Below are 57,671 nucleotides of genomic sequence, written 5' to 3' on the forward strand. Positions count from 1 at the left end.
CTACAACACTAAACTTACACAAAAATAAACTTATTACAATTTGTGGTATTCTTACAATTAAGAATTTTGCTAAAAAGGGCCGTAAGAATCCGGTCAATCCACGTGTGCCCCTTTTCTATTAGTTTTGCAGGAGGTGAAGATAATTAGAAAACTATTTCTAACGTTAACCGTTATATTTATGCTTCTTCGTGAAGAGATTACCCTGATGATGCTATATGTAAAAGATGAGACTACTTTTTGGGGTCTCAGTTTATCAAATGCTTCTATTTATTCTCATGTATTCGCCCTCGCGGCTATTTTATGCTTAATTGGATTTTTAAGGTCCAAGCCGGATTAATAAATCAACTACATGCGGTCTCATCGAGATCATCGTCAGCTTCGCCTTCAATCTGCCTTACGCCGCTTTTTTACATTGTCCATACTTTAAACGTCCTTGTGTATAGTTTGCCCAAAGGTATACTATGGGTGGACTGACGAAAGGAGTTGTTACCCAACAAGATGACGAATAGCAAAAACTTGACTGCCATGACATTCAATTTACGCGTAAATGTGCCCTCCGACGGCAGTAACGCATGGCCTCATCGTAAACATCTCGCAGCTGATTCCATCCTCGGGTCGGGAGCTCATCTGATCGGAACACAGGAAGGCACAGCCGGTATGCTGGCAGACTTGGACGCCCAATTGCCTGCTTACAGCCGAATCGGAAACGGCCGTCTCGGGGAAGCGGAGGCAAAGCTGCACAATGATGAATACTGCGCCATTTATTACAACCGTGAAGCGCTAACGCTGATCAAGCATGACCAATTCTGGCTCTCTGAGACGCCTGAAGAACGAGGAAGCCTTGGCTGGGACAGCAGCTATCCACGTATCTGCACATGGGGCTGCTTTGAGAGCAAGGAGCATCCGGGCGCCCGGTTTTATGCGTTTAACACGCATTTCGATCATTTGGGGCAAAAGGCGCGGGAAGAAAGCGCCAAGCTCCTTCTGGAGCGTATCCGGGCATGCCGTGAAGAAGAGAACGCCCCGGTGCTGCTTATGGGCGATCTCAACGCCGAACCGGACAATCCCGCTATCGGGCTGCTGCTCGAGCAGCTGCAGGATGCCTACACGCTTCTGGACGAACCCGTCGGCCGGACCTTCCACGATTTTGAGGGCGGTACCGATGGGGCGCCAATCGATTATATTTTCGCCACGCAGGATATAGAGATGATCGGGACCACTGTGGATCGCAAACAGCTCGACGGAGCTTATCCTTCCGACCATTATCCGGTTGCGCTCACTTGCGGGTTTAAGGGCTAGTGCCGTTGCGGCTGAGAGGGTGGTGTCTTGGCGCTCGGGTGCAGGGAATCCTAGTGGCATAATCGTTAAAAAGCAGCCAATCCGGCAATCGGACAGGCTGCTTTTTTGTGTTCATTTTTAGCTGTAGCATTTTTTCCTTTGTTGTACGACTTGGCTGCATGTCTGGCGGCCACATCAGCTAGGTGGACTGCCTACGGCGCCAAGCTGCTGCATCAGCCCGCCTATGAGCTCAGCAGCTTCGCCAGGCGTATCAGCAGCACGGCCGCTTCGGCCCGTGTCGCCTTCTCGTTCGGAGCGAAGCGGTTCCCGCTCCGGCCGTCGATCAGGCCGCGTTCGGCCGTAACCTGCACGTAAGGCCGGGCCCACGCCGGGATATCGGCCTCATCCGCGAAAGCAGCGGCTTTTCCGCCTCCGACCGCAGAGCCGTTCACGGCTTTGGCCAGCATCACGGCCAGCTCCGCACGCGTGACGGCCGCTCCCGGACGGAACGTCCCGTCGTCATAGCCGCTCACGATGCCGTTGGCGGCTGCATCCGCTGCCGCCCGGACAGCCCAGGCGGGGATGGCGCCTGCATCGGCGAAGGGGAGCGGCGCAGCGTTTGTCGCTACCGTTCCCGCTGTTTCCGCCCCGCTCCCGGCTGACGGTTCTGACGCCGCATCCGTGGACGTCTTACCCGCCGTCTCCGCGTTCTTCAACAGCCGCTCCAGCATAACGATCCATTCGGCCCGGTTGATGGTCGCGTCCGGATGAAACGTACCGTCCTCGTAGCCGTCAACGAGTCCAAAAGCAACCGCCCGGACGATATCCGCTTCCGCCCAGTGTCCGGAAATATCGGCAAATCGGCTCCCGCCGCCCGTTCCGGGTTCCGCACCCGGCTCAGGCTTTGTACCCGGACCCGGCGTTGTTCCCGTGCCGGTACCGGACCCGGAATCCGGCTTCGTTCCCGGGCCTGTTCCGCCCCCTGCCGCCTTCCGTGTAACCGTCAGTTTGTACTCCCGGATGGAGCCGTCTTCCGCTTGAACGGCAATTCTGAACACATTGACGCCCTCGTTCAGCTTAGCGGCATATTCCCCGGCTGACGTGCTAACGGTCCCGTCGTTCACACCGGCTCTCGCAGCGGAATCCGCCGTTTTGAACCGGATAACGCCACGGTCCGCATCCGTCTCGGCCGCATAGTCGCTCACTCCAGGCTGAAAGCCCGGCGTCAGCACAGCTTCCTTTTCTCCCGCCGTAAAACGCAGCTCCTGCAGCCTGCTCTCCGCCGACAGCGACGGTGAAGATCCCGACGAGCCACCCGAGGAAGGTACGGGGAGAGTCCGGACCGTTCCGGTAAGCTCAACGCTGGCATTCCCCGCTTCGTCCTTGGCCTTCACGGCAAACGAGTACAGCATATCGCCCGTCAAACCTGCCGCCCTATAGCTGTACGTATCCGCGCTGACCGTCGTCAGCAGCGAACCGTTCCTGTACACCTCATAGCCCGTAACGGCTCTGTTGTCCGCCGCTTCCGGCCAGCCTACATTCACGCTGCCCGACGTGACGTCTGAGAAGACTAGCACCGCGCCCGCAGGCCAGACCGGCGCTTCCGTATCCGGCGACGCTCCTTTCGCCAGCGTAACCGTCAGGACCGCCGAGGCCCCCTTCGCCGATTCGTTCCCGGCCGCATCCGTGGCCGTGATCACGTAAGCGTAGCTTCCCGGGGCAAGGTCGCCGATGTCCGCCGCAGGGACGGACCCGTCCGCGCCGCTGCTGCCCAGCGCTATCGGCATCCCAAGCTCGCCTGCGCTCACGATGCCGTCCTTGTCCGTGTCCGTCCACGGATACGCTTTTACCACCGCTCCCGCTTCGCCTACAGACCCGGCTGTCCCATACAGCCGATCCGGCGTGCCTGCGTAATTGTCCGTGCCGCCGAACTTGGAAATGTCCACGACAGGCGGTGTCGTATCCGGTACCGCATCGTCCTCCCGGATCGTCACGACCGCTTCGTTCGGCGCCCCGATTAGGTACCCGTTCACCGGGTCGCTCAGCTTGACCGTAAAGGTCTTGTCCCCTTCGTAGACTTGATTGTCCATGACCGTGATCGGATAATCCCTGCTCCCTTCACCGTCCTGAAGCACGACAACCTCGTCGACGGCGGCATAATCTTTTCCCGCCACCGCCGTTCCGTCCGTCGTCCGGATTCTCACAGCTGCCTGGCCCGCCACGGAACCTAACCGTTTGATCGTCACGCTGGCGGTTCCGCCGTTTTCCGCCGTTTCGAACGTATCCGAAGCGAAAGAAAAGGCCCCTGACGCTTTGCTGTTCATAACGTATACCGATGTATTAGAAGAAGAACCTCCCGCAAAGACAATATCCGACCGGCCGTCTCCGTTAAACTCTCCCGTTTCCAGAGTAAAAGCATAACGGGGATACGGATAATGTATCGGCGATCGAAACGTTCCGTCTCCGTTGCCCATCAGAATAGCAAAATCCTGGGTTTGCGTTTGGCTGAGGATATCTGTATGTCCGTCCCCGTCAAAATCCCCAAGCGCGACATCAAGCGGATAATTCCCGGCCGAATACACAACCGCTTGTCCGAATCCTCCGCCTGCCGTACCGAGCAGCACCGCAACACCGTGGTCCTCGTTGGCCGCAAGAACCAGATCCTTCAGGCCGTCTCCGTTCAACTCGGCTGTCTTCAGTATGGCGGGAGATTTGCCCGCCGCATAATCAACCCGGCTAAATTGAGTGCCGGTGCCGTCATTTTTCAATATACTGACCGTGTTGCTTCCCGAATTCGCGACGGCCAGGTCCGTTTTTCCATCGCCATCCATATCCCATGCCGCAAGACTTCTCGGGTACGTACCGACAGGGATGGAGGCCCCGAGTACGAAATTCCCGCTCCCACCGATGTTAAACAGTATCGAAACCGAGCCGGATACATTATTGACTACGGCCAAATCCGGAAAGCCGTCGCCGTTCAAATCCGCTGCCGCAATCCCGGAGGCTTCCGGTCCTACGCCCGCAATGCTCCCCCCTGTTCGGAACGTCCCGTCTCCATTGCCTTTCAGGATACTTACCGTGTTGTCCATAGAATTGGCAACCGCCAAATCCGGGTGATGATCCCCATCCAAATCCGCAATAGCAACTGCCCTCGGATTGCTTCCTACCGCAAAACTTGCCGGCGCTCCAAACGTTCCGTCCCCCCTGCCAAGTAGAACGGCCACCTGATTGTTTTGAAAATTCAGCGACACCAGATCATCCAGCCCGTCCCCGTTCACATCTCCGGTCGTTACGTCGTAAGCCCAGCCGCCCACTTCGTAAGCGACCGCATTTTCAAAAACCGGATTGGCCCCGTTCGCCTTCACCGGCCCTACCGGCACAGCGACCAGCGACGCGCCCAGTACAAGCGCCAGCCATTTTGAGACCGGACTGCTTTTTACAGATCGAACCAACTCTCTCACGCTCCCTCGCAACTACTAACTAACTAATTATATCGGTTTTTGGGGATAAAAAAATCACCCTTGCGGGTGAAGTCGGTTGAAGCGGGAATTATTTTACAGGTTATAACTCCCACCTTTGTTTAAGTTAATCGAACCATTTATTCATTTTATTCAATTTTACAAAATATCCCCCAAATTTTACAATAGGATCAAACGGTTGGTGGAGAAATACCACAGAAGGGGGATTTACGATGACAAACATGGTAATTACTCGCGGTAATCCAGCGGTTTCTCACTGTGCCTTTACGTTCGATGACGGTCCGATGCGGATTCCTATTGACGCATGGCTGGATGCCTTGGAGCAGGGGGACGCGCGCGGGACGTTTTTTTTAACGGGCGAGTGGTTCGATCGGTATCCGGCGAAAGCAAGAGAAATGCTGGCCAGAGGCCATGAGCTCACAACGCATACTTACCATCACCGCAGAATGGCGGATGTGACCAAAGCCGTATTCTTCGAAGAGCTGAAGCTGGCTGAGCTCGCTTATCAAGAAGCGACGGGTAGGCCGGTTCCGGCCTTCATGCGTTTTCCGTACGCCTCTTATCGGGAGGAGAATTTGGAATGGCTCCGGGAGTGGAACTATCTGGTAGTCGAGGGGGAGGATACCGTCGATTGGTCGGGACCGCCAAGCGCGAGCTTGTGGAGCGAGTGATACCTACGCTGGTCAATGGGTCGATTTTTATGTTTCATGCCAATGAAATCGCCAAAGAGACGCCGCAGGCCGTTAAATCGCTTGTGCACCATGCTCACTCCAAAGGCCTTGCCATGGTTCCCGTATCCGAACTGCTTCATGCGGACGGCATCCGGGCAGGCGAACGCAGCTGGCAAGTCCGTTTCAAACCGACTCTTCAAGGTTCTTTCCATAGTGAGCAGTGGAAGCGTGTAGCTGGGGAAAATGAATTGCGGAAGCTGGCCGCCGATTCACTTGAATGGGGAAACCCGAAAGCCCCGACAGGGTCCGGCGCCTATAGCAAATGGCTGCAAATGCTCTCAAAGCCAATCCAGTCGGATAGCCAAACGCGTTTTGTCGCCCGCAGCTTTGCCGATCAGCACTGGGCTTACGTGCGTGCTTCGGTCCGAGGCGGCACGCTGGTGCTGGAGGACTTCGCTACGAAGGAAGCTCATGCGGATGCCTTGGTATCCATCCTGCAATGGGCGGCTCACGAGGCATCGACCTTGGGTTGCGAGTGGATTACGGGCACACAGGACATGCGCCGTATTCACAAACTGTGCGAACAGCTGGGTTTCGAATCAGAGATTGTTTTGCAAGAAGGATAACGGCAGTGATTTGGAACTTCGCTGCAACGCGGCCCCATCGTTTGAAAAGAAATATAAACGCCTATGCTCGCAGAGCACTCCGCTTGACTCCATTCTTTTAATGCCCAAAACAAACGGAAACCCGCGTCACACAAGCTAACGCGGGTTCTTTAGGTTTTCTAATAAAGTTGTCTACTACCCTACCATCCTACCGGGCAGACTTTTGCTGGTTAATCCACCCTGCAGACACAAACACACTCATACTCGCCGTGCTGACACCCAGCCCGGTTCGATTGTCCCCTAAGCCGGCTTGCAGGCCGCTCACTTTATACGGGCGCCCTAACACTGCGCAAGGAGGCTGCCAAAGCTTGAAGCTCTTTTTCCAGCAGCTCCATGATCGTCTCCTTCTCTTCCCGGTAAGGCAGGGTCACGGAAATTTGCCATACGCTGCCTTGATGCTGTGACGTAAAGTGAAGTACGGGCGGTTGCTGAGCATGGGATTCGCCGCCGGCCGCTTCCGTTTCTTCAAATAAGTAGGCCGCATCCTCCGACTCGCCCAAATGATTGTATACGATCGCTACGCTGTCTAATCCTTTTCGCAGCAAACGCCGGGAATTCGGATAGTTTGAGGCGGTCTGTTCATTATAAACGAGATTCAAAAAGTTGATATTGCGCGCTGCGGCCGTTTGGAGCTTTTCCCGAACCGATTCGGAGTCGGCCTCCGTGCCGGTCAGCAGCAACGGGATCTGATCGATACACTCGCCGACGGTTTTGAAAAACGCGTTATTTTCGTAATGTCTGCCGTAATGCGTCATCCACACGGGAACCGCGGCCACTTGCAAATAACGGCGGAAAAAACGTCCGGCAAGCTGCAGTGACCACACTCCCCAGTTAACCGACGCAAGTTCCTTGAATTCCGACATATCGCAGCGCAGCTCAGCCTTGGTGTAACCTTGGCCAAGCGAGGCACGGATTGACTCGTTCACCAGTTCCAATCCGGCGTTAAAATCTTCAAGGTGAAAAAGCTGTACCAATTCATGGTCCCCGATATGCTGCGGCCCCTTCCTCACTTGCGCCACATAAGCCGGGTAATCGCCCGCCGGCATGCCGGCTGTACCGGCCTCTGTGCCCGGCGTTCTAAGCTGAGGCCCAGTTGTAAGGCCCTCCTCCGGGCGGCTATCCAAACGGCGATAAGCTTGGAGTAGCTCGTTTTCGAGAATTGACCCGCTTGTCTCATCATAGATCAAATGCGAGCAGGGAAGCAGCAGCCAATGCTCCCGCCAATTCAAACGGACAAGCGCCATTCGGTATAACAGACGACCGCTTAGCCTGTAGGGCTCATTAAACAGCTTGGGCAGCAGACGGCCGAGTAATTCCTGTTGATCGGCCTTGCTGCAATCGGATAGGTCTACGGCAGGCAGCGTCAATTGTTCCGGGACCGCACGCTGTTCCCACATCCAGTCCAGCCCATCGCGCACCAGCACACTCCGCAGCAGGCTATGGCGAGCAAGCAGGCTGCGGACAGCTTCGGATAGCCGATCGGCGTCGAGACCAAGCACATCAAGCCTTATCACGGTGCCCGAGCATTGCGGCCGCTCCAAATGGTACTCCTGGGCCGGAGCAAGCGCATACCGGCATTCCACAGCTCCCGCATTGATGTCGGACTGCAAAGCTTCATGGAGAACCTGTATCCGCGAAAGCTCCTTTTTAACACGCCGTTTTATTTCGGCTGGGGACTTTTCGGAGACAGCAAGCGGCACGAGCTGCTCTATTCCGGCATCCCTCCCCTCCGCAAACGAATCGTCTGTAGACTCGCCTGTCGTCAGATAGTGCGGGTGCAGATTCGGAGCAAGCTCGGCACGCATAAAAGCGAGCAGCTCACTCACCTTTACTCCGTGGCACGGCTCCATATTCAGCGTCACGCGAAGACCGTCTTCGCTTTCCTCCGTCACAAACCGGGAGCGAAGGCCAAATGCCTTCTCCAATCGCCATTCGCTTTCCTGAACCGTTTCGGCAAGCTGAATGTTTACTTCGGCCGGCTGCTCCAGCAGTGCCGACACCTTGCGAATCGTCTGCCCTTGGAAAATATGATGAATACCTATCGGTATTCCTGCCGCTTGCGCTTGAGCGATCAATTGGATGGCGGTTAACGAATGACCGCCCCGTTCAAAGAAATTGTCGTCTATCCCGATCGTTTCGGCGCCCAGCAGCTTTTGCCAGAGTTCCGTGAGCGTTCGCTGCAGTTTCGTATACGGAGCCGCGTAGGCCCCGTCCGGGTTCTCCTCCCGATTTGGCGCAGGCAGCGCCTTGCGGTCGACTTTTCCATTCGGGGTGAGCGGTAGACGGTCCAATTGCACCCAAGCCGACGGAATCATATAATCCGGCAACTCTTCTGCGAGCTCTTTCCGGAGCGCACCCGGAGAGATGATCCCGTTGGCAACGATATAGGCACAAAGCTGTTTTTGCCCGTGGATGCTTTCCTTTCCCGCAACAACAGCTTCAATAATGAAACTCTGTTTCATGAGGCGTGCCTCCACTTCGCCAAGTTCGATCCGGTGTCCTCTAATTTTCACCTGGTCATCCAAACGCCCTATAAAATCCACATCTCCGTCCGGCAGCCAGCGGGCCGAATCTCCCGTGCGGTACAACCTTTCTCCGGGAACAAAAGGATTGGGCACAAACTTTTCGCCCGTCAGTTCAGGGAGGTTCCAATACCCGCGCGCGACGCCCGCTCCGCCGATGCAAAGCTCGCCCAGCACCCCGACGGGAACCGGCCGAAGCTGCGAATCCAAAATATAAAACCGCGCGTTCAGCAGCGGCCGTCCGATAGGAACATGCCCTGCATCCGGAAGCCGTTTCAGCGGCTGGTCATAGTAGCTGGAATCGATAGCCGCCTCGGTCACGCCATACGCATTGATGATGCGGATTTGCGCGCCGAACCGTTCCTGCAGCGCGCGATAATCCGCAACATTGCAGCTGTCCGAGCTGGTGATCAGCAGCTTCATCGTCCCCAGGTCCAGCCCCCTGTCCGCCACATATTGCATAAAAGGCACGATAAGCGCAGGCGTCGATTCGAACACGTTCACCTCGTAAGCTTGAATCCAGTGATGCAAGCGATTTGGGTCCAGCCGGTCGTCTTTGGGGCAAATGACCATCATGCCGCCATTATACAGGGTCCTCGCGAGATCACCGACAAAAACGTCGAACGAAAAGCTGGCCAGCTGCAATAACCGCACCGGAAATTGGTCAAGCCGGTACTCCCGGCGGTAGCCTTCCGCCGTATTCATCAAGCTTTGGTGCTCGATCATCACACCCTTCGGACGCCCAGTCGTTCCCGATGTATAGATCAGGTAAGCAAGATCACCGGGACGATTGATGACAGCAACGGCCGAACCATGGTTGTCGTAAATCGCTTCATCATCCAATGCGAGGACCGCGGTTCCGGCTTCGTTATCAGCCAAAATTACTTCCAGCCGCGGATCAAGCGCCGCTTCCGTCAGCAGGACGGACGCTCCGCTATCCTCCAGCATAAAACGGATACGTTCCGCCGGATAATCGGGGTCAAGCGGCACATAGGCGCCCCCGGCCTTCCAGACCGCCAGCACGGCGACAAGCAGCAGCGGCGATCGCCCCGCCAAAATGCCGACAAGTGTCTCTCGGCCTACACCGCACGCTTGCAGTTTACGGGCAAGCCGGTTGGACCGTTCGTCCAGCTCGCGGTAACTTAGCCGTTCATCCCGGTAAACAACGGCGGTCTGCTCGGGAATACGTGCCGCCTGCGCGGTAAACGCCTCATGGAAAACTCCCGTCATTCCTCGTCCTGCCTCAAGCCCCGCATTGGCAAAATGATCCAACAGCCCGCTGCGTTCCTCCGGCGTCAGCATGCTTAACGCCGATAGCTTGGCCTGCGGATCGGCCAGCGCCGCATCGATCAGTTGCACGAAATGGCCGGCCATCCGTTCGGCCGTCTCCCGCTCGTACAGCGCGTCGCAGTATTCCAGTCGGAATAGCAGTTCATCTCCTTGCTCCTCCGCATCCAGCGTCAGATCGAATTTCGCCGAGCGGTAATCCGCTTCGTCCGCGCTCGCCTTCAGCCCCGCCAGCTCCGGCACGGCTCCACCTTCTCCCTGCCACGCGAACATCGTGTCAAACAGCGGATTGCGGCTCATATCCCGCCGCACGTTCAGCTTCTCCACCAGTTCTTCGAACGGGTAATCCTGATGCGCGTACGCTTCCAGCGCCAGCTCCTTCACTTCCCTCACGTACGCCTCAAACGGCTTGTCCGCCGACGGATACGTGCGCAGCGCCAGCGTGTTCACAAACATGCCCATCACCCGCTCCAGCTCCGCGTGCGGCCTTCCCGCTACCGGCGTCCCCACGATCACTTCCTCTTGTCCGCTGTACTTCGACAGCAGCGTGGAATAGGCCGCCAGCAGCACCATGTACAGCGTCGCTCCCGTGCGCAGCGCCAGCCGCTTCAGCCCGCTTGTCCGGTCCGCTCCCACGGTGAAGCGGACAACGCCTCCCGTGTAGGAGAACACGGCCGGCCGGGTCCGGTCCGCCGGCAAATCCAGCACCGGCAGCTCGCCCTTCAACCGCTCCAGCCAGTAAGCTTCCTGCGCGCGGACCCGCTCGCTTCCCGCCTCCGACTGCTGCCACACCGCATAGTCCTTGTACTGGATGCGCAGCTCCGGTAGCGCTTCGTCTTCGCCCTCGCCGTTGTACAGCCGGGACAGCTCCTCCAGCAAAATCGCCGTCGACACCCCATCGGATACGATGTGATGCATGTCGACCAGCAACCGGTGGCGATTCGCGCCTTCATCCACCAGCGTGGCTCGCAGCAGCGGTGCCTGCTCCAAATCAAACGGGCGGATAAACGCCCGGGCCGCCTGCCGCGCTTCCGCTTCGCCTTGGACACGGATGCGCGGCAGTGTAAACTCCGGCAGCGCTTCCTTCGGGGCAATCCGCTGCACCGGCACGCCCTCACGCAGCGTAAAAGCCGTCCGCAGCGCTTCATGACGCCGGATCAGCGCCCGGAACGCCTGCTCCAGCCGCGCCGCATCCGGTTCGCCTTCCAAGTGCAGGACGCCCGGCATGTTGTACCCGAAGCCGTCCGTCTCCAATTGGCTGAGCACATACAGCCGTTTTTGCGCCGACGAAACGGGATAGCTTTCCTGCTCGCCGGCAGCCGGAATACCGGCGTACGGATTGGGCTGCAGCTCTTCCATCGCCTGCGCCAGCGATTCGACGGTCGGATGCTCGAACACCATCCGCATCGGCACTTCCACCTGCAGCGCTTGGTGAATACGCGCGGTCAGCGCCGCCGCCCGCAGCGAATGGCCGCCGATTTCGAAAAAATGATCGCGGATACCGACGGCTTCCGCGCCAAGCACTTCCCGCCACAGTTCGGTCAGCCTCGTCTCCAGCACCGTGCGCGGCGCTTCCGTTCCTTCGCCCCACCGCTCCGCGAGATCAATTTCCGGCGCGGGCAGCGCGCTACGGTCGATTTTCCCGTTCGGCGTCAGCGGAAACGCGGCGAGCTGCACGGCATAAGTCGGCACCATATAGGCCGGCAGCTCTTGCAGCAGCGCTTGGCGCAGTTCACCGGTGCTCCATGTCTTTTCCGCTGTGAAATAGGCGCACAGTTCCAGCGCGCCAGCCTCATCCGCATGAGCAACGATCAGCGCCTCCCGCACGGAAGGGAGCTGGTTCAACTGCGTCAAAACATCGCCAAGTTCGATGCGGTAGCCGCGGATTTTGACTTGGTCGTCGATGCGCCCCATATATTCCAAATTGCCGTCGGGCAGCCACCGGGCCAAGTCCCCGGTCCGGTACATCCGGCGTTCGGGCGCAAACGGAACGGGAACGAATTTTTCCGCAGTCAGCTCGGGACGGTTTAAATACCCTCGGGCCAAGCCGATTCCGCTGACACACAATTCGCCGGGTATGCCGACCGGCATAATGGATTGATCCGCGCCCAAAATATAAACTTGATGATTGGCGATGGGACGCCCGATCGGCACCGTTTTAGCTGTATCGTCCAAAGTCGAATACGGCCATGCCGTCGAGCAGATGGAATCCTCCGTCGGTCCGTAATTGTTAAAATAGCGGACAAACCCGCTCCAACGGCGCGCCAGCCCGGGGGAAGACGCGGAGCCTGCGGTAATGAGCCGCGTCAGGCTCGGCATGTGCGCCGGATTCAAGTAAGCGGCATAAGTCGGCGGAAGTGTGGCGACCGTAATGCCGTTGTCCCGCACGTATTGTTCCAACAGCCGGTAATCGGCAATCACCGAAGCGTCCGGCACATAAAGGGTCGCCCCGCTAAATAAACTCATTGTCATTTCCGAGCAAGCCGCATCGAATGAAAAACTGGCAAACTGAAGCACGCGGTCCTGTTCGCACACCTGAAGCGCTTCATCGTAAAACAATTTGTAGTTGCATACCCCCGCATGTTCAACCAGCACCCCTTTGGGCTGTCCGGTCGTACCCGACGTATAAATGACGTAAGCCAAGTCGCCGGGTTCTACGGAGTCCGCGAGATTTGACCCGTCGCCGCTGAAGCTTTGCGGATCGTCCAGCAGCCATTCGCCGCCAAACGCCACACGGTTCCGAAGCGGCGACTGCGCGAGAAGCAGCGAAACGCCGGCGTCCTCCAACATATAGCGGATACGCGCTTCCGGGTAATCGGGATCAATCGGCACGTATGCGCCCCCGGCCTTCATGACGGCCAGCGCCGCGGCAATCATCTCCGGTGAACGCTCGGCCAATATGCCGACCAGGGATTCCCGGCCCACACCTTTGGCCTGAAGCGTACGCGCCAGCCGGTTCGCCCGTTCATTCAGTTCGCGGTAGCTCCACTGCCGCTTTCCCGACACCACGGCCGGGCGGTCCGGCGTGCGCTCCGCCTGACGTTCAAAGAGACCAGGAATGGTCATGCTGTCATCCGGTGAATAGGCGCGGGTCGTGTCGTTAAACGATTCCAGCACCTGCGTCCTCTCCTCCGGCGTCAGCATGCTTAACGCCGATAGTTTGGCCTGCGGATCAGCCAGCGCGGCATCGATCAACTGCACGAAATGGCCGGCCATCCGTTCGGCCGTCTCCCGCTCGTACAGCGCGTCGCAGTATTCCAGTCGGAATAGCAGGTCATCCCCCTGCTCCTCCGCATCCAGCGTCAGATCGAATTTCGCCGAGCGGTAATCCGCTTCGTCCGCGCTCGCCTTCAGCCCCGCCAGCTCCGGCACGTCTCCGCTTTCGCCCTGCCACGCGAACATCGTGTCAAACAGCGGATTGCGGCTCATGTCCCGCCGCACGTTCAGCTTCTCCACCAGTTCTTCGAACGGGTAATCTTGATGCGCGTACGCTTCCAGCGCCAGCTCCTTCACTTCCCTAACATACGCTTCAAACGGCTTGTCCGCCGACGGATACGTGCGCAGCGCCAGCGTGTTCACAAACATGCCCATCACCCGCTCCAGCTCCGCGTGCGGCCTCCCCGCTACCGGCGTCCCCACGATCACTTCCTCTTGTCCGCTGTACTTCGACAGCAGCGTGGAATAGGCCGCCAGCAGCACCATGTACAGCGTCGCTCCCGTACGCAGCGCCAGCCGCTTCAGCCCGCTTGTCCGTTCCGCTCCCAGGGTGAAGCGGACAACGCCTCCCGTGTAGGAGAACACGGCCGGCCGGGTCCGGTCCGCCGGCAAATCCAGCACCGGCAGCTCGCCCTTCAACCGCTCCAGCCAGTAAGCTTCCTGCGCGCGGACCCGCTCGCTTCCCGCCTCCGACTGCTGCCACACCGCATAGTCCTTGTACTGGATGCGCAGCTCCGGCAGCGCTTCGTCTTCGTCTTCGCCTTCGCCGTTGTACAGCCGGGACAACTCCTCCAGCAAAATCGCCGTCGACACTCCATCGGATACGATGTGATGCATGTCGACCAGCAAGCGGTGGCAATTCGCACCTTCATCCACTAACGCGGCTCGCAGCAGCGGCGCCTGCTCCAAATCAAACGGGCGGATAAACGCCCGGGCCGCCTGCCGCGCTTCCGCTTCGCCTTGGACACGGATGCGCGCCAGCGTAAACGCCGGCGGCGCTTCCTGCGGGGCAATCCGCTGCACCGGCACGCCGTCACGCAGCGTAAAAGCCGTCCGCAGCGCTTCATGACGCCGGATCAGCGCGCGGAACGCCTGCTCCAGCCGCGCCGCTTCCGGTTCGCCTTCCAAGTGCAGGACGCCCGGCATGTTGTACCCGAAGCCGTCCGTCTCCAATTGGCTGAGCACATACAGCCGTTTTTGCGCCGACGAAACGGGATAGCTTTCCTGCTCGCCGGCAGCCGGAATACCGGCGTACGGGTTGGGCTGCAGCTCTTCCATCGCCTGCGCCAGCGATTCGACGGTCGGATGCTCGAACACCATCCGCATCGGCACTTCCACCTGCAGCGCTTGGTGAATACGCGCCGTCAGCGCCGCCGCCCGCAGCGAATGGCCGCCGATTTCGAAAAAATGATCGCGGATACCGACGGCTTCCGCGCCAAGCACTTCCCGCCACAGTTCCGTCAGCCTCGTCTCCAGCACCGTGCGCGGCGCTTCCGTCCCTTCGCCCGACCGCTCCGCGAGATCCACGTCCGGCGCGGGCAGTGCGCTCCGGTCGATTTTCCCGTTCGGCGTCAGCGGAAACGCGTCCATAATGACGAGCGGCCAAGGAACCATATACTCCGGCAAGCGGCGGCGCAATTCGCTTCTCCACAAAGCGGCAAGCGCCTTAGGCGGCATGACCGCTTCCTTGGAGGAAGTCCTCGGCACCGCGTAAGCGATTAGCTGACGATCGCCGGGCCGGACTTCCCGAGCCAAGACGACGGCATCCGCCGCGCCGATGTCGTGCCGCAGGACGGCTTCAATTTCACCGGGTTCGATTCGGTAGCCCCGAACCTTCACTTGATGATCGATCCGACCGAGGTAATCGATCGTTCCGTCCGGCAAAAACCGGGCCAGATCGCCCGTCCGGTAAATGACCGGACACTGCGCGCCGCCGTACGGGTTGGGCACGAATTTGGCGGCCGTTTGCTGCGGGTCGCCCACGTAGCCGCCGCCTACCTGCGCACCTGCGATGCAAAGCTCGCCCGGGGTACCGGCAGGCACCAGCCCCAGCTCCGCGTTTAAAATATAGACGCGCGTGCCCGGCACGGGTCGGCCGATCGGCACTCGCTTGCCTGCAAAAGCGGTAATCGCCGGCAAGCGTGCGAACACAGTCACGTCTGTGCATTCCGTCGGCCCGTAGGTGTTAACGACTTCCGCAAGGCACGCGTCCGATTTCAACCAAGGCGCAAGCCTGTCGGCGGCAATCGGTTCGCCGCCCAAAAACAGGTGCCGCAGCGTCGCCAATGGCGCGAATTGCGCGGGAGCCGACGCAGCCAGCAATGGATAAAACGCGCTGGGCGTTCCGTTCAGCAGCGTAATGCCATGCCGCTCAATAAGCGACACAATCTGCCGCGCGTCGTAAGGACCTGCCGGAGGCAAAATTAGCTGCCCGCCGGTCAGCAGCGGTGCAAATATATTTTTTTGCGTCAGATCGAAGCTTGGCGAGGTGATCACGAGCAGCTTATCCGCTGCCGACATCCCGAATTCCCCGGTGTACCAGCGCATCAGTGATGCAAAGCCCGAGCGGTAAACGCTCGCCCCCTTCGGCATGCCCGTCGATCCTGACGTATAAATCACATACATGAGATGCCCGCCGTCCGCCTCGCTGCGCGGATTGGCGTCAGACTGCGACAGCAAGGCTCCCGCATCCGTATCCAGACACACGACCGTCAAGTCGCGCAGCCCGTCCAATCGCTCCGCGTGAGCCTGCACAGTGACCAGCACGCGAAGTTCCGCCCGCTCCGTCATATAGCGGAGCCGTTCATCCGGCAGCGACGGGTCGAGCGGGACATAGGCACCGCCGGATTTCAACACGGCAAGCAGTGCCGCCGGTAAAGACGGACTGCGGTCCAAGCATATGCCAATCAACGTGTTCGGACCGGCGCCCAGCGCCTGCAGCTTGTGGGCCAGCCGATTGGCTTGGCGGTTCAGTTCGCCGTAGGACACCGTTTGTCCATCGAACACAACCGCCGCCCGGTCCGGCGTTGCGAAGGCTTGTTTTTCAAATAAACCTTGCACCGTAAACTCGGGTATTACCGGACAATCCGCTCCGTTCCCCGCATCCAGCAGCCGCTCTTTCTCCGCATCCGTTAGCAGGTCGATCCCCGTCAAACGTACCGCAGGATCGGCGGAAACGACTTCCAAGATGCGGATGTAACGCTTCGCCAGCAGACGGATTGTCTCCGGCGCAAACAGCCGAACGGCGTACTCCCAAGTACATTGCAGCGTTTCCCCGTCAGTAGGGTCCGTTGTCACTTGCAGGGAGAAATCGAACTTGGAAATGCCCGGATTGATTTCTTCAACCTTATAGGTCAAGGCCCCGGCGCGAGATGGCTGCACCGCTTCATTTTGGAACATAAACATCGTATCGAAAACAGGGTTCCGGCTTAAATCGCGTACCGGATTCAGCTTATCCAGCAGCTCGTCGAACGGATAGTCTTGGCGCTCGAATGCCGCAAGCGCAAGTGCCTTTACGTGCTGCAGCAGCTCCGCAAACGACTGGGATGTCTGCAGCCGCCCGCGCAAGGCCAGCGTGTTGACGAACATCCCGACCGCTGCTTCGGTGTCCGCATGTCTGCGTCCGGATACCGGCGTGCCGACGATAATCTCGTCCTGGCCGGTATATTGGGACAACAGCGCAAAATAAGCGGCAAGCAGCACCATATAAAGCGTTGTGCCGCTGTTTGCCGCCAGCTGCCGCAGCGCGTCTGTGAGCTGAGGCGTCAGCGTCAAAGACGCTGCGCCGCCTTCAAAGCTTTGCGTCTGAGGTCTGGGAAAGTCCGTAGGCATATCAAGCACCGGCAGCTCGCCTCCCAGCGTTTGAAGCCAGTACGCCTCCTGCTCTTGATACGTTCCTTGGGCAAGCTGCCGCCGCTGCCATGCCGCAAAATCTTTGTACTGCACACGCACGGGTTTCAATTGGCGTCCCTGATAGGCTTGCAGCACTTCGTCCAGCAGCGCCGCCATCGAAAAACCATCCGCAGCCGCATGATGTACATCAACCAAAAGCGCGTAACGCCGATCCCCGAAATCAAGCAGCTCGGCGCGTATTAAGGGCGCTTCCTCCAATCGGAACAGGCGGATAAACTCGCGGGAAATCGCCTCCAGCTCACTCGCCTCGGCTCGCGTCACCGGAACATGAAGCACAAGCTCAGGCCGGATCACCTGTACGACCTCGCCGCCTTCCAGCTTCAAGCACGTACGCAGCGACTCATGCCGCCCGGCGGCCTCTTGAAGCGCTTCAATGAAGCTCGGCACGCGCAAATCTCCTTCGAGATGCAGACGGCCCGAAACGTTATATGTCGTGCCGCCCTCCTGCTGCTGGAGCAAGTACATTCGCCGCTGGCCGGGCGAGGCGGGATAATGCGGATGTGCCTCGACAGGTTCGATAGGGCTAAAATCTTGCTTCTCGCCGCCCCGAATGTACTGGGCCAGCGCGCCCACCGTCTGCCGATGAAACAGCTCGCCGAGCGGGATCTGCACGTCAAACGTTTTGCGAATCCGGGATAAAAGTACCGTAGCCGTCAAAGAATCGCCGCCGAGCTGAAAAAACGGATCGTGCGCACGGACCGTCGAAACACCCAGCACCTCTTGCCACATCCGAATCAATTCGGCTTCTACGCCGTCATCCGGTCCTGTGCCCATCTCTGGGTCTGCGCCCGGCATTGACGGAGCCGGCAGCCGCTCCCAATCCGGCTCGCCGTCCGCAAGCAGCGGCAGCGCCTTCATGAGCATCACTTGGCCGGGCTGCGCATAATCCGGGAGAACCTCGCTCCACCGCCGTTTAAGCGCCTCTTCCTCCCAAGGGGCGGACGGGTCCGGTACTACATACGCCGCAAGCGTCGCGGCGCAGCCTGCAGCACTATGCCCCCACACGCGGATAGCGCAAGCTTCCAAATTGCAGATGCGCAGCAAATGCGTCTCAAGCTGCCGCAAGTTGATTAGGCGCCCCCGAATACGGGCAAAAGCCGAGATTGGCCCGATGCGTTTCAGTTCCCCTCCCGGCGCGTGGTATACCCACTCGCCCGTGCGTGCAGCCTCGCCCATACTCTGCCGGTTAAGCAGACCCTGCGCCACGATATGCAGCTCCCCCGCCGTCCCGGCGGGAGCCGGCCGTCCAAAAGCGTCAAGCACGCAAGGGCAGCCGCCGTCCCGGTCGGCAAGCGACGACCAGCGTTTGTATATTTGAGTGGTTTCGTCCATGTCCAACAGCGATATTTCCGCAAGAGGTTGGCCCGACTTTTTTGTAATCTCATCTAAAATCGTCACCCAGTAACGGAACCAATGGGCAATGACATCCGGCTCGAACAATCCCGCGTTGTAATCAAAATCCACCCGCAGCTCCTTATTCGCTTCAGTCACGTTGACAAACAGCTCATACTTGCTGGCCGTGACCGGGCTGGGGAGCAGCTCCGTGTTCAGCTCGTGAAACCGCAGCTTGGGCAAAGGCCGGTCCATATTGAATACGACGTTTATGACAGGCAAATGCCGAAGCCCTTGCTCGGCCAACGCGGCAAAACTGTAAGCCTGGTAAGCTTCGAGCCGGCGCATGCTTTCCTTGACCGCGCCGGCAAAGTCCGCAAATGTCGTCTCGTGTTGAACCCGGCTAACCACCGGAAGCACATTGACGCAATGTCCCATCAGCGAAAAAGCGTCCATCTGTGCTTGACCGGCCGTCGGCACGCCGACAGTCAGCCTGGAGTCGCCTGTCAATCGGTGCAGCAAGATTTTAAAGCCGGACAGCAGCGTAACAAATAAACTGCTGCCCAGCCGGATGCTGAGCTTTTTGAGCGATTGAACGAGCCCGTCTTCCAGCACGGCCGTGTACCGCCCCCCTCGAAGGCCCGGCACACTTACTCCCCGCAGCGGAGACGGCAGCTCCAATACAGTTAGCGGGCCGGAGAGCTCGCCGGTCCAAAATGCCGACGCTTCCGCGCTGCGCGGATCGGCCATCCGCAGTCGCTGCCATGCCGCATAATCGCGGAAAGCCGCAGCCTCCGGGAGCCGGTACCGTTCCTTCCGGACAAGCGCGCTGTAGATTGACGCCAACTCCCGCATAAAGACGACAATGGACCATCCGTCCGCGATCAGGTGGTGAAAAGTGAACAGCGCCAAGTGCTCCTCTTCCTCCAGCTTTAAGAAATGGATGCGGAATAAAGGTTCGCTTTCCGATAACCCGAACGGGGCCTCAATGCCCTGTTTCAGCCAGGCGCTCTTTTGCCGCTCGCGCGAAAAATCATCGTACCCGCTGACATCCAGCAGCTTGATCTGCGCCTCCAGCGACGCGGCGATCACCTGCGTTTCTCCGTCCACGCCCATGTACGTACGCAGCGCTTCGTGCCGGTGCATCAGCGTTTGAACCGATTCGCTCCACGCTTGCATGCGCAGCGGCCCGCGAAGCCGAATCAGCGCCGATTCATGCAAAACGTGCGGCTTCTCACGGCTGGAAGCCGATGCAAACCAAAGCTGTTTTTGCTCCGGCGTCAAGGGAATGACACGATCCTGATCGTGCACGGGCCGCTCGGGCAGCGGAAGTTTGCCGGGGTCCGGGCCGTCCGGAGGCGAATCGGGCAAAAATCCGCCGTGTCGCAGCGCGGCTACGCTGTTCTTGACCGCCTGCACAATGCGGGCTATATCGGTCTCCGTGTGCGCCGTCGACAAAAAGCAATTGCGCCCCTCCCAGATATAGATGCCTTGGTCCAGCATGTGATAGTAAAACAACTCCAGATCGCCCTTGAGCGCAAACCGGAACAAAGAACCGAAATAATCGATCCGGATCGGCACCTTTTCCTCGGTAAAGAAGCGGTTTAAGGTCTCCGCCAAATCGGCGGTTCTCGCATTCAGCTCCGCCTGCAGCTTCTCCCCGTCGCGCTCCAGCCGTTCCAACACGGCAAGCGATGCCGCCATGGCGAGCGGATGGTGGCAGAAGGTACCCGCAACAAAGGTGCGCCGTTCCTCATGCTGCGGATACGAACCGTCGCCGAAATCCCACATGCCTCCATCGATGCCGTCCATATAAGCGGCACGGCCTCCCACGATGCCGATCGGCATCCCGCCTCCGATCACTTTGCCGTAGGTGACCAAATCCGCCTCAATGCCGAACCACGCCTGCGCCCCGCCGGGATGAAGCCGGAAACCGGTGATCACCTCGTCGAAAATAAGAGCGGCGCCCGCTTGTTCGGTCGCTTCCCGAACCGCCGCCAAAAACGGCCGCGGCTGCAAATCCGGTCTGCGGCTTTGCACCGGCTCCGCCAGCACCGCCGCCAATTCATGGGCGTGTTCGCGAATATAGGCAAGCGCCGTCTCGGTGCCGTAAGGAAGCACAACGATGTCATCTACCGTCCCGGAAGGTACTCCCGGTGCCAAAGGCATCGACCGCTCCCGGTCCGAGCCCGGGCGGGCAAGCGCAAGCACGCCGTCAAACGTGCCGTGGTACGAACCGGCAAATATAACCACCTTGTTCCGCCCTGTAGCGGCCCGGGCCAACCGTAAAGCCACCATAACCGCTTCCGTGCCGGAGTTGAAGAGGGCTATTCGCTCTACGCCCGTCATGCGGCAAATTCCTTCAGCCACTTGGCCGGCCAAGTTCGACATCGGTCCGAGGCACATCCCGCTGCGCAGCGCCTTGTCAATATGTTCACGAATAAACGCCGGGTCGTGGCCGAACAAATTCACGCCGAACCCCATCGTCAAATCAATGTATTCGTTGCCATCCAAATCCCAAATCTTGGAGCCCTCGGCCCTTTCCGCCACGAGCTGGTACACCATCTCTTTAAGCATCAGCCGAAAACCCGCCACATTGCGATTATTGGCATATACAGCGCGGTATTTCTGCGTATATGCTTTGGTCCGCCCGGTGCGTGCCGTATAGCGGTCGATCAAGTCGCGTAAATGCTGCTCTTGACGGAGCGTCAGCGTTTCGCGGGCTTTCACATTCATCGGACGGTAAGGCCGAAACGGCTGCCCGCCTTCGCTGTCCGCCGCTACTGCGCGTGCCGGCTCCGATGAATCGCCGCCTGTACCGTGATCGCCGCCGCGGGATACCGTGGACGGCGCCGCAGCGGACGGCAAGCCGCCGGCAGCGGCTGCTTCGCTGCGCGCATCGACAAAATGCGCGTGAGGAATGGCCGCCGGGAAGGCTGGAGGCTCCGTCCTTGCCGCGCGCTCGGGGGTTTCCGGCGTGATGAAGGAAGGCGGCTGCAGCACATCCAACTGCCGGGCGATAATGTGCAGCTGCTGTTCCATAATCGGCCGAAGCGCATGAACGAATGCGATGCTTGGCGGGTGATGCCAGCCACCAGTCGGCTCGGGCGCAGTCTGACGGAGCGCCGCTGCGCTTGGCGGCCCGTCCCAACCGGGCTGCGCTTCTGCGCCGTCGCTGCGCTCTGCATCCGCAAGCGTCCAACCACTTCGGGCGTTCGCAGCGGCAGCGGCCTGTCCCAGGCTTGAAGCTGCCGCCGAGCCGGCATGGATATCGTACGCAGCTTGCCCTCCTTGGCGAGGCGCTGCAGAAATCGGCAGGAAAGCGGGCAGTCCTTCGGTTGACTGGCCTTGCCCAGCGGCGGCGGAAAGCACTTCGACTCTATGAGGTACGGCATCCTCGATTGGCCGTCCGGAACGGTCGATCCCGTTCTGCGTACCGGACGAAGCGTTTTGCGGCAAATGATGCACAATGTATTCGGCCACCTGCTCTAAACTGGTCAGGTTTTCAAAAAAACGGCTCATCGGAATATCGAGACCAAACACATCCTTGATGCCTTGCCGTACTTGGGTCAAGTTGATCGAATCAAGCCCCAGCTCCAAAAAATGAATATGCGGATGAAGCTCATTCATTTCTAGATGCGAGACGTCGCTTATCATTTGAGCCAGCGTTTGCGCAACCTCCGAATGACGAGCGGAATCCGTCGCTGTCCTGGTATGTAACAACTGTTCATGCAAAGTGCTCACTCCGTTCACCTGACCTTCCTCCATCGTCAAACTGCCTGTTTCTTCCCCCCGCTGCCTCGGCGTCTCGGCGATTTGAATCCAGCAGCGCTTGCCTTCAAAAGGGTATGACGGGAGCGATACCCGCCGGCGCTGCCCCTGTGCGTACAATTGCTCCCAATCGATAGGTTCCCCCCGCACAAAGGCTGCGGCCAGTTGATCCGCCCCTTCAGCCGTTTCCAGCGTCGGCGCTGCTCCGCCTTCGCCCGCGGAAAATCGCCCGGCAGCTTCCGGCCCGCCCGGCACCTCTCTGGCCGGTTCGCCAAATCCGGACACCGTCCCGATCTGTCCGGTAAACACGCCTTCGCCCGCAATGCCCTCGCGGTGCAGCCGGAGAAGGCTGTCGCGCAGCGCTACGGGGCTAGCAGCCGCGATGGCGAGGCGATGCGCAAACATACTGCGCCCGGTGCTCGCCGTGAAACAAACGCTGTGCATGTCGAGATCCGGTGAACGTTCAAAACGTTCGGCATAACGTCCGATTAACGCTTTCAAGGCGCTGTCGGTGCGCGCGGACAAAACGAGCAGCAGCGCACCGTCCGGCGCAGTGCCGCCCGCGCTGCCCGCGCCGGACTCCGTCGCTTCCTCCCGCGGTTTGTATTCTTCAAGCACCACATGGCAGTTCGTGCCGCTAAATCCAAACGAGCTGACTCCGCAGCGTCTCGGGAATCCCTGCGGTTCCCAATCGGTCAGCGATACATTGGGATAAACCGGCGAATCCTCAAAACGGATTTGACGGTTAGGCGCGCGGAAATGAACGAGCGGCGTGATTTGCCGATGCCGGAGCGATAGCACTGCTTTGATCAAACCGGCGATACCGGCCGCTTCGTACAAATGGCCGATATTCGTTTTGACCGTACTTACCGCGCAAAACTGTTTGCGCTCCGTATACCGGCCAAACGCTTGCGAGATGCCCTCAATCTCCATGGGATCGCCAAGCTGCGTTCCCGTTCCGTGCGCTTCGATATAGGTGATCGTCTTGGGGTCTACACGCGCGTTCCGCCATGCCTGCGCGATGACATCCGCCTGCGCCAGCGCATTGGGCGCGGAGATGCCTATCGTGCTGCCATCCTGGTTCATGGCGCTGCCCTTGATGACGGCGACAATACGGTCGCCGTCCTGCACCGCCCGGCGCAGCGGTTTCAGAATCACGGAGCCGACGCCTTCGCCCGCGCCGGTTCCGTCCGACTCCCGGTCAAATGCCCGCGCCCGGCCGTCGGCCGATTCCATGCCGATGCCCGCCCGAATCGGCAGTAAGATGGTTTTGACGCCGCCCGCCACGGCCATGTCGCAATCCCCGTTCATTAAAGCCCGGCAGGCCAAATGCACCGCCGACAGCGAGGACGAGCAGGCCGTATCGACCGTAACCGCCGGCCCCTTTAAATCCAGCAAATACGCGATTCGGCTCGAAATAACCGAGGGTAAGTTGCCGATAATAAACCGGGGCAGCGCCTCCGGTTCCGCTTCCGTGAGCAGACGCTCGTAGTCGAAGCTGGTTTTGGAAAAACCGACGTAAACGCCCGTCCGGGCTCCAGCCAGCTTGGCGCCGCCATAACCGGCATCCTCCAGCGCGCTCCACGCCGTTTGTAAAAACAAGCGTTGATTCGGGTCCATCAGCGATGCTTCTCTTGGCGTCAACTTGAAAAAAGCATAGTCGAACGTATCGATCTCATCCAAATAGCCGCCTTCCACCGCCTCCCACTGCCCCGGTTCACGCTGCAGCTTTGCCATAAACATATCCGCGTCCCGCTTCCTGGCATCGCCATACGGACCGATGGCGTCGCGCCCCTGCGCCGTATGTTCCCAAAACTGCTCCAGCGTGTCCGCCTGCGGAAATTTGCCGGCCATGCCGATAATCGCGATATCCCGGTCGCCCGGATCATCCGCCGGTCCCGCCTCAAGCTTAACCGGCGCTTTCTTCGCCGGGTCCGCCGCAAGATGGGCGGCCAGCTTAGCAACGGTCGGATAGGAGAAGAAATCCGTCACCGGAATAGCCTTTCCGAACTCGCCTTCGAGCGCTTCGGCCAACTGCGTCAGCTGCAGCGAATTGGCACCGAGTTCAAAGTAGCTTTCGTCGGTGCCGATTTCCTCCGTTTGCAGCACCCGTCTGCATAAAGCGAGCAGCTTCTGCTCCGCTTCGCTGCGGGCCAGGGCTTTCGGCTTCGCTGCGCGCGCCGCCAGCAGCAGATCGGCCAGTCGGCCGGACACTTCGTCAAATTCCCCGGCCATGTATTGCTGCGCCAGCTTGTAGCGCTGCACCTTGCCGCTCGTCGTCTTGGGCAGACGGCGCACCGGCACTACATCCCTAACCTCCCAGCCGCCCCGTTCGTTCAAATGATGACGCAGCTTAACAATTAGCGGCACAAAGTTTTCCGGTTTTTTTGTGTAAATAACAAATAAAACAATCCGGTCTTGTCCTGTCCCCGGGTCGCGTACGCCGCAAACGGCTACCTTACCAAGCTCGACCCCGTTCACCTCTTCCGCGACACGCTCCATATCATGCGGGTATACGTTTTGCCCGTTCACGAAAATAATATCTTTCGCACGTCCCGTAATAATAAGCCGGCCGCTGCGCATAAAACCCAAATCGCCGGTTACAAGCCAACCGTCCTTCGTCATCGCTTTGGCCGTCGCCTGCGGATTGTTGTAGTAGCCGGACGTCACATTTTTGCCGCGAATGTGAATATGCCCAATGACATCGTCAGTCAAAGGAAGATGGTTATCGTCACAAATCCGGAAATCGCAGCTTGCCATCGGATAGCCGACATCGACAAAGGTCACGCAGCAGCGATCCTCGGGTGCAGCAGGCACAACCGCTTCGCCGATGGTCAGGTGTTCCCGGTTCAGATGAACCGCCTTGATGCCCTCGTTTAACGGGGGATGGGCTACGCCTACGCAGGCCTCAGCCATTCCATACACGCAGAACATCGCGGATCGGCGCAGTCCGTGGACCGCCATTGCGCTCAAAAACCGGTCGCACACCTCGGTCGAAATCGGCTCGGCCCCGTTATAAATGATACGGATCCGGGATAAATCCCAGTCCTTGGCCGCCTCTTGTTTGTATTGATCCAAAAAAAACTTATATCCAAAGTTGGGAGAACAAATTAACGTCACCCGATGCTCCGACGCTTTTTTGAGCCAAAGCGAAGGGCGCCGGATAAAAAGCGCGGTAGGCATAATAAATTGATTGACATTGCCGATCACGCACGTAAGGTGAAAAGCAATCAATCCCAAATCGTGGGTAAGGGGCATCCAGCCGAGGTATGCGTCGCTGTCGTCCAATTCCGATTCGACAGCAGCGTCGCGTATGTTGTGCACCAAGTTTTCATGAGTCAGCATGACACCTTTCGGGTCACCCGTCGATCCGGAAGAAAACTGGATGAAAGCCAAGCGATCCGGCTGAACCGGATAAATAACTCCTTTGGCCTCCAAGCGATAATCCAGGCTTTCCGTTGGCAATGCGGTCTGCGCGAGTACGCCGAAGGTTTGCTCAAGCCCCTGCTGGCGCGCGTACTTTTCCAAGCTTCCCAGCACTTTGGCATCGCTGATCAAATAAGGGCGGCGCAGCGTGTCCCAAATTTTGAACAGCTTCATCTTATGTTCGTCATTGCTGCCGACCGTTACCGGAACCGGCACGATGCCGCCCAACAGACATCCCCAGAAGACATGCAAAAACGTACGGTTCTCGTCAATTTGCATCAACAATTCATCCCCGGGCTCCATTCCGCGCGACTGCAAATAATGCAGCACCTGAAGCGCATGTTCGAATAACTCGCCGTACGATTCGTAAAGCTCGTCCCGGTCCCCCGAAATATAAGTGATACCTTTCTCCGCCTGCCTCCTTCTGTCTTGAATAATGTCGATTAACGTTAGATACTGCTCCATCATCGTCCCTCCGCAGCGTGGTCCGCCAAAGCCGGACCCGTCGTCAATGGGCTTCCGCACCCGTTGTGCTTACAGCCGCCCACTTGTTGCCGGAATTCGATTATGACTGAAACTTGGCGTAAAAGCCGGCTAGCTCTGTTTAGCCGACCGTACGGCGGTCTTGGAATCGATTCCCGTTAGCTCGACGGAACACCGCGAATTCGACGAAGCTTACATCATCATCCGCACGCTTCGCCGGGAATCGACTTTTTCTATGCAAGTTGACATGCCGTGCCTTCATTGTAAACGAATAAATTTTACTTATATACTAAAATTTTCATATTATGGTATTAATTTTTCTGAATTTGCTCATAAAAAAACCCAGACGCTGACTCCGCCTAGGCTCTATCCGTTTTAATGAAAGGTAAATGCGGCAATGCACAGCACTCCGCATGGGTCGTCTGATTCTTTCAGTTGACAGCTTTCAGCTTTGACTTCTTCGTAAAAGTATCCCACTCAAACGGACGGAAAAAAGATCAATAATGATGGCGAGCATCCTCAATCATGCACTTGGTCGCGTAGGGTTGGGTTCACGGATGCCCCTAATTGCTTCCATTAACAAGAGCGCTGCCTTGCCTAGGTAGTTTTTGTCTTTACAAGCGATGCCTATCGTGACGACAGGATTCAAATCGGCTATAGGTCTTATGACCAAGGAGCCTTCCTGTTCCAGACCGCTGTAAATCGGAACAATACCGACGCCGAACTCTGCCTTAACCATCTGTTGAATGACAAAGAAACTTCCAACCTCCATACAAGAAAAGGGGGTTTGCCCAGCCCCATCAATCGCCGTTTCCCAAAGCTCCCGGTAGATACAAGTCGGTTCTTTGACCAGAACGGTTAGCCCCTCGAGATCGCTAGCGGTGATACTGTCTTGATCGGCTAACGGGTGATTCCTATGTAACATGATCCCTAATCTTTCCTCGATCAGCGGCTCAAACTCCAGCATGAGCTTCGAAGGCGGAGGCGAACAAACGCCGAATTCCAGTTCGCCGGCCCGAACCCTCTCCGCAATCGTTCTGCTGCCGCTTACTTCCATGGTTAACTCCACTTTCGGTCGAGTCTTGCAAAAGTCAGCTATAACGGTCGCTAACTGCTGGCTCGCGACGGGCTCGATAGCGGCAAAACGCACCGAGCCGGTATCTCCCGCAGCAATATCCGAGACGGTCTGCCTCATCGTTCCGATCGACTTCAGTAAAACCGAGGCCTCATTATGGAGCCACCGGCCGGCTTCGGTCACGATCACGCGTTTTCCGTCGCGCACGAATAAAGAAACGCCCAGATCCGCTTCAAGACGCTGAATCTGAAGGGTTACCGTAGAGGGAGCGTATTGGAGTTCCTCGGCGGCTTTCAGAAAATGTCCAAGACGCACGCAAGCCTCGAAAGTCTTTAAAGCTCGAAGATCCATAGTCATCACCTTTGTTTAAGTTATTCGAATCATTTATTCATATAATTCAATTTTACAAAACATTCCCGGAATTTTACAATAGGGTCAACTTATTATTTTGGGGGAAGATGAGCTATATGGGTACAAAATCCGCATTTAATCGGATTACTCTATGGGCATCGTTTTTGTTTGTCGTCATACTCGGTTTTTCCCGGCTCTCCTACGGTATGTTCTTGCCTGGGATACAGAGGGTGATCGGGGGGAGCTACGGACAGTTGGGTATGCTCGGCACAGTCAACTTTATCGGTTATTTGGTCGGGACCTTGTGTCTTCCTCCTTTGCTCTCGCGGTTTCCGGACCGCAAACATGTCATTAATCGGATCACATGCCTATTGCTCGGATTGACTTTGATCGGCTCGGCATTCAGCGATCATTTCACCGGGCTTGGGCTTTGGCGGTTCGCAATTGGATTGTTATCGGCCTTCGCTACAGTGTTAGTCCTGTCCATTGCAATGGATGCCGTTCGACCGGCGGAACGAGGAGCGGCATCGGGCCTTATATGGCTGGGCGGATCTGCCGGCATTCTAGTGACGGGCTTGTTCGCCCCCTTTACCATAGACCCTTCACACCTGCTGGGGTGGCGGTATGCTTGGGTGATCATGGGCGTATTCGGAGTCATTGCCGCGTTCGGTTTTGAGTTCGTCACCAGAAAAAGGGAAGCCGAAAAAATGCCCTCACAAACCGAATCGAAGTCACGGGACAAAGAAAACAACAATGTATATCGTCTCCTGTTGAGCCCGAAGAGGCTCTTGTTCCTAATCGCTTCTTATTTTTTTCTTCGGATGGGGATATATCATCTATTTCACGTATTTGATTCCCTATCTGGTTAGCCAAGGCATTCCGTCCCTCTACGCCGGATTGATATGGTCCGGGATCGGATTTGCGGGGTTGTTTAACGGATGGATCGGAGGCAAAGCCATTGACCGATGGCCGAGCGGGTATACGCTTGCGTTGGGATTAGCCTTAGGAACGATCGGTGTGTGCGGGGTAATCACCCATAGTATGTTAGTTACTGTACTCGGAGCCGCCACGATCGGGCTGGTTTCCTTTATTACCCCGCCGCTGATGACAACAGTGCTTCTTCGTCGTCATGTTCCTCACCACGCGTATGCGGCCTGTCTTAGCGTAGCCACTGCCTTTTTTGCCGCAGGACAGATTATCGGACCCATCATTGGAGGCGTGGCGGTCGAACGGTACGGATTGCAATTCGGCGTGGCATCCAGCGCAATCTTTATGGCGATTGCCGCGGTGTTCGCCGGTTTGTATGGACAACAACAGCGAAAGCTTGAGATCCTTGATTTGCCTGACAGAGGTTAAAAAAATAATTAGTGACAATAGCTGTCACTATTAACGTTTATGATGGAATCGAGCCAGACAAACTTTTATATAGACGGGAGAGAAAACGGGATGAGGAATCCCGCAAGAACGGTTCGGTCATGAGGAACTATTTTCACCCAGGAAAGGAATGAGAAGATGTACGCTACCGTACAGGATTTAATCGTAGAATGGAAAAATGAGGCGGTATTAACCCAGAATGTATTGGACGGGTTGACCGATGATGCGCTCGGGCAGCAGGTATATCCCGGAGGACGTACGCTCGGAAGGATTGTGTGGCATTTTGTCACGAATATCCCGGATTATTTAACCGAATTCGGAGTCTTGGTAGAGAAAGTGCCGAATCCGAACGAGGTGCCGTCCGCAAAGGAGATCGCGGAGACCTTTAATCAGATCAGCTCTCGTGTAGTGCAAGCTTTACAAGAGCAGTGGACGGACGATTCGTTGAAGCACGTCCAAAATGCGTTCGGAAGAATGGAGTCCAACGCGACGATCTTCATGGGATTAATCAAACACATCGTTCACCATCGGGGTCAGGTTACAGTCCTCATGCGTCAAGCGGAGTTGCCTATCCCTGCGGTTTACGGTCCTTCCAAGGAAGGCTGGGTGCAGTTAGGAGTAACGCCACCGCTTTGAGTGTGAAGGATCGCGGGCAGCGGCTAAACTGGGGCTTATTTTCCGTCCAGTACGCCGCTGTCCGCGATTTGTCGTAGAAGAAGGTGACGTCGTCTGTGTGTTGGCAGATATGGATCGGCAGCGAGGACTCAATGTATCCCTTAAGTCTCGAGAATGAGGACCATACTTCTGTTTATGACGAAAAATTGAGGACAACTCACTTGGTAAAGTCATGATGGTTCCTCCAAATATAAGACTCGTTTACTTAAGCAAAACCAAAGAGTTTTTAGCTTTTTTCTGCTTTTTAAGAAGCAGTATAAAAGCGATCACCTGAATACAGATGCTGATCCACCACAATCCTGTATATAGCGAGAAAACAAACGGAGTGAACACAATAGTAGTGTGAAGCATCCAGCGGTAGCGCCCTTGTTTGCCTAATTTATTATCAAGTCCAACCGATAACAAGACACTAAAAAATACAAAGGAAATTAAGGTAGAGACAAAAAACATGGTCAAATGAATTTTAGCGGACATATCCTGCTGGTGAATTAAAACCAAAACATAGGAGACAAGCAGTAAAACAAAAGCCCATATAAATAGAATAGGAACAAAAGGCTTTATCATTCTCTCAATCTTGTCTATAACGTCTGTAGAGTTCTCGTATTTAGAAAGCTCTGCTTTTTCCATCCTAGAAGTATTAATTTGATTATCAATAAAAATTTGTAAGGCCGACAAGATATGAGGATGTCCTTGCGCGTAAAAGGTACGAGTCACTTCCCTCATTTCTTTCGTGAATAGAGCGCTACTTTCTCCAAGAATGTCGTATAGTTTTGCTAAAATGCTCTCATCTTCAGGCTTCTTCAATGCTAAAGCAATAGCGGCTTCCAACTTCCCGAAAGTTTTTAAACGTTCATTTATAAGATTTAGTTTGGCTATGTTATTTCGATTCAATATTTCTTTAAATTCTTTGTACATCCATAAAGTAGAAGTGCCAACCACCAAAATTAGTAAAGTCACTACTGGATTGCTGCCGAACAAAGCAGCTATATCTTTCCACATATGTACTTCCTTCCTGTCCTTGTGTGCCTACTTGTATGCCCGCTTCTCTTTCTCACCCTACGAAGGCACATAAATTCTTTTCAACGGAATCAACGCCTGCTTCTCCGGCGGCATCTTGTCATACCACTCGTTAATCAGCTCGACGATGCCTGCCAAATCCAGCAGCTTGACGCCATTATGCTGTGCCGCGGTCCTGGCTGCCGCCGTAAATCCGCCTGTGGACACGAACAAACAGCTCGCTCCGTGAGGACTTGCTCCTACGAGCTGCTGCACCTCGGGCCCTCCGCTGGTGGCACGTCTATGCTTGACCTGCACCTTGATGATCGGCTTCTCGAACCCGAACGCATCCCGGTGAGCCAGCACATCCACTCCCCCCGTCGGGGCCTTTCGGGCTCACTTTCGTCTGGTAGCCCATCGCTTGAAGCAGCCCCGCAACCAGTTCCTGCATCTCCCATGGGTCGAGCTTGTCCACCCGATCTTCAATGAGCGACTTGGCCCGTCCCTCAAACTCTTCCGTGTTAAACTCTGCCGCTTCTTCATCTCGAACGGTGACATTCACAGGTGCAGCTGGTGTTTGGTGAAATAAAGCCAGAATCTCCTCCTGCCAATCGTCTATCCGGAAAACCGTCAATGTGCTGCCTAAAGAGTACTTGGCTCTTTGCGAAAACAAATCGCGGGGAATTCGTTTGGACTCCCAATCCACCGAAATCACATTGGGATACAAAGCATTGATATCCGTCCTGTATTCCGGCGCCTTGGTCACCGTTCCGAGCATATACTCCCGGGTTTCTCTGGAATAGGTAATCACCCGATCATTCAGAGCAACCTCATTGTAATATCTCCAAACCTGCCCCGCCCATGAGAGCCGCGTCCCCGGCTTCTGATCCGCATAGATCACATGACTATGTTCAACAAACTTCTCTCTGGATGCAAACTTCCTGGGATCTCCTAACTGCGGCCAACCGATCGAAGCAATTTTATTCACTTGCCACTCTGGAATTAACTCATTGTTATCTCCCGCGCGTACCATCCACCACTTGGTCATCTTTGTGAGCCTCCGTCTTAAATTCTGGCTGTTTAGAACTCCAGATGATAATCCCTCTGATCATGATCTGACCCTAATATTGTGATATACAAGCAAATGTCATCTTTCTTTAAAAGCGTTATAGGTCAAGATTCGCCAAAATTCCAACTTTCCCCTCTCTTAATATGCATAAAAATAAAAAGCCTCGTTCCCTTTACCCATAACGTAATGAGAGAACGAGGCCTTGAACGACATTTTAATATTAGTCCATTTCCCTGATTCAGATTAATTGGGATTCATTTTAAGACTAGCTAATCGCTGTATAGTTGGGACAAAATTTTAATTCCATCTTGCACAGCCCTTACATAAATCCATTCTTTCTTCATGTACTCCATAGCCAATCCATTATCCTGCCACTCTCGAAAAATTAATTGCTGCTCCGGGACCATTGATGCCAGTAATTGTGTTTCTAAGGCAACCAAATTTTCATTCATCAATTCGAATGTGGCTAGCTTATCTGACTCTTCCGCAAGCTTATCGAAGCGGTTTATTAAGGAGTTATTTCGTCGGTGAAGTGTGGGCATGAATAAATAACCTCCATCCTTAGGTTTGTATGGATAGAGTATCAAAATTTTGGGATTGAAGTGGTACGTGGAGGCGTATACCTTGTTATACTAAAGGTATATTGTGTGTTATTAAATTTTAATAGCAGTCGGAGGATGTTATGCCTTACAGTGAGACTGATATTGATTTCAGAAAAATAACACCCATTCAATTCGAAGAATTATGTTTTGAGTTATTAGGTCATATTGGTTTTAAAAAACTGTTATGGAGACAAGGCGGTGCCGATAATGGAAGAGACATAGAAGGAATTTCAGATATGAATAATCAATTAGTAGGATCTTATGAAGAAAAATGGTTCTTCGAATGCAAACACCAATCAGGTGGAATTTCTCCAGAACAACTCAATTCTAAGTTCGCATGGGCAGATGCAGAGAAACCTCAACATGTAGCTATACTAACTACAACTTATTTAACAAATGGATGCAGAGTTTGGATAGAAAAGATACGGAATGACAAAGCATACAGAATTCATATTATAGAAGGAAAACAGCTTACTTCACTTGTTTTAGGTTATTCAGATATTATTTCAACATATTTCATTGATGAGAGCAAGAAGCTGTTACTTGATGTTCAAAGAAACTGGCTGTTTCATAATCTGATTCCCGGACCCGATACTTTTCTTTTGCTATCAAGGAAAATAACACCTTCAAAGCTAACAAAAATGAAATAACATTTCTTTGGTGTTTGTTAATTTTGAGGATTCAAGAGCTAGAGGAATGGTCTGTAGATTTAAATGAAGAAGGATTTACCTTTAGTCACTTAATAGAACTTCTAAAAGATTTCAGTGACAAGCACATTGATTCCATATTAACAAAGTTTAATCAAATTACAGTAGTGTCTCTAAGCCACGGAAGTACTGAACTATATAGTGAATATCCTTTGTGTATATCAGCAGAACTTTTGGTAAATAATAAACCGGCAATCTATTCATTTTGTTATCAAAAGCATAGCAAAGGCGAGGGTATTGAGGTCATTATTTATACAGATCATGACTTACATTCGCTCATACGGATAATCAGTAATAATATAAGTGAAGAAACGAAGACCATTACCAACTTTTTATACGGAAACTTTAATTGACCATCATAACAGATTTTTAGTTTCGAGCTTGTAAAAAACTAAATTTTTATTCATCCTCATTGCTAAACCCGCGCCTGGCCAATGCCATTCTATATCTTCATCATTATTATTTATTGTTGTATAAATTCTTTTAAATATTAAAGATTGGACAATTTCATTAAAAATATTATCTAAAAAATTTGTTTCTGCCCATCTTTGTAAGCGAACAGGTAGTCTGTCTTTTAAAAATATAAATTGGTTCAGAAAGTCTATGTTTATTATTTCCCTATAATTCATTTGTAGTAATTCTGTTATTTCTGAATCAAAGCCTTTATAAAGATATACTTTATGTGCGTGAAACTTAAAAGAAAGAATTCCCCCTTTCATACTAATTAACTGCCTTTTGATGTTCTCTTGAATATATTGCTCAATGAGAATTTTATTTATTCTTGAAAAATCCTTAAGAGCACTTTCAGTTATGTTCATACCAATATCACCGCCTAAATAATAATAAGAACAAATGTTCATTTTCATTATACAGAACATTTGTTCTTATTAAAAGGTTTACTTTTTGAATTTTTTAGTAATTCTAGAAGTATCTAATTTGGTATATTGCTGAGCTGCAAAAACTACGTCATCAATTAATTCATCTATTTTGTTCTCGGTAACAACAAAATCTTCAACTGTGAATAGTTCATGTAGCATTCTACTAAAACTATCAGGAACTAAAGTAATTTCCTCTCTGTACTTTAGGAACTGTGAATGTAGATGGCTAATAACTTTGGCAGTAATAAAGATAGGTTTTCCTATATACTCCCTTCCTATTTGCTTATGGAAATAGTCAGCCATAGTTTTTATTTGACCTTTTCTAAATTTATTACTAATAAAAATATGAGCTGTTACTTGTCCATTCGTACAGTAAGCGGATATTTCCTTTAAATTGTTTATTTTTGAAATATAATCCAGCCCTTTTCTTTTTTCATCAGACTTTAAGTTATAGCCCTTATTATCTTTATTTAGTTTGCAATCATATGAGAAAACTACCTTTTGTTGATGCACTTCCATACCAGCCCTATCCATATATTGTAGAGCAAATATACCTTCTGGGACTGCTATTCCCTTCATTTCTTTGCCCCATTTTTCTGAATTAGGCACTAGTTGCTTAATTATAGTAAATACGTCATCTTCAAAAATGTCTTGATCATATACATTAAGGTCTTCCTCCCGGTCACTAACATTTTGTATTATAGTGTTGGCTTTGATTGCTGCGGAATCAATCAAATATTGTGTCCTTTTCTCTAACCCCGTTAAGATATCTTTAATGAATTCGTTAAGTGTTGGCATTTGGCTATTAGTATAGATACTTCCAAATGTAAGATGTTGCATCGTGTCTAAACAAAAAATATTACTTGTTTCTTTATCAACACCATAATAAATTAGAATTGTAGGCACTAATTGTCGTTCAAACATGTCGAGCATTTTTCGTGAAAGTACATTACCAGATACAATACATTGATATGGTTTTCCCTTGTATGTGAATTTATAAATACGATAATTTTTCCCCCTATAGGGCCAATCCGAAAGAGGTAATCTTACACAATCAGATTCTTGATTTATAAAATCAGTAAAGATGGAGAATACAAAATTTTCAATCTTATCATGGTTTATTTTATGGACCATACTATTTACCTTTGTTAATTTTGAATCAGAACAATTTGGGCACTTTTCCTCGCCCCCTTCATCTTTTTCTGGCTCAACTAAGCTATTGCAATAGATACATTTGGTCCTTACTACTTCATTTTTATAAATAAATTCTTTTTGGACAAACTCATCGTAAAACACAGTATCGTCTGATAATTCATCTTCTGCAAGCCTCAATAATCTATCAACTTTATCAGAGATACCTCCTTTAAATTTGTTTTCAACTGGCTGATTGATCGGAAAGCCAAACTTTTGCATGAATTTTTTCATTATTGATTTCTTCTTATTCTCCTCTAACTTACTATCATCCAATTTAAAAATTACATTTCCCTCGCCCACCATTATAGAACGGACGGAACGAGTGCAAGAATCAGATGTGAAATATATTTGTTTAACATCTTTTAAGCTGTTCAAATCAATTATCCTTCGATTAAAGGCATCTATTACACTTAACCAGATATCTGACTTAGGCAACTCAATTGTGATTTCAGGGGATTTACTGAGCAATGAATTTGAAAAGACAATTCTATTTATTTCAAAATCTTCAGGTTCAATACCGCTGGCGGCTTCACCATTTTCAAAAACCCTTAATACAGCATCCTCGGTATACTCTGTAAAAACAGTTGGAATTATCTCTGTAAGTTCTCCAAGTTCCTGGTTGAAATATTTTTTTAAACCATACAGCTCCATCTTTGTTGGCGCTTTTATTTCGATAATTTTATCAATTATGTTGATAGAAAACATCACTTGATCTATATCTTTTACTCTTTTTGCCATGTCAAATCCAGGGCGTTTAGTATCTTTTGTTTGTTTGTATAACAAATATATATAATGTTTTTTTTCATCCAATATACAGTGAGCAGTTATTTTATATTGGCTGTTCTGTTTAGAAAATCTATACAAAGTGTCTATTATCTTAGTTTGAAAGCCTTTATGTGAAGCTATTCCTTTTAAAAGAGAAGAGCTTGCTGTACTAGACCAAGTAAACAAATCTCCTGTGCTTTTAGATTTCCATTCATGCACAACTAAGATTTCATATAGGAATGATGGAGACGTGTAAAACAAATGAACTAGTTTAACGTAATCTGAAGAGTCAAATCTAAATTGCGAGTTTGCGAATTTTTTTTCATATAATTCCTCTATAGCTCTTTTCTTTCTCGACAAAAATTCTTTAAGATAGATTAAATACTTATGATCATCCCTATTATTTATAACTTCAAAGAAATTCGCATCATCAGTCATGTCCTTTTCTATTTTTAAAATTTTGAATATATCCCTCTTTTCTAGCGTTTTAAGACCAGAGAGCATTTTTTCTATTCCAGTTTCATTATATAATTCATCCATCCGTTCATGATTCACTTTAGCTTCGTTCCAAAAATCTTTATTTACAGAATCAAGGCTTTTGTAACCATTTGTATATGACATATATCCCTCTCCAACTTCAGTTTTTTATAAAGCTTTTTGTTTTAGTAACAAAAAAAAAAGAAGATCCTACCCTTAATCCTGGGTCAGATCGCCTTTTCGCAAAAGCGCATTGCTGTTATTATCATGATGCAGGTACCCGCTTAGTATGTTTTAAATGTGCCTAACACTGCCTTCTCCTTAGTCCGGGCAAAAACCTCTAACACATTCTTCTGCCTGGAGCCTTTGGAAAACTGATGAACCTTTCCGACTTGTTGACCCCAATTTGTACATAGCCCTTAAGACCTACTTCTATTTTACAACAGTTAATTCCTTTTATCGACAACATATCTTAATGAATTATGCTATAGGATGACTGCTCCATTACAGTAGCACAATCATTCCAATGGCATAGTAATAAAATAACCCCACTCATACCTACAATACATAGGATGAAATAGGGCTATTCATGATTCAGTTTATTACGAATAGGCAAGACCCAATCGGGCAGGGAACTATTTTGGTAGGCTAAACTCTCGTCTTTTACCTCAAGCACGATTTCACCATTTAAAGCACTATTGTCAATCACCAGCAAATGATTAACCAACCGCATATAAGTAAGCAAATTTTGTATAGAGGTGACATGCCGTTTCAAGATATCCGTCGTAGGAATATGGTGTCCTCCATTACGAACCCAGCTGGCAACACGTTCTACGTTTAAATTCGGGTTTCCAAGACCGACATAAAACATCATAATCTCAAATTGCTTCGCCTTAGCTTCCTTCATAAGTCGTATTGCATATCCGCCGGACAAGGTAGTTTCTATAGAATAATCACGCTGCTGATCTATACAGTCTCGAGCCAACCGGATGGCTTCCTTGCCTGCTGACACTCTTGCATGCTCAGGGTGTGACGGATTGATACGCCGCGCTAAATCATCCGGATCAATATTTACGCTAATGCCTATTCGATCAATAATCAAGTTTCGAATGGTGCTTTTTCCGCTGCCGTTATTTCCGGCAAAAATAAACATCGTGGCTTTTTGTTCAGACATACGGTAGTTGATCTCCCGGTAAAAATTCCTTTTCCCCGTTAGAATACTCCCTTACTAGCTTGCCTGAAGTGTCTTTATAGACCACATAGGTACCGTTCGCTTTGGCGTCGAGCTTCGCCCGTTCTCCCGTTAGCTTTATAAGTTTTGTTAAATCTTGTTTCTTCTCCATATGCGGCACCTCCTTTTCTCTCAGGATAAAATTAAAAGTCGATACTTGCATTAGGTAACCATTAAACGAAGAACAAACAGAAAGCCATTATGGGGCTAAATTACTCATCTGTACTAAAATAAAATACATCCCTTTAAATTCGGATATCCTAAAGCCACATAATTTATTGGTTTAACGAGCTATACAAATCACCGCGAGTCACGATCACTTTTCACAAAGAGCCCCGAAACAAACAAAACGATCCCTAACAGAGGAAGAATGATTTCCAGCAGATGAAGCTTGATCCCCATTGTATTTCCCATAAAATCGGTCAAAAGGAATACGAAAATCCCCGAAAGCATTAATTTCATAGACATTCACAACCCTCCTGATCCACGTTAGTCATGCAAAGCTAAGGGTGGTTAATAATTGCATTGTAAACGATATTTTCTTTCCCTTCATTCGATAAAACAAAAAAGCACCCTCTTTTACACTGAAGAGAATGCTCCTACGAATTATTTTCCAAACCTATTTGATGTCAAAAATATACTCAAAGCATACCCCAGGCCAAATACTGCGCCGGAGGATATAAAAAACACATAAAACAGAAACGCCTCCGCCGAAAAGAGATTTCCGCCGCCAAAAGCAGCAAATATAAATATGGTGGGAAGAACAAACATGAGTCCGCACCCGATAGGGTAAAGTAGAAGACGCATAATTGCCGATTTTATTTTGGATGTAACAAAGAAACATATCAAAAGATAAGAGGGAACCAAGATGATTAAATACGCAATTCCCACCCAATAACGAACGGCTGGTAAATCCCCTTCGCTCATAGTCTGCTCCCAAACTAACCACAGAACAGCTTGATAAGCCCATAAGCCTGCGCAAAAGGACAATAGGATATTTAATGATAGAAAAAAATATCTAAGAATTTTCATCCCGTCGTCCTCCCTAGGTTGGTTTAAAGTAAATGAACCATCTATCGACCTGGCTGATATACCAATTGTATTTGACGGCCTGTGTAAAATGTAGTTCTAACTTTTATAGGACCTGCTATTCGCTGATCTAGAATCTTATCAATCATCTTGTTTACAAACAAATTCCATCTTACTTAGTATTTATATAAATTACATTCAAGAGTAAATGGGGCCTCACAGTTGCCAACGCCTGAAGAAAGGTTACAATCACTCGGTTATATTCTTCCTCAAGCTAGTAAGCCTGCAGCCAAGTATACTAACTTCATAGTCGCTAATGGATTACTATTTTTATCGGGAAAAGGACCTTCTAAAGCCCAGCAGGGGAAATTGGGCTCTGATTATACGACAGAGGAAGGGTATAACTTTGCCATGCAAACAGGTCTAGAAGTCTTCGCTGTCTTAAGAGAAGAATTGGGAACACTCGATAAAATAAAAAGGGTTATTAAAGTACAAGGATTTGTAAATGCAACCCCTGATTTTCAGGAGCACCATAAAGTTTTGGAGGTTTTTTCGGATCTTATGTTCAATATCTTCATGGATAATGGAGTTCATGCAAGGTCTGTACTCGGAGTTGTGTCGCTGAGAGATAATTTACCCATTATAGTTGACTCCATCTTTGAAATTCATGAGTAATTTAAAAGAGGACTAACGTCATCTTGACCAAAAAAATGGATCAATTTCAAATCCGTAAATAACAAAAAGAACCTTAAAGAGCTGACAGCCCTTTAAGGTTCTTTTGCTCGTATACCTATTCCCTTACCACCCTCCCCACAATCCGCGCCAAATGATTACGTCCCAGCAGCCCCGTGAGGAAGCCCATCAACCCCAGGCAGATCAGCCCTATGAAAATTCAACCCATGCGGAAGAACAGCCGCGAGTTCCAGATGCCGGCGCCTTTGTTGAAGACGATCATTTCGGCATCGATGATGATAGCCATGAAGGAGGTGCCCATGAAGCAGCTCGTAACCGCCCTGGGTGGTCTGGATCGGGCCGGGCAAGATTTCCGGTCCGTAGACGAGCGACGGCCCGTTTCACAGAAGCAGTCCCGCGGTCCAGTAGACGAAGGGTGAGCAGCGTTTTTTGAACCAAGGCTTGCGGATGAGCGATTTCCGGGCGTAAACAGCCGTAAATCGTAAATGTTCGAGATGTTGGACAACGGTCCGGCGAACATGATGCCGATGCGGCCACCGAGCAGCAGCGCTTCTGGATATCGTGGGTGACAAAAATAACGATTTTGTCGATATCCTGCCAACTTCCTAAAAATTAAGTTCTACTGATCCCTTAGGAACCATAAACTTGAAAAGACTGCTAAATGCAATGAACGTTTTACTTTCCTTTCCGTAAAAAAATCCCGCGTCCGTATACATAAGGATCGCGGGATAAGATTCGCTTTATTAACTCTGTAATACCACTGCTAATTAAAATCCAGATACATAGTCGCTTCCATAATTTGCATCACCCAAATTTAACATATTGTAGTGTGTTGTCTTAGCATTGTTTAATTGAGCTGCCGCATTTTTACTAATCTGCAATCTAGAAACTGTAGCGTAAGATGTAGAAGTAAATCCAATAAACACCAAAAGAGCGTTTGCATATGAGGAGACAACCGCAACCCACCCAACTGGACCTGTAAGAAACCCTTGAACCAGCAGTACATAAGAAGCAAGAGCAGATGCCCATCCTACTACTTCCCAGAAGGTACTAGCTTCCAAATCATCGACGATGTATCTCTCATAAGTATTTATTTGCTGCTTAAAAGTAGCCAACCTGCTAGCTTTTGCCGTATTGTTACCTACACTCCCATGTAATCTTGTATATTTGCTGTCTTCCCCGGCATGTCCAAGAACTTGTGCAGTAAAATCACCATTTATAATGTTATGCCTGTAAAGATTATCGTAAGCACCACACGACTCAACACCCCCAGAGTTTGAAGGGCACGTGCTAACCATTGGCGTCACTTTAGAAGCTTGTAACTCGGAAATCTTTTGTTTTATTGTGTTTAATTGTTCAAGATTAATCCCTTGTACTTCCTTATCCTGAACTTTTGGAAGTTTACTAACATTGGTCTCTAATTTTTTTAATATAGCTTGTTCTTTAGAAGAGTCTAAAGTCTCCTTTTCGAATGTATCATTATTTTTGATTACATTCGCTAATTGTGATTGATCATTAAGAGGACTAGATGCTACAAAATTTTGATTATTAATTTTTGCTTTCCCTGTAATAAAATCGTTTGCGGATTTATCATTTTTTATTACGGTTTTAATGTAGTTCCCTTGGTTGTCGTAAAAATCTTCAATTGAACTTACTTCAGATTTTATGGCTCTTCCTTCATCTACATAGATCTTTGTTACAGCATTTACTACCTCGTATCCGGTTTTTTCAAAATACCCTTCTGCGTTTAACGTATCGGAATACGTTTCAATGGTGTAAGATTCAACTGTCGAGATCGGTTCTTGCTTACCTAAATTCGCACTAGCTCCTTGTGAACTTTCAGCCGAAACTGGCCCAAGACTGGTGAAACAAAAAAGGGAGACCAAAGATAAAACTGTAACCAACTTCCTACTCTTCTTGTTAATCATTTTCTACCTCCACATATTTTTTTCAATCAATGTATTAGACGATACAAATTTGGAAAAGTTGCTTTAATTTTACATTAAATAAAATTTAATTATATTTCATTTTTTTCGAGTAATTTGTGTTATAATGATCATAAAATGGAATTTTAATTTCGAGTGAAGTCTATGCTTTAAAATGGAAGCTGTTAGTTATTCCATTTGGGAGGTGGGCATATGAATAAGTACACAGCCTATATTTTTGTTAGTTTGCTTGTCATATTAATACCATTGATAGGATTATTGTATGGACTTTGGGATATGACTCAACCTAAGGTTGGTCCCGTAGGAAATGGAAAAATAGCAGGACCTTCAACTGTTCAACTAATAGTCATTACCAGTACTATCTTGGTAGGCATATTGAATTTAATAATTGCAATAAAAATGTATTTCGATCATAAAAAAACCAAGTAACTTCAACCACATTTCTGATTAACTATGTGTTTTACTCAGATAAAAAGAGTAGCCCCTCAACCTGCTTTATACCGCAACTTGGAACCCTACTTATGGCTAAGTCATAGTAACTCTTATAATGGATTCGTTTCGCAATCATTTATCTAAACAATTTACATAAAATGCACCTCTATTCAATGAGCAAGACTTTATCATCTTGTCCCAAGTTTAGAGGCGCCTAGTAGTTGTAATCAATGGATATACATATTCCCCTACCGCCGTCCCCCCACTGTCCCCACAACCCCATACCGAGCCAAAAGCTTACGCCCCAGCAGCGCCACGGCGCGATCCGTGATGAAACCCATCAGCCCCAGGCAGATCAGCCCCACGAAAATCCAGTCCGTACGGAAGAACAGCCGCGAGTTCCAGATGAGATAGCCGACGCCTTCGTTGGAGGCGATCATTTCTGCACCGATGATGGCCATGAAGGAAGTGCCCATGGCGAGGCGGATGCCCGTGAACATGTATGGCACGGTGGCCGGAATGATCACATGCAGGACGATTTGCCATTCGGAGGCGCCCATGCTGCGGGCGGAGCGGATTTTGTCCTCCTCCACGGCGAGCACGCCGGTTAAAGTGTTCAGCACGACGATGAAGAAAGTGGCGTACAGGATGAGCACGACTTTCGATGTCTCCCCGATGCCGAACCAGACGAGAAACAGCGTAATAAACGCGATCGGCGGAATGAAGCGGATGAAGTTCAGAAACGGTTCCGCGAAAGCGCGGATGGCACCGACTTTACCGATGACGAGGCCGACCGGGATGGCGATCAGACTGCCGAGGGTCCAGCCGAGCAGGACGCGGTACGAACTGATCCCGATGTATTGCAGCAGGGTTCCGTCGGCGAGCAGCTCGTAGCCGCCTTGGGCGGTCAGGATCGGGCCGGGCAGGATTTCCGGACCGTAAACGAGCGACAGCCCGTGCCACAGAAGCAGTCCCGCGATCCAGAAGACGAGGGTGAGCAGCGTTTTTTTGAACCATGACTTGCGGATAAGCGGTTTCCCACCGGAAACAGCCGATATGGACGCCTTGGTCGTGATCGTTTTTTTTGCCGAAATGGCATTCGTGTTCATATGGCTTCTCCTCTCTATTCGTCGAAATGAGCCTGGATGCGGTTGTACAGCTCGTAAAACTCCGGCGACCCCAGGTCCCGAGGATACGTGAGGGGCACGTCGTAAATGTGCGAGATGTTGGACGACGGGCCGGCGGACATGATGCCGATGCGGCCGCCGAGCAGCAACGCTTCCTGGATGTCGTGGGTGACAAAAATGACAGTTTTGTCGGTTTCCTGCCAAATCCGCTGAAGCTCCTTCTGCATGGTGCGGCGCGTCATTGCGTCGAGCGCGCCGAAAGGCTCATCCATGAGCAGGATGGCCGGATCGTTCGACAGCACGCGGGCCAGCTGCACGCGCTGCTTCATGCCGCCGGACAGCTCGCGCGGGAACTTGCTCTCGTGTCCCTTGAGACCGACCAGTTCGATGTACTGGTCGGAAATGCTGCGGCGCTCGGCCGCCGGGACACGCTTCATGCGCAGGCCGAACTCCACGTTCTCCCTGACCGTGAGCCAGGGAAACAGGGACGAATCAGCCTGCTGGAAAACGACGGCGCGGTCTTGGCCGGGCCGGTCAACCTCGCGGTCGCCGACGCGCACCTCGCCGGACGTCTTGGAGACGAAGCCCGCGATGAGACTGAGCAGCGTCGATTTGCCGCAGCCGCTCGGCCCCAGCAGGACGAAAAATTCGCCGCCCCGGACCGCCAGATTCACGTCCTGAATGATGTAGTGCAGCTCGCCCGCGGAAGGCTGCATGTAGCTTTTGTCCAGGCGTTCGATGTGGATTTCGTTGCGTTTCGGCGCTGCCTCAGTGCTCATACTTCATCCCCCTGTTCAGTTTTGTTGCGTTATGTTCTTGCCGTGTTTCGCTTTGTGACAGCGATCCATATTCCGGTGCAAGACGGCGTTCGACCGGCTGCTGTCAGGCAGCTGCTGCAACGTTGGCGTGGTGACCGGCCCAGCCCCAGCCCCCTTTTTCCAATATCCGTACTACTTCACTTCAATGACCCGGTCCGGGAAGGCTTCCCGCAAAATGTCCAAATACAGCTTGCTTTTAAGGTCGAAATCCTTCTCGATGATGGCGTTGTCGACCATGTATTTTTTCTGCTCCTTGTAGCCGTTGTACGCTTTATCCGTGAACCCGATTTTCCACGGGTTTTTGGGCAGGTCCTTGAGGGTCGCCTCTTTCGGCTGCTTAACTTCCTTGTACATGATGTCCGCGGTTTCCTCTTGGTGCGTCTGTGCGTAAGCGGAAGCCTCGTCGATTGCCTTCAGGAAGTTGACGAAGCCGGCTTTGTTGGCTTTGAGCAGCTCGGTGGGAGCGATGAGGCCGTTGCCGAGGCGCACGGGCGTTTTGGACATGTCGGTCAGCTCGTGGGCTTCGGCCAGAGCGCCGAATTTTTCGTTGAGCACCGCGCCGTATACCCATGCGCCGTCGATCTCGCCTTTTTTGAGCGCGACATATGCTTCATCAAAACCGCCTTGGCCGATCAGCTTCACCTCGGACAACTTGACGCCGTTCTGACCCAGATACACATCCCACAGGTAAGGGACAAAAGTGCCGCGGGAAAAGCTCAGCTTCTTGCCCTTAAGATCGGCCGCGCTCTTGATGTCCTTGCGGACGAACAGCTTCCACTCGCTGGCGCTCAGATCCGTTGCCGTACCCGACGAGGCAAAAATGGCGTAATCGCCTTTGCTCACGGCGTTCAGCAGAGGAAAGTCAGCGCCAAACGCAACGTCCACCTGTTTGATAAACAGGGAGTTGACGCCTTCGGCCGGTGTGGCGAACGAGACGAGCTCGGCGTCGATGCCGTGCTTGTCGAAGATGCCTTTGCTTTTGGCGACGCGGAAAATCGAGTTGGTGGAGATGTCCGCGATTTTCAGCTTCAGCTTGGCCGCGCCGCCCTGTTTGGGGTCGGCGGCCGCTTTGCCGCAGCCGGCCAGTACGGCCAGCATCGCGGCGGTAAGCACCAGTGCGAGCAGCGTGCGGGCGTAGCGGTGGGGACGGGCTTGGCGTCGGCTAGCTGCCGGGTGGGCTTCCCGTGCACTCTCACCCTCTACCTCGTGGGCGGCATCGTTGTCTACTGCGGTTGCCTGACTTGATTTAGCGGCGATTCCTAAGGATTCAGCCGATCGAGGACCACCATAGCCCGCAGCCTTTTTACCTTTTTCCTCAGCTTCTCTCATCATCCCCACCTACCCCTTCTCCGGTTCCGGCTGACCTTCATCCGTCCGTGCCACGCATAGCGCGCCCTCGCCGTAGGAGACGGTTCCCTCCACTTCCACCGTCGTGACCGCTCCACGGGCAGCCGCCCCCGGCAGACGGAAGTCCGCTACGTCGATCGGTGCGATTTCGACTTCTTCCGGCAGCTCCAGCTGCGGCACCCACTCGTAAGGCACGCGGTAGGCGCGGTAGACCATGTTGGAGTTGCGTTTGTTTTTGTAAGGGGATATGTACTCCCACACCAGCTCATGCTTGCGCGTCACTTCAAAAATCCGGCCATCCGCGCCTTCGGTAATCAGCGTGTTGCCGTTCGGCAGGCGCTGGGCGGAGCTGATGTACGGGCTGTAAAACCGGTACGAATCGAGCGGAGCCTGGAAACCCGCTTCCGTCGGTGTGTACTGCCACTCAATTTCGAGCGTGACCGGGTTGATCTCCAGGATGCGGGAGTGATCGCGGCGGGCATTTTTAAGCCCGTCCGGGGACTCGGGGTTCGGTGCGCCGTAGCCGCCCCAGCCGCCGTTGTCGAAAATCAGGATGTTGCCTTCTCCCGGCAATCCTCTCGGAATAAGGTGCGCGTGGTGCTGGCCGATGATCCAGCCGATATGCTTCGTCTCTTCGGTATTATAGTTAGGGCCGAGCTTCCAGACGATTTTGCCGGTCTTTTTATCCGTGATGGCAATGATGTTCGTCTCCCGCGCATCCCAGATGATGTTGTCCGGGTGGAATCTTTCGTCCCCCGCATCGTAATGCTTGTTGGGTCCGAGGACCGAAGCGGAGTTGATATGCATCCAGTCGCCGGCATTGGCACCGAAAAACCGGGTGTTCGGATCGTTGTACAACGCCTTACGGGCATCCTCGTCGAAACCCAGCTCCTCGAAGTGGTCGCTCGTTGTCCACTCCCAAATGACATTCCCTTCCCAATCGACTTCCAGGATCGTATCGTCCAGCAGCTCTTTATCAGATATTTCAGGACGCTTCACATTTTTGTGCGCGAGCACGATTGTGTTCCCGGAGTGGACTTTCGACTCCTGCCCCGGCACGTAGTACCCGACCGGATTGCCTTCGCGCTGGTAATCGTGGTGCTGGCGCGCCATCCACTGGGGCTCATGCCCGGGGTCCTCGATGTGCTGGTAGCGGTCAAACTTCCACACGATATTGCCGTCCCAGTCGACCTGCACCAGATTCACCTCATCCTGAAACCCGTACTTCGGATCGCGCTCCGCCGTACTGCCGAACACGTATCCGCCCGGGAGCAGCTTATTCGGGAACCCCCGCAGGCCTTTCCACAAATGAACCTCCCGCCCGTTCATGTCGATCAGCAGCGCTCCCGTGTCCGCCGCCTGATACAGCGTGTAGCCGCTCCAGCTTTTTCCCGGTTTGTAAACCGTTGTTCCTGTCGGATAAATCGTCGGATGTCCCATATGTATAACGTCCTCTCTCTTTTTTGATTTAGTTTTGGTTTGTAAAAAACGCCGGCACCCCTGTACGGTATCGCCTCTAATAAGAAATGAAATTTTTCTTGCGCGTGGTCTTGCTTGGTTTCGGAGCAGGTGGCTGATCCGCAGGCGGCTGTGGAGACGTTCCCGGCTGTAATTCCGTTGACGGACCGAATGTGGCATCGTCTGTAAAAGCGGTCGCCGGGCTTTCCTTCACAGTCCCGGCGGGAAGGCTTGCGGGTGCCGACACCCGGTCGGCCTCGGTTCTCTTTGCCGTCTTGATCGTCGGGACAGACGGTACCTCCGCTTCTTCCGCCTCTTGCGCTACTTCCGCCACTTCCGCCTCCCCCGCGTCCTCTCCGGGGTAAGCCAGCACCGCTTCGGCAAAACCTTCCAGCCGCTCCAGCAGCCTCCGGGAAAACACGATCTGGCGCTCCAGCTCCTCGGGCGTGAACCCGTCGAACAAGATGCCGATCATATGCGCGCTGAGCCCACCGTTGCGTCGGAGCAGCTTCCGGCCCTTGTCCGTAATGTCCAGCGCTACGGACCTGCGGTCGGACTCGCTTCGTTTGCGGACCGCATAACCGCCCGCCTCCAGCTTGTCGCACAGCGCCGTCACGGCGCCGGATGTAAAATCCAACTGCTCCGCTAGCTCGCCCAGCCGCTGCTCTCCTTGACTATGAATAGAGTTCAGGATGAGCATCCCCGGCAATGCGATACCTTCGACGGAAATTTTGTCGCGTTCCTTCACAAATTTGCGTACCAGCCTGCGGAAGAGCCAGTCAGCCTCTTCGTATAACGCCCGATCTTTTTCGTGCATGCCATTCCTTTCTTCAGGAGGCCCATAGAAACAAAAAAGCCCCCGAAATCTCCTCCGGATGTCGGTAAGAGATAACAGGAGCCTTTGGCGGTCCAATCGGCTGTCCTCATTGTTTTAGTTGTAAAATAATGAATACTCGTTTAATGAATATTTATTTGATTAAAATTCATCTAGTGATCTTGAAGTAAGATTAAACCAATTATTCATACCTGTCAAGTAGGTTTTAAGGTTATTTGATTTTTTTCTAATATAAATACTTAACCTTACCGAAATATATAGGGTGATTTGTTAGTCCTATGTATATTTTCAATAGTTTATGTTACGGAAATACGATTCTACGGAGGAAAAAATGATCAAGAAAGTTTTACTCGGAGCTTCCTTTCTACTATTATTCGCAGGGTGTGCGGGGCAAACAAAAGAGCAGGAAGAAAAAACAGCTGCCGCTACTACGGCCCCAAACGCGGAAACAACACCAAGCACCACCGTGCAACAACAAGAAGCTAAACCTAAAGAAATCGAAGTCCCTGAACCTTATTCAATAGCTCTCAAAAAAATCGAAGCCGGAGATTTAGATACAGCCCTTACATATTTAGATTTCACGATCGATGACTTTAAAGATAGTCCTTATGTTTATAACGCTCAACTACTGAAAAGTGTTTTGCACACAGGTAAAGCCTCAGTTGCCCTAGAGTTAGGATTAATTATTGGAAAAGGAACAGAAAAAGGAAAAACGCTCTATAGTTCTTCAGATATAAATCGTCTTAAAAAGAAGTTCGATGAAACTAAAAAGGAAATGACCGATCAAATAGATCTGCTAGCAGAACCTGCTAAGTATACGCTGGAAAATTATTCGGCTGTAAGAGATCAAATACAGATGAAAAAAATTACGGTAAAAAATCTTCCTAGTGAGATCAATTTAGATTTTTACGCTTCAGTGGGATATCCCATCCCAACCGATGCTGAATTCGATGCGTATATCAAAAACAACTATATAAGAGAAGTCTCACTTAATCTTAATACCATTTTCCAAGAAGATAAAATTATATTTCCTGATTACTTCTATATTACAGGAAGTCAATTGTATAAACAGGATAAGGCTTTAACAAAACAATTTTTCGAAAAAATTATAGAAATTACTGAAAACGATAAATACAATGAAGCTAGGATATTAGCTCAAGAAGACCTAAATAAGAAATTCAAATAAACATATTCCTATTTAGTCCTTTTCCTCCCCAAAAAAAGACGCCAAATCCGATTATCAATCGGTAATTCAGGCGTCTTTGCATCTTTATTCTTCTTTTGTAAATAATCCTATAACAAATAATATAATACCGAGCAGAGGGAGCGGCCTGACAAGCGGCAGGACCTTAAACCTCCACCCCATGCAACGCCTCCAGCGCCTCCGCTTCGGTCCCTTTGAAAAACACGTTGTTCCCCTGGTTGCACTCGTAAATAAAATCGTTCAGGCTCTTGCTGTTATACCCGCTGAAATCCCCGACGATAGCAATCTTTAATTGATAGTTGATATATTTCTGCAAAATGTCCCCGGCCAGTTTCGTTTTCAGTTCAAAAAAATCGTCCGTAAGCTGTTCCTTTCTGAGAAGCACTTTATCGCATTCGTGGTTATAACGAATGTCGGCCATCAAGTCGAGCGCATCGTTTACGCTGCTAATGACCACATCCTCGCTTGAAACGACGGCTATTTTCGAATGCTCCCGCTGATCGACGGTGATATTCATGTTCATTTCTCCTTCGTTTGATTAACTTTTATAGATGGTGCGTCATGAAAGAACGATCCTGTCTGAGCGAGAGCCTGCTTTCCCTCCCTGGCGCCAACTAAAATCGATGCATGGGGCAGACGGTTGCCTTTCAAAATCAGCATTTTGTGCTCATACGGCTTTAGCAACTCCATCGCTTCCAGCTTGCCTTCTCTCTGGAATCGGTGATTCCAGCAAAACATCCTCCACAGGATGGTCCACGTCGGCCTATAATTCGCCCGCTCCCGTCCGGTCTTCTGCCGGATAAACCGGTTGATGATGCGCCTAAGCCGCGTGGAATAAGGGGTATCCAGAAAAACGATCCGTTCCGCGCGCTCCAGACAAGGTCCGATCCAGCCGGCTTGATGAGCGCCTTCCGTGATCCAGTCGTCGACCCCAACGATTTCGGCCAGACAGACATCACGCTCCTCGTCCGTTCGTCTTACGTCTCCAGCCGGGGTCCTTTTCCAGACCACGTTGTCCAGCTCATAAAAAGGAAGCCCCATCTCCGATGACAGCCTTCTGGCCAAAGTCGTTTTGCCGCTTCCGACCGAGCCGATGATATGAATTCTCTTCATTTAATTCACCGCTCATCTAATAAAATAACGTAGCACCAGCACTCTTGCTTCTTCAAAACTATTAAGTTCCTTCTGAAAGGCCGGATAGTGAGGGGTCTCATTTTCAAAAAACTTATAAGAGGGGAATCTTTCAAAAAAGTCCATCTTTATTAACTGCAATTGCCCCGATGGAATATTTTCTTCACTGCCGCCTATGACATAACTAATCGTTCCTGCGACAGTCATGCAATAATCATTAAAGTCGGCATTTAAACAAGCTTCCTCTGAAAGTAAGGAAAGTTCAAGCTCAAAGTCTTGCTTGATCCGCTCAAGATCTTTATAGGGAAAAGGTCTGGACAAATCCATCGTATACAAAAGCATTAAGCGTTCAATGATTTTTTCTCTTTTTATGATAGATCACCTTTTATTCATATCGGACTCGATCTTTCAGCAGAGTTAGCAACCCTCCGGCCCCCTATCCCGTCAAACAAACCTATACTCCTCTTGAAGAATCCCCATATGTAGAATGTCGTGCCAGTTCCCTTCCCTGAATACTGCCTGCCGGGAGACTCCCTCCCGTTTGAACCCGATTTTTTCGTACAAAGCCACGGCTTTATCGTTAAAAGCGAACACCCGCAAGGATACCCGGTGCAGATTCAATTCAAGAAAAGCGTAATTGAGCAGCAGTCTTAAGGATTCGGTTCCGTAGCCTTTGCCCCAAAATTCTTTCTCACCGATGTCGAGGATACACTCTGCGCTGCGGTTTTTATAATCGAGCTGAATCAAAGAGGTGATTCCGATGGGCCGCCCGGACTCCTTATCCAGGATCATATAGCTTTTGGACGTGTCCGATCCCAAAATCACCTGCTCCACAAACTGCCGGGTTTCCGCATAAGTAAACAAATCCAAGGAAGGATTGGTCGTTCTCATCACTTCCATATCGTTTCTCCAGGTGTGGTAAACGGCTGCATCCTCTTCCGTCATTTTTCGGAATGATACTCTCGAAGATTCAAATAACATCCTCTTTGTTCTCCTTTTCCGTTGTCTCCGTCTTGTTTCCAACCGGACCGAGCATAGCTTCCAAGGTAAAAAGCAGAGCATCCAGCTGCTCATTCACCTTCGTTTTCTCAGGACCCATATGGGCCGTATCCATGATTAGCCCATCCATGAACGAAATCAGATACCGAGCAATGGTTTCGGCCGGAAGACGAGGTGCAAATTCGCCTAGCGCCGCCGCTTTTTCAAAGAATCCGGTCAGCACTTTCAGAGTCCCCTCATATCGTGCCGCAATGTAAGGATAGGCATCTTTATTGTTCCGGTATTGGGCCGATGAGAAAAACTGCGAGTTCGCCAGCACTAAAGTCTCCTCCATGCTCCCGATTTCCGCCTGCTGCTTGGTAAGCCAATTCTTTACCTGCTGCCAGCTGTTCTCCGTGTCGTCACTGCGAAAATAAATTTCGTGCTTCCGGTCCTCATGCCGCAGCAGCTCCAGATAGACATGCTCAATGTTATCGAAATAAGCATACAAAGCACCCCTCGACACACCGGCCGCCTCCATGATGTCCTGCATAGTCGCTCCGTTATACCCTTTGCGGATGAATACTTGTTTGGCCGATTGCAGCAAAGCGATTTTCTTTTGCTTTTTGTATTCCTCGTTCACTTTGGGAGACATCTTTTTAACTCCGATCCAAAACTTTGTGAGTTGTTCTAGTTGAATTATAAACGACATTCATGTCGTTTTTCAATAGGTATTCCAAAATTAAACAGCACGCCACCAAAGATCGGTCGCGTGCGCTATTCGTTATGTTCATTTGTAGTGTAGATCTTTTAGACGGTTACACGAACGATTTACCGCTCAGCAGTTGTTGGCAAACCCGCATCCATCGGGTGTTATTCAAAAAGAAAAAGAGGGGCCCTGAGCCCCTCTAAACTATTGCCATAGAAAAACTATTTACAAGATCAGCTTACTTTAAAATTAAATGTATACGGGTTAGACTTGTCATAATCGAATCCGCTCGGTCTAATTTTGAAGTAGATCTTATCTCCAGGTTGAAGAGTCGAATTAAAACCGTCGTGTTGTCCCGGGCCGTTATCGTTTGTGTTCAAGACATACTCCCAGCCTCCTGCTGTAACAAGAACAAGCTGCAAATTATAATTTTTGCCGGCAGGAGATAGCAAGGAGCCGGATAAATATTGAGTGCTGCTGGTAGAATTGGTCCAATAAAACCAATCTTCATCCGCCGCCGTATCCAGCGTCCATGTGTAATCTGTATTTGGGTAAACATTTAAGGCCTCGCTTCTTGTATCCGCTAACCCGGAAACGGCAAACGCAGACTGGGACGACAATAATAGAGATGCGGTTACAACTAAGGCCGGGACAATTTTCTTCAATTTGAACACAGTTGATCATCCTCCATTTAATTCATTTGGTTTATGTTTATATAAACACCTATAATATACCATATTTAATAGATACAATCCATTATTGCAGTTTAGTAGAGACCATTCAGAGAATAATAAACACGTTGATCTGAATGAACTTTTGAAAATTAAAAAACCGGGCCAAACCCAGGCTCCAGCCTGAATTCGCCCGGCTTTTAGCCGAATGTTACCCTTCCTCGATCTCCCCGGTCTTCTGCCGCTTCCCGATGCCAAAAACAAAGTACCCCACGATAACGACTGCAATGAACACGGCTCCGACGATCAATGAGACGCGTGTATCCGGGTTGAACCACATTCCGATAATAACGAGGAACAAGAATACGATGGTAATATAGTTGCTGACCGGGAAAAACCGGGACTTGAACGGATGATCCGCCATCTCGTGCTTCCACTTTCTCCGGAATTTAAACTGGCTGAAAGCGAGCGCAAACCAGGGAATCATCCCCGGAAGAACGCTGGCGCTGTAAATGTACAGGAACAGCTTCGAGTCCGGCGCCAAGTAATTGAAAAGCACGCCGATCAGCAGCAAAGAAATCGTAGTGATGATGCTGTTTCTCGGGACGCCGCTTTTGGAGACCTTCCCGAAAAATTTGGGGGCCTGCCCGTTCTGCGCCAGCGTGTACAGCATTCTGCCCGCACTGTAAATCCCGCTGTTGCAGCCCGACATCGCCGCTGTAAGCACGACGAAATTGATAATGCCCGCTGCGGCGACAATGCCCACTTTGGCAAAGGTCATCACGAATGGACTGCCGATTTCGCCGACCTGGTTCCACGGGTAAAGCGTAACGATCACGAATATAGCGCCTACATAAAAAATCAGAATGCGCCAGATGATGTTTTTAATCGCTTTGCGCAGCGTATGCTTCGGATTTTCCGCTTCCCCCGCCGTAATTCCGACCATTTCGATCCCCTGATAGGCAGCCGTTACAATGCAGAGCGCAAACAGGAACCCTTTTAACCCTCCCGCAAAAAAACCGCCGTGACTGTACAGATGAGAGAGGCCGATAGGCTCCCCGCCGTTACCGAGCCCGAAGAAAATCATGGCCGTTCCGATCACCAGCATAAACACGATAGCGACGACCTTGATCATGGCAAACCAGAACTCGAACTCCCCGTAAAATTTCACCGCCGCCAGGTTGGCCGCCGCAATGATTCCCACGCCGATCAAGGCCGGAATCCACTGGGGAATGTCCGGGAACCAGTAGCCCACGTAAATCCCGATTGCGGTAACCTCCGCCATGCCTACCGTCACCCATAGGAACCAATAACTCCAGGCGGTCACATAACCGGCGAGCGGGCCGATGTATCGGTGGGCAAACGTGGCGAACGACCCCGTCACCGGCTCGAGCAGCAGCATTTCCCCCATGATCCGCATGACAAAAAACATAATAACCCCGGCCAAAAGATAAGCCAGCAGCACGGATGGGCCGGCCCATTTGATCGTACTGGCCGATCCCATAAACAGCCCGACGCCAATCGTCCCCCCGAGCGCAATCAGCTCAATATGCCGGGGCTTCAGTCCTCTGGATAATGATTTGGCTTCCAAAAGAACGCTCCCCTTCGTTTATATGTGATCTGCTTTTCATACTTTAACTGCCATTTCCGGTTCGTAACACCGTTCCCCCCAACTTAGTGTGATGCAATCCGGATGAAGCGGCAGCGCTGCGTTTTATTTCTGCAACTGCCCCCTCAACGTTACAAAAAATTGTATGACAGAATATTGGCAAATACAACTGCGGACATGCAGGCATTTATTGGAATCCGGGACTGGAAGAGCTGATGAGAAAGCAATACAGATCCGGTCGGTCCTTCCTTACACTTGGATGAACATTCTCGTATGAAGACAACTGTGCAGGGACTCCGATTTCATATAATCAAAAAAACGACCATGGACCTAAGCCCCTGGCCGTTTTTATTCTCACGCGCACCCATTGCAGTTCCCTTAAAGCGATACGATAACTCTCGCGAAATGCGCTTATTTGCCGAGAAAGTGTTCCATGAAAAATTTTAATTGATATTCCATGCTTAGCGGATCGTTAAAATAGAACGCCTTCGCGTTAGCCTCGAAGACTCGATTATTTGGGACAGCGGGGATACTCTTGTAGGTTTCGGTTTTCTGGAAAGAGTTGTCTTCCTCCGCGTTCTTACTGAAAATGACATAGTCGCCCATGTAATCCTTTAACACTTCCGTGGACAGGGCCAAGTAGCCTTCTTTCTTTGTCGCTTCTTTGACTTTATCCGGCATGCGCAGCCCGAACGCCTGGTAGAGAATTTCGGTGCCGCGTCCGAAGTTATCGCCATAGACATAGAGCTGCTTGTTGAACGTCTCGATAACCGAGACTGTCGCATCCGCGCCGATCTTTGCCTTAATTTCATCTCCGGCTTTTTTGGTGCGGGCTGTGAAGTCGTCAACCCAAGCCTGCGCTTCCTTTTCTTTGTTCAACAATTTGCCGACTTCCAGCTGCTGCTTTAAGTAATCGACTTTCCCGTACGTATAAGTGACCGTCGGAGCGATTTTCTTGAACTTATCGATGTTCTTGATTTCCGAAGGCCCGATAATAAGATCCGGCTTCAGCTCGATGATCTTCTCCAGGCTCTCGTCCGAAACCGACTCTACGTTTTTCAGCTTCTCTTCGAAATTCGGGTTCTCCTTGGACATCTCGTCCACACCGACCAGAGGCACCCCGAGTGCCATCACATTCCCCGTCAAAGTTCGCGTAAGCACAACGACGCGCTGCGGATTCGAGGGAACCTCGACCGGCCCGTTCTCGGATTGATAGGTAAACGTCCCGGATTTCGTGGCTGCCGACGTAGCTCCGGTAGGCTCAGTGGAAGCACTGTTCCCGCTCTTGGTGCCTGTTTGGTTGCCGCCGCAAGCGCTCAGAAGAAGGATAAGGAGCACGGATAACGGAATAAACTTTTTCATAAAACGATTCTCTCCCCCATCAATTTGCTAGGTATCTATGAATCATCCAATCGCGAGTGAGTTGAGAGGACATTCATTTTAAGCGATAATGATAATCATTATCAATATGTTAACCATTTTATAGGCAGGCCGGGTTGCTGTCAATACCTAAATAGGATGGCGCTGCTTTCAGCACTCTTCAATGCCTTGAAGCTATAAACAAGTCGAAAAAACCATCGTCATCGGCCCAACCTTATCTCTACCAGGGACGCACCGCGTCGACCGGCAAAGTTCCCGCGTGCATAAAAAAAGACAGCATGCGGGCCTCTTCCCGCCATTAGGCAAGAGAAGAATCCGCACGCTGTATCGCAAGTAATATTGTTCGCCAACCGGCTGCTTCCGCGCGTTTTTCGTTTACCGCCGTCTTAGTGCAAATGATCCAAATCCAGCGCAGCCACCTGCTCCCTCAAGCCGGAATACCCTTGCACGGTCTGGGCGATGTAGGACAGCACCGTGTCGCTCCAGCCGTAAATGTAGTAGGTATGAGGGTCCTGGACGGGAACCATCGCATGGCGGTAAGGCGCAATGTCGATGATGAACGCCTTTACGTCGCGGTTCACCTTGGAACGGTACCGGTTCAGCTCCTCGTAGAACGGACTGCCGCTGTTCTGCTGCTCGTCCGTGATTATCACGATCTGGTCCACCTTCTTCCGCTCCCGGATAAGCTTGCGGACGGGCGCTCCGGTATCCGTGCCGCCACGGGCATGAATCTGCGCCGCCTGGGTCAAAATGCTGTCTTTACGGGAAGGCTTCGCATCCGTAACCTCCGTGTCGAACAGCCAGAACAGGGAGCTGCCGCGGGTCTTTTTATACAGCGCGAGGGCAAAAACGGAGCCGATCTCCAAGTACTGCCCGTTCATCGAGCCCGAGATATCGAGGAAAATCGCCGTTTGATCGCCCAGCTCCGGCAGGTTGTCGAACGTAAGCTCCGCCGCTTCGCGCAAAGCGTCTCTAAGCTCCGGATGCTCCACCTGCCGGAAAGCCGTCGCCAGCCGGAACGGCAGGATCTTGGCTTTGCTCAGCGCCTGGGGATCGGTCAACCGCTGCACGATATACTCCACGTGCCGCGCATCTTCGAGCACACCCGCCCGCTGCATCGCGTTCAAATGACGGAGCAGCGCAAACGTCGGCATCTGGTACAGCAGCGCCTCCCAGACCGCCTTCGACGGCTTGATCGCTCCCGTTACCGTTTCGTAAGGCAGCTTGCCGCGTTCGATCCAGCGGATCTGCTCTTCTTCGGTTGCGGCCAGCTTCAAGTTCTCCAGCGCCTCGACCTGCGGCAGCAGCGCCAGGTTGGCCTCCATCCCGCGCAAATAGCGGAACAACGCTTGCTGCTGCAGATCCTTCGGCTTCGGATGCGCCGTCGCTATGGCGTCGCCCAGGCTGTATCCGCGACCGCGTCCGTTGTACTTCATCGCCCAGTATTCGGACACTTCGGACAGGAAGTGGTTCACCTGCCGTTTCACGGCGCGACCGCCTTCTCCCCGCCCCAGACCGTTCAAGATGGTCAAAAAATCGGACAAATCCGAAGGAATCCGCACCACCTGCCGGAAAATCTTCGCAAACAGATCCGGACGATACATGGAAAGGATCGCGAGTCCGAACAAAGGCTGAAGCCGCATAAAACCGGCATTTCGGGCAAAAACAATCGCCCGTGCCATGAAATTCGGATTGGTTTCAGCCATCTCGTGATGAAGCTGTGCCGCATCGCCGACCAGCTCCTGCTGATCCGCGTAGTACGTATTCCCCATCGTATTCGTCATCAGCGTCTGCACATACCGCTCCTCCGCAGACCGCGTGTACGCGGGATAGCCGTCTTTATTGTAGGCGTCCGGTCCGAGAGCGCCGAACAGCTTTTTCGCCATACTCATGATTCACACACTCCTTTTTTCAAAAAAACTCCGGCGAAGAAAAAGCGGAACAGGTCTGCTGCAGGAGTCGAACCTGCCGTACTGCCCGGGGTATTTCCATTGGTCGATAAGCTCGAAGGAACCCGTTCCTGCGCCTCGCCGGATATTCTTTTTTTGGGATAGAAGCGGAGCGAGGAAAGTGGTTGAAAAGGTTCGTGGCATCCGTCGGACACCGTCATACTTAACCCTAATAAGTCGAAGAAACCCTTTCTGACGCCTCGCTCCGCCTATTCTTTTGTAGAAACCACCGAGGAAATAGGTCGGACAGGTACATGCTGCTCTACCATCTGAGCTATTCCTCCCCCTGGAGGAAGTTGGACTCGAACCAACGACCAGCCGATTAAAAGTCGAAGTAACCCGTCCAGGCGCCTCGGTGATCTTTATTGGGCCGGCCGTTTAACGTGCCTGCCTTCTGTACCTATCTTCGCTCATTTTCGGTTCCGCGAACATGGCGAAAGTATTACGACCGGAGAAAAGTTTACCTTTTTTGTGTGAAAAGATTCGGAGTTCCGCTTACGCGGAAGGAAGGTGAAATCCGAAAACGGTTGTTGCTGCAGTATTATAGCTTCATGACGTAGCCAACAGGTGATGGGCCTAAATGTGGGTTAACGAACGAGCGGGTTCAATAAAAATAGGATTGGCCTGCCGATTGGCTGACCCGTCCTATTTTTTCCTTGTTCCTATAGATAAAAATATTAGCGCTAAGATCAATGCAACTAGCTGTATTTCTTTAGAAATGAATTTTAAGAGCCAAAAAGAAGTAAATACAGTTGCCCAAAGTAAGTAGCTTAACATTTCTTTTTTTTCCCAATGCCTACGGTTTACTAGCACATGAATATATCCTATTGGTGGGGTTATGACACATAAAGCAAGGACAAAACCATTCTTTAAATACCACTTCTTCTTATCTCTATTATTGCTTGGATCCAAAATAGTG

General features: G+C 51.8%; 39 protein-coding genes and 1 pseudogene. 10 read left to right on the forward strand and 30 right to left on the reverse strand.

What is annotated here, in order from left to right; all coding sequences use genetic code 11:
* Positions 1–498 precede the first annotated feature (498 nt).
* On the forward strand, positions 499–1,299 hold the full coding sequence (locus tag KVT34_RS23875; protein WP_217561806.1) for an endonuclease/exonuclease/phosphatase family protein: 801 nt from the start codon (positions 499–501) through the stop codon (positions 1,297–1,299).
* 221 nt (positions 1,300–1,520) lie between these two features.
* Here KVT34_RS23875 and KVT34_RS23880 read toward each other — a convergent pair whose 3' ends face one another.
* Positions 1,521–4,730: an FG-GAP-like repeat-containing protein gene (locus KVT34_RS23880; protein WP_217561808.1), complete on the reverse strand. Its 3,210-nt coding sequence runs from the start codon at positions 4,728–4,730 to the stop codon at positions 1,521–1,523.
* Positions 4,731–4,969: 239 nt separating this feature from the next.
* Between KVT34_RS23880 and KVT34_RS31995 the strand changes: the two genes are divergently transcribed.
* Together KVT34_RS31995 and KVT34_RS32000 are read left to right on the forward strand one after the other, a co-directional pair.
* Positions 4,970–5,428 (forward strand): polysaccharide deacetylase family protein, encoded by a 459-nt coding sequence (locus KVT34_RS31995; protein WP_254635093.1) that lies wholly within the window; start codon positions 4,970–4,972, stop codon positions 5,426–5,428.
* Complete coding sequence (locus KVT34_RS32000; protein ID WP_254635094.1) at positions 5,389–6,054, forward strand: polysaccharide deacetylase family protein; 666 nt, start codon at positions 5,389–5,391, stop codon at positions 6,052–6,054. Before KVT34_RS31995 ends, KVT34_RS32000 begins: the two co-directional genes overlap by 40 nt.
* Before the next feature lie 305 nt (positions 6,055–6,359).
* Here the strand turns inward: KVT34_RS32000 and KVT34_RS23890 are convergent, their stop codons facing one another.
* Positions 6,360–26,024, reverse strand: a complete 19,665-nt coding sequence (locus tag KVT34_RS23890) for a non-ribosomal peptide synthetase (RefSeq protein WP_217561810.1) — start codon at positions 26,022–26,024, stop codon at positions 6,360–6,362.
* Positions 26,025–26,565: 541 nt separating this feature from the next.
* On the reverse strand, positions 26,566–27,468 hold the full coding sequence (locus KVT34_RS23895) for a LysR family transcriptional regulator (protein ID WP_217561812.1): 903 nt from the start codon (positions 27,466–27,468) through the stop codon (positions 26,566–26,568).
* A gap of 116 nt (positions 27,469–27,584) precedes the next feature.
* Here KVT34_RS23895 and KVT34_RS32005 point away from each other — a divergent pair, with 116 nt between their 5' ends.
* The 3 genes from KVT34_RS32005 to KVT34_RS23905 all read left to right on the forward strand — a co-directional run bounded on the left by KVT34_RS32005 (position 27,585) and on the right by KVT34_RS23905 (position 29,478).
* Entirely contained in the window at positions 27,585–28,337 is a 753-nt protein-coding gene (locus KVT34_RS32005; protein ID WP_254635095.1) for an MFS transporter, read from the forward strand.
* Positions 28,318–28,824, forward strand: coding sequence for a YbfB/YjiJ family MFS transporter (locus KVT34_RS32010; RefSeq protein ID WP_254635096.1), 507 nt, complete (start codon positions 28,318–28,320; stop codon positions 28,822–28,824). The genes KVT34_RS32005 and KVT34_RS32010 overlap by 20 nt, the downstream gene beginning before the upstream one ends.
* 156 nt (positions 28,825–28,980) lie before the next feature.
* Positions 28,981–29,478 carry a DinB family protein gene (locus KVT34_RS23905; RefSeq protein ID WP_217561814.1) on the forward strand — a complete coding sequence of 166 codons (498 nt, stop codon included), beginning with the start codon at positions 28,981–28,983 and terminating at the stop codon, positions 29,476–29,478.
* Positions 29,479–29,718: 240 nt separating this feature from the next.
* On the opposite strand, the gene KVT34_RS23910 is transcribed toward KVT34_RS23905, so the two are convergent.
* The 4 genes from KVT34_RS23910 to KVT34_RS23920 form a co-directional block, all read right to left on the reverse strand.
* Positions 29,719–30,516: a hypothetical protein gene (locus tag KVT34_RS23910; protein WP_217561816.1), complete on the reverse strand. Its 798-nt coding sequence runs from the start codon at positions 30,514–30,516 to the stop codon at positions 29,719–29,721.
* 57 nt (positions 30,517–30,573) lie between these two features.
* Entirely contained in the window at positions 30,574–30,879 is a 306-nt protein-coding gene (locus KVT34_RS32640; RefSeq protein WP_309244128.1) for a restriction endonuclease, read from the reverse strand.
* On the reverse strand, positions 30,815–31,561 hold the full coding sequence (locus tag KVT34_RS23915; RefSeq protein ID WP_309244129.1) for a restriction endonuclease: 747 nt from the start codon (positions 31,559–31,561) through the stop codon (positions 30,815–30,817). Before KVT34_RS23915 ends, KVT34_RS32640 begins: the two co-directional genes overlap by 65 nt.
* 290 nt (positions 31,562–31,851) lie before the next feature.
* Complete coding sequence (locus KVT34_RS23920) at positions 31,852–32,124, reverse strand: hypothetical protein (RefSeq protein WP_217561818.1); 273 nt, start codon at positions 32,122–32,124, stop codon at positions 31,852–31,854.
* Between the two features lie 140 nt (positions 32,125–32,264).
* On the opposite strand from KVT34_RS23920, the gene KVT34_RS23925 reads away from it, so the two are divergent.
* A complete protein-coding gene (locus KVT34_RS23925; RefSeq protein ID WP_217561819.1) occupies positions 32,265–32,834 on the forward strand; it encodes a restriction endonuclease in 570 nt (189 codons plus the stop codon).
* 413 nt (positions 32,835–33,247) lie between these two features.
* On the opposite strand, the gene KVT34_RS23930 is transcribed toward KVT34_RS23925, so the two are convergent.
* The 6 genes from KVT34_RS23930 to KVT34_RS23955 form a co-directional block, all read right to left on the reverse strand.
* The gene (locus KVT34_RS23930) at positions 33,248–33,709 is read right to left on the reverse strand and encodes a hypothetical protein (RefSeq protein WP_217561822.1); all 462 of its coding nucleotides are present in this window, start codon (positions 33,707–33,709) and stop codon (positions 33,248–33,250) included.
* Between the two features lie 78 nt (positions 33,710–33,787).
* Positions 33,788–36,349 carry a hypothetical protein gene (locus KVT34_RS23935; protein WP_217561824.1) on the reverse strand — a complete coding sequence of 854 codons (2,562 nt, stop codon included), beginning with the start codon at positions 36,347–36,349 and terminating at the stop codon, positions 33,788–33,790.
* A 439-nt stretch (positions 36,350–36,788) separates the two neighbouring features.
* Positions 36,789–37,379, reverse strand: a complete 591-nt coding sequence (locus KVT34_RS23940; protein ID WP_217561826.1) for an ATPase — start codon at positions 37,377–37,379, stop codon at positions 36,789–36,791.
* A complete protein-coding gene (locus KVT34_RS23945) occupies positions 37,372–37,548 on the reverse strand; it encodes a hypothetical protein (RefSeq protein WP_217561828.1) in 177 nt (58 codons plus the stop codon). The genes KVT34_RS23940 and KVT34_RS23945 overlap by 8 nt, the downstream gene beginning before the upstream one ends.
* 188 nt (positions 37,549–37,736) lie before the next feature.
* A complete protein-coding gene (locus KVT34_RS23950; protein ID WP_217561830.1) occupies positions 37,737–37,904 on the reverse strand; it encodes a hypothetical protein in 168 nt (55 codons plus the stop codon).
* A gap of 138 nt (positions 37,905–38,042) precedes the next feature.
* Positions 38,043–38,468, reverse strand: coding sequence for a hypothetical protein (locus tag KVT34_RS23955; RefSeq protein WP_217561832.1), 426 nt, complete (start codon positions 38,466–38,468; stop codon positions 38,043–38,045).
* A gap of 219 nt (positions 38,469–38,687) precedes the next feature.
* Between KVT34_RS23955 and KVT34_RS23960 the strand changes: the two genes are divergently transcribed.
* Positions 38,688–39,140 (forward strand): RidA family protein, encoded by a 453-nt coding sequence (locus tag KVT34_RS23960; RefSeq protein WP_217561834.1) that lies wholly within the window; start codon positions 38,688–38,690, stop codon positions 39,138–39,140.
* A gap of 115 nt (positions 39,141–39,255) precedes the next feature.
* On the opposite strand, the pseudogene KVT34_RS32015 reads toward KVT34_RS23960, so the two are convergent.
* Both KVT34_RS32015 and KVT34_RS23970 read right to left on the reverse strand, forming a co-directional pair.
* Positions 39,256–39,459: pseudogene (locus tag KVT34_RS32015) on the reverse strand (ABC transporter permease); the annotation flags it as partial.
* Between the two features lie 466 nt (positions 39,460–39,925).
* Positions 39,926–41,086 carry a hypothetical protein gene (locus tag KVT34_RS23970; RefSeq protein WP_217561838.1) on the reverse strand — a complete coding sequence of 387 codons (1,161 nt, stop codon included), beginning with the start codon at positions 41,084–41,086 and terminating at the stop codon, positions 39,926–39,928.
* 210 nt (positions 41,087–41,296) lie between these two features.
* Between KVT34_RS23970 and KVT34_RS23975 the strand changes: the two genes are divergently transcribed.
* Positions 41,297–41,533 carry a hypothetical protein gene (locus tag KVT34_RS23975; protein WP_217561840.1) on the forward strand — a complete coding sequence of 79 codons (237 nt, stop codon included), beginning with the start codon at positions 41,297–41,299 and terminating at the stop codon, positions 41,531–41,533.
* Positions 41,534–41,784: 251 nt separating this feature from the next.
* Here the strand turns inward: KVT34_RS23975 and KVT34_RS23980 are convergent, their stop codons facing one another.
* From KVT34_RS23980 to KVT34_RS33010, 5 genes are all read right to left on the reverse strand, one after another.
* Positions 41,785–42,645, reverse strand: coding sequence for an ABC transporter permease (locus tag KVT34_RS23980; RefSeq protein WP_254635097.1), 861 nt, complete (start codon positions 42,643–42,645; stop codon positions 41,785–41,787).
* A gap of 14 nt (positions 42,646–42,659) precedes the next feature.
* Entirely contained in the window at positions 42,660–43,442 is a 783-nt protein-coding gene (locus KVT34_RS23985) for an ABC transporter ATP-binding protein (protein ID WP_217561842.1), read from the reverse strand.
* 171 nt (positions 43,443–43,613) lie between these two features.
* On the reverse strand, positions 43,614–44,579 hold the full coding sequence (locus KVT34_RS23990; RefSeq protein ID WP_217561937.1) for an ABC transporter substrate-binding protein: 966 nt from the start codon (positions 44,577–44,579) through the stop codon (positions 43,614–43,616).
* A 240-nt stretch (positions 44,580–44,819) separates the two neighbouring features.
* A complete protein-coding gene (locus KVT34_RS23995) occupies positions 44,820–46,268 on the reverse strand; it encodes an aryl-sulfate sulfotransferase (protein WP_217561843.1) in 1,449 nt (482 codons plus the stop codon).
* A 76-nt stretch (positions 46,269–46,344) separates the two neighbouring features.
* A complete protein-coding gene (locus tag KVT34_RS33010; RefSeq protein WP_217561845.1) occupies positions 46,345–47,103 on the reverse strand; it encodes a MarR family winged helix-turn-helix transcriptional regulator in 759 nt (252 codons plus the stop codon).
* Between the two features lie 349 nt (positions 47,104–47,452).
* On the opposite strand from KVT34_RS33010, the gene KVT34_RS24005 reads away from it, so the two are divergent.
* Positions 47,453–48,307: a hypothetical protein gene (locus tag KVT34_RS24005; protein ID WP_217561847.1), complete on the forward strand. Its 855-nt coding sequence runs from the start codon at positions 47,453–47,455 to the stop codon at positions 48,305–48,307.
* Between the two features lie 163 nt (positions 48,308–48,470).
* On the opposite strand, the gene KVT34_RS24010 is transcribed toward KVT34_RS24005, so the two are convergent.
* The 10 genes from KVT34_RS24010 to KVT34_RS24055 form a co-directional block, all read right to left on the reverse strand.
* The gene (locus KVT34_RS24010) at positions 48,471–48,842 is read right to left on the reverse strand and encodes a DUF4180 domain-containing protein (RefSeq protein ID WP_217561849.1); all 372 of its coding nucleotides are present in this window, start codon (positions 48,840–48,842) and stop codon (positions 48,471–48,473) included.
* A 2-nt stretch (positions 48,843–48,844) separates the two neighbouring features.
* Positions 48,845–49,438 (reverse strand): P-loop NTPase family protein, encoded by a 594-nt coding sequence (locus KVT34_RS24015; RefSeq protein WP_254635098.1) that lies wholly within the window; start codon positions 49,436–49,438, stop codon positions 48,845–48,847.
* 12 nt (positions 49,439–49,450) lie between these two features.
* Positions 49,451–49,783, reverse strand: a complete 333-nt coding sequence (locus tag KVT34_RS24020) for a YxiJ-like family protein (protein ID WP_254635111.1) — start codon at positions 49,781–49,783, stop codon at positions 49,451–49,453.
* Positions 49,784–49,900: 117 nt separating this feature from the next.
* Positions 49,901–50,437 (reverse strand): GNAT family N-acetyltransferase, encoded by a 537-nt coding sequence (locus tag KVT34_RS24025; RefSeq protein ID WP_217561853.1) that lies wholly within the window; start codon positions 50,435–50,437, stop codon positions 49,901–49,903.
* A complete protein-coding gene (locus KVT34_RS24030) occupies positions 50,427–51,089 on the reverse strand; it encodes a TetR/AcrR family transcriptional regulator (RefSeq protein ID WP_217561855.1) in 663 nt (220 codons plus the stop codon). Before KVT34_RS24030 ends, KVT34_RS24025 begins: the two co-directional genes overlap by 11 nt.
* A 287-nt stretch (positions 51,090–51,376) precedes the next feature.
* Positions 51,377–51,817 carry a hypothetical protein gene (locus KVT34_RS24035; protein ID WP_217561857.1) on the reverse strand — a complete coding sequence of 147 codons (441 nt, stop codon included), beginning with the start codon at positions 51,815–51,817 and terminating at the stop codon, positions 51,377–51,379.
* A gap of 208 nt (positions 51,818–52,025) precedes the next feature.
* A complete protein-coding gene (locus tag KVT34_RS24040) occupies positions 52,026–53,405 on the reverse strand; it encodes an amino acid permease (RefSeq protein ID WP_217561859.1) in 1,380 nt (459 codons plus the stop codon).
* A 429-nt stretch (positions 53,406–53,834) separates the two neighbouring features.
* Positions 53,835–54,785 carry an iron-hydroxamate ABC transporter substrate-binding protein gene (locus KVT34_RS24045; protein WP_217561861.1) on the reverse strand — a complete coding sequence of 317 codons (951 nt, stop codon included), beginning with the start codon at positions 54,783–54,785 and terminating at the stop codon, positions 53,835–53,837.
* A gap of 404 nt (positions 54,786–55,189) precedes the next feature.
* On the reverse strand, positions 55,190–56,695 hold the full coding sequence (locus tag KVT34_RS24050; RefSeq protein WP_217561863.1) for a TROVE domain-containing protein: 1,506 nt from the start codon (positions 56,693–56,695) through the stop codon (positions 55,190–55,192).
* Between the two features lie 702 nt (positions 56,696–57,397).
* Positions 57,398–57,664 (reverse strand): hypothetical protein, encoded by a 267-nt coding sequence (locus KVT34_RS24055; protein WP_217561865.1) that lies wholly within the window; start codon positions 57,662–57,664, stop codon positions 57,398–57,400.
* Positions 57,665–57,671: the final 7 nt, after the last annotated feature.

Source organism: Paenibacillus sp. GbtcB18, from assembly GCF_019091125.1.
In the GTDB taxonomy this organism is placed as follows: Bacteria; Bacillota; Bacilli; order Paenibacillales; family NBRC-103111; genus Paenibacillus_F; species Paenibacillus_F chitinolyticus.

Bases quoted from the DNA above. Each gene is read 5' to 3' on its own strand.
- KVT34_RS23875 (WP_217561806.1), top strand. From the start codon at position 499: ATGACGAATAGCAAAAACTTGACTGCCATGACATTCAATTTACGCGTA.
- KVT34_RS31995 (WP_254635093.1), top strand. From the start codon at position 4,970: ATGACAAACATGGTAATTACTCGCGGTAATCCAGCGGTTTCTCACTGT.
- KVT34_RS23890 (WP_217561810.1), bottom strand. From the start codon at position 26,024: ATGGAGCAGTATCTAACGTTAATCGACATTATTCAAGACAGAAGGAGG.
- KVT34_RS23895 (WP_217561812.1), bottom strand. From the start codon at position 27,468: ATGGATCTTCGAGCTTTAAAGACTTTCGAGGCTTGCGTGCGTCTTGGA.
- KVT34_RS32005 (WP_254635095.1), top strand. From the start codon at position 27,585: ATGGGTACAAAATCCGCATTTAATCGGATTACTCTATGGGCATCGTTT.
- KVT34_RS23905 (WP_217561814.1), top strand. From the start codon at position 28,981: ATGTACGCTACCGTACAGGATTTAATCGTAGAATGGAAAAATGAGGCG.
- KVT34_RS23910 (WP_217561816.1), bottom strand. From the start codon at position 30,516: ATGTGGAAAGATATAGCTGCTTTGTTCGGCAGCAATCCAGTAGTGACT.
- KVT34_RS23915 (WP_309244129.1), bottom strand. From the start codon at position 31,561: ATGACCAAGTGGTGGATGGTACGCGCGGGAGATAACAATGAGTTAATT.
- KVT34_RS23920 (WP_217561818.1), bottom strand. From the start codon at position 32,124: ATGCCCACACTTCACCGACGAAATAACTCCTTAATAAACCGCTTCGAT.
- KVT34_RS23925 (WP_217561819.1), top strand. From the start codon at position 32,265: ATGCCTTACAGTGAGACTGATATTGATTTCAGAAAAATAACACCCATT.
- KVT34_RS23930 (WP_217561822.1), bottom strand. From the start codon at position 33,709: ATGAACATAACTGAAAGTGCTCTTAAGGATTTTTCAAGAATAAATAAA.
- KVT34_RS23935 (WP_217561824.1), bottom strand. From the start codon at position 36,349: ATGTCATATACAAATGGTTACAAAAGCCTTGATTCTGTAAATAAAGAT.
- KVT34_RS23940 (WP_217561826.1), bottom strand. From the start codon at position 37,379: ATGTCTGAACAAAAAGCCACGATGTTTATTTTTGCCGGAAATAACGGC.
- KVT34_RS23945 (WP_217561828.1), bottom strand. From the start codon at position 37,548: ATGGAGAAGAAACAAGATTTAACAAAACTTATAAAGCTAACGGGAGAA.
- KVT34_RS23950 (WP_217561830.1), bottom strand. From the start codon at position 37,904: ATGTCTATGAAATTAATGCTTTCGGGGATTTTCGTATTCCTTTTGACC.
- KVT34_RS23955 (WP_217561832.1), bottom strand. From the start codon at position 38,468: ATGAAAATTCTTAGATATTTTTTTCTATCATTAAATATCCTATTGTCC.
- KVT34_RS23970 (WP_217561838.1), bottom strand. From the start codon at position 41,086: ATGATTAACAAGAAGAGTAGGAAGTTGGTTACAGTTTTATCTTTGGTC.
- KVT34_RS23975 (WP_217561840.1), top strand. From the start codon at position 41,297: ATGAATAAGTACACAGCCTATATTTTTGTTAGTTTGCTTGTCATATTA.
- KVT34_RS23980 (WP_254635097.1), bottom strand. From the start codon at position 42,645: ATGAACACGAATGCCATTTCGGCAAAAAAAACGATCACGACCAAGGCG.
- KVT34_RS23985 (WP_217561842.1), bottom strand. From the start codon at position 43,442: ATGAGCACTGAGGCAGCGCCGAAACGCAACGAAATCCACATCGAACGC.
- KVT34_RS23990 (WP_217561937.1), bottom strand. From the start codon at position 44,579: ATGCTGGCCGTACTGGCCGGCTGCGGCAAAGCGGCCGCCGACCCCAAA.
- KVT34_RS23995 (WP_217561843.1), bottom strand. From the start codon at position 46,268: ATGGGACATCCGACGATTTATCCGACAGGAACAACGGTTTACAAACCG.
- KVT34_RS33010 (WP_217561845.1), bottom strand. From the start codon at position 47,103: ATGCACGAAAAAGATCGGGCGTTATACGAAGAGGCTGACTGGCTCTTC.
- KVT34_RS24005 (WP_217561847.1), top strand. From the start codon at position 47,453: ATGATCAAGAAAGTTTTACTCGGAGCTTCCTTTCTACTATTATTCGCA.
- KVT34_RS24010 (WP_217561849.1), bottom strand. From the start codon at position 48,842: ATGAATATCACCGTCGATCAGCGGGAGCATTCGAAAATAGCCGTCGTT.
- KVT34_RS24015 (WP_254635098.1), bottom strand. From the start codon at position 49,438: ATGAAGAGAATTCATATCATCGGCTCGGTCGGAAGCGGCAAAACGACT.
- KVT34_RS24020 (WP_254635111.1), bottom strand. From the start codon at position 49,783: ATGGATTTGTCCAGACCTTTTCCCTATAAAGATCTTGAGCGGATCAAG.
- KVT34_RS24025 (WP_217561853.1), bottom strand. From the start codon at position 50,437: ATGTTATTTGAATCTTCGAGAGTATCATTCCGAAAAATGACGGAAGAG.
- KVT34_RS24030 (WP_217561855.1), bottom strand. From the start codon at position 51,089: ATGTCTCCCAAAGTGAACGAGGAATACAAAAAGCAAAAGAAAATCGCT.
- KVT34_RS24045 (WP_217561861.1), bottom strand. From the start codon at position 54,785: ATGAAAAAGTTTATTCCGTTATCCGTGCTCCTTATCCTTCTTCTGAGC.
- KVT34_RS24050 (WP_217561863.1), bottom strand. From the start codon at position 56,695: ATGAGTATGGCGAAAAAGCTGTTCGGCGCTCTCGGACCGGACGCCTAC.